At 49.7% G+C, this 51,325-nt stretch carries 42 protein-coding genes, 2 rRNA genes and 2 riboswitches; of the genes, 15 read left to right on the forward strand and 29 right to left on the reverse strand.

All coding sequences use genetic code 11. From position 1 onward, the window contains the following. Nucleotides 1-94, forward strand: a 23S ribosomal RNA gene (locus Q0R17_RS02440); the annotation flags it as partial. Nucleotides 95-278: 184 nt separating this feature from the next. Continuing rightward, nucleotides 279-391 (forward strand): 5S ribosomal RNA (gene rrf / locus Q0R17_RS02445). 334 nt (nt 392-725) lie between these two features. Here rrf and ubiA read toward each other — a convergent pair. Both ubiA and Q0R17_RS02455 read right to left on the reverse strand, forming a co-directional pair. Beyond that, the gene (gene ubiA / locus Q0R17_RS02450) at nt 726-1,586 is read right to left on the reverse strand and encodes a 4-hydroxybenzoate octaprenyltransferase (RefSeq protein WP_293931809.1); all 861 of its coding nucleotides are present in this window, start codon (nt 1,584-1,586) and stop codon (nt 726-728) included. Nucleotides 1,587-1,689: 103 nt separating this feature from the next. Further along, complete coding sequence (locus Q0R17_RS02455; protein WP_293931811.1) at nt 1,690-2,235, reverse strand: chorismate lyase; 546 nt, start codon at nt 2,233-2,235, stop codon at nt 1,690-1,692. 114 nt (nt 2,236-2,349) lie between these two features. Here Q0R17_RS02455 and Q0R17_RS02460 point away from each other — a divergent pair, with 114 nt between their 5' ends. Next, nucleotides 2,350-2,775 carry a hypothetical protein gene (locus Q0R17_RS02460; protein WP_293931813.1) on the forward strand — a complete coding sequence of 142 codons (426 nt, stop codon included), beginning with the start codon at nt 2,350-2,352 and terminating at the stop codon, nt 2,773-2,775. A 9-nt stretch (nt 2,776-2,784) separates the two neighbouring features. After that, nucleotides 2,785-3,282: a GNAT family N-acetyltransferase gene (locus tag Q0R17_RS02465; RefSeq protein ID WP_293931815.1), complete on the forward strand. Its 498-nt coding sequence runs from the start codon at nt 2,785-2,787 to the stop codon at nt 3,280-3,282. A 60-nt stretch (nt 3,283-3,342) separates the two neighbouring features. Here Q0R17_RS02465 and Q0R17_RS02470 read toward each other — a convergent pair whose 3' ends face one another. From Q0R17_RS02470 to Q0R17_RS02485, 4 genes are all read right to left on the reverse strand, one after another. Next, nucleotides 3,343-4,557, reverse strand: coding sequence for an IS256 family transposase (locus Q0R17_RS02470; RefSeq protein WP_293931887.1), 1,215 nt, complete (start codon nt 4,555-4,557; stop codon nt 3,343-3,345). 261 nt (nt 4,558-4,818) lie between these two features. Then, nucleotides 4,819-6,033 (reverse strand): HAMP domain-containing sensor histidine kinase, encoded by a 1,215-nt coding sequence (locus tag Q0R17_RS02475; protein WP_293931817.1) that lies wholly within the window; start codon nt 6,031-6,033, stop codon nt 4,819-4,821. A gap of 42 nt (nt 6,034-6,075) precedes the next feature. Next, complete coding sequence (locus Q0R17_RS02480) at nt 6,076-6,759, reverse strand: response regulator (protein ID WP_293931819.1); 684 nt, start codon at nt 6,757-6,759, stop codon at nt 6,076-6,078. Nucleotides 6,760-6,771: 12 nt separating this feature from the next. Further along, a complete protein-coding gene (locus Q0R17_RS02485; protein ID WP_293931820.1) occupies nt 6,772-7,431 on the reverse strand; it encodes a Spy/CpxP family protein refolding chaperone in 660 nt (219 codons plus the stop codon). A gap of 88 nt (nt 7,432-7,519) precedes the next feature. Between Q0R17_RS02485 and Q0R17_RS02490 the strand changes: the two genes are divergently transcribed. Continuing rightward, a complete protein-coding gene (locus Q0R17_RS02490; protein ID WP_293931822.1) occupies nt 7,520-7,900 on the forward strand; it encodes a Rid family detoxifying hydrolase in 381 nt (126 codons plus the stop codon). 73 nt (nt 7,901-7,973) lie between these two features. On the opposite strand, the gene Q0R17_RS02495 is transcribed toward Q0R17_RS02490, so the two are convergent. From Q0R17_RS02495 to Q0R17_RS02515, 5 genes are read right to left on the reverse strand one after another with little or no spacing between them, the layout of a single operon-like run. Further along, nucleotides 7,974-9,389 (reverse strand): efflux transporter outer membrane subunit, encoded by a 1,416-nt coding sequence (locus tag Q0R17_RS02495; RefSeq protein ID WP_293931824.1) that lies wholly within the window; start codon nt 9,387-9,389, stop codon nt 7,974-7,976. A gap of 9 nt (nt 9,390-9,398) precedes the next feature. Beyond that, entirely contained in the window at nt 9,399-10,262 is an 864-nt protein-coding gene (locus tag Q0R17_RS02500; RefSeq protein WP_293931826.1) for an HlyD family secretion protein, read from the reverse strand. Between the two features lie 5 nt (nt 10,263-10,267). After that, a complete protein-coding gene (locus Q0R17_RS02505; protein ID WP_293931828.1) occupies nt 10,268-10,465 on the reverse strand; it encodes a DUF1656 domain-containing protein in 198 nt (65 codons plus the stop codon). After that, a complete protein-coding gene (locus Q0R17_RS02510; protein WP_293931830.1) occupies nt 10,462-12,429 on the reverse strand; it encodes an FUSC family protein in 1,968 nt (655 codons plus the stop codon). The genes Q0R17_RS02505 and Q0R17_RS02510 overlap by 4 nt, the downstream gene beginning before the upstream one ends. After that, on the reverse strand, nt 12,426-12,887 hold the full coding sequence (locus Q0R17_RS02515; RefSeq protein ID WP_293931832.1) for a MarR family winged helix-turn-helix transcriptional regulator: 462 nt from the start codon (nt 12,885-12,887) through the stop codon (nt 12,426-12,428). The genes Q0R17_RS02510 and Q0R17_RS02515 overlap by 4 nt, the downstream gene beginning before the upstream one ends. A gap of 218 nt (nt 12,888-13,105) precedes the next feature. Between Q0R17_RS02515 and Q0R17_RS02520 the strand changes: the two genes are divergently transcribed. Further along, nucleotides 13,106-15,895 carry a pitrilysin family protein gene (locus tag Q0R17_RS02520; RefSeq protein ID WP_293931834.1) on the forward strand — a complete coding sequence of 930 codons (2,790 nt, stop codon included), beginning with the start codon at nt 13,106-13,108 and terminating at the stop codon, nt 15,893-15,895. A 76-nt stretch (nt 15,896-15,971) separates the two neighbouring features. Here Q0R17_RS02520 and Q0R17_RS02525 read toward each other — a convergent pair whose 3' ends face one another. Both Q0R17_RS02525 and Q0R17_RS02530 read right to left on the reverse strand, forming a co-directional pair. Next, nucleotides 15,972-18,425 carry an ABC transporter permease gene (locus Q0R17_RS02525; RefSeq protein WP_293931836.1) on the reverse strand — a complete coding sequence of 818 codons (2,454 nt, stop codon included), beginning with the start codon at nt 18,423-18,425 and terminating at the stop codon, nt 15,972-15,974. Nucleotides 18,426-18,605: 180 nt separating this feature from the next. Next, nucleotides 18,606-19,304 carry an ABC transporter ATP-binding protein gene (locus tag Q0R17_RS02530; protein WP_293931838.1) on the reverse strand — a complete coding sequence of 233 codons (699 nt, stop codon included), beginning with the start codon at nt 19,302-19,304 and terminating at the stop codon, nt 18,606-18,608. On the opposite strand from Q0R17_RS02530, the gene Q0R17_RS02535 reads away from it, so the two are divergent. Then, the gene (locus Q0R17_RS02535; protein ID WP_293931840.1) at nt 19,303-19,899 is read left to right on the forward strand and encodes an arylesterase; all 597 of its coding nucleotides are present in this window, start codon (nt 19,303-19,305) and stop codon (nt 19,897-19,899) included. The two genes, Q0R17_RS02530 and Q0R17_RS02535, sit on opposite strands and share 2 nt — an antisense overlap. 83 nt (nt 19,900-19,982) lie before the next feature. Here the strand turns inward: Q0R17_RS02535 and Q0R17_RS02540 are convergent, their stop codons facing one another. Further along, nucleotides 19,983-22,655, reverse strand: coding sequence for a TonB-dependent receptor (locus Q0R17_RS02540; protein ID WP_293931842.1), 2,673 nt, complete (start codon nt 22,653-22,655; stop codon nt 19,983-19,985). Nucleotides 22,656-23,549: 894 nt separating this feature from the next. Here Q0R17_RS02540 and Q0R17_RS02545 point away from each other — a divergent pair. Together Q0R17_RS02545 and recG are read left to right on the forward strand one after the other, a co-directional pair. Further along, nucleotides 23,550-26,378, forward strand: a complete 2,829-nt coding sequence (locus Q0R17_RS02545; RefSeq protein WP_293931844.1) for a GAF domain-containing sensor histidine kinase — start codon at nt 23,550-23,552, stop codon at nt 26,376-26,378. Between the two features lie 101 nt (nt 26,379-26,479). Further along, entirely contained in the window at nt 26,480-28,501 is a 2,022-nt protein-coding gene (gene recG, locus Q0R17_RS02550) for an ATP-dependent DNA helicase RecG (protein ID WP_293931846.1), read from the forward strand. A gap of 206 nt (nt 28,502-28,707) precedes the next feature. On the opposite strand, the gene Q0R17_RS02555 is transcribed toward recG, so the two are convergent. The 12 genes from Q0R17_RS02555 to Q0R17_RS02610 form a co-directional block, all read right to left on the reverse strand. Further along, nucleotides 28,708-30,663, reverse strand: a complete 1,956-nt coding sequence (locus tag Q0R17_RS02555) for a transcription antiterminator (protein ID WP_293931848.1) — start codon at nt 30,661-30,663, stop codon at nt 28,708-28,710. 520 nt (nt 30,664-31,183) lie between these two features. Further along, nucleotides 31,184-31,933 (reverse strand): KDGP aldolase family protein, encoded by a 750-nt coding sequence (locus tag Q0R17_RS02560; protein ID WP_293931850.1) that lies wholly within the window; start codon nt 31,931-31,933, stop codon nt 31,184-31,186. Then, nucleotides 31,930-33,048 carry a DgaE family pyridoxal phosphate-dependent ammonia lyase gene (locus Q0R17_RS02565; protein ID WP_293931852.1) on the reverse strand — a complete coding sequence of 373 codons (1,119 nt, stop codon included), beginning with the start codon at nt 33,046-33,048 and terminating at the stop codon, nt 31,930-31,932. Before Q0R17_RS02565 ends, Q0R17_RS02560 begins: the two co-directional genes overlap by 4 nt. Then, nucleotides 33,032-34,168 carry an amidohydrolase/deacetylase family metallohydrolase gene (locus Q0R17_RS02570; RefSeq protein WP_293931854.1) on the reverse strand — a complete coding sequence of 379 codons (1,137 nt, stop codon included), beginning with the start codon at nt 34,166-34,168 and terminating at the stop codon, nt 33,032-33,034. The genes Q0R17_RS02565 and Q0R17_RS02570 overlap by 17 nt, the downstream gene beginning before the upstream one ends. Nucleotides 34,169-34,675: 507 nt before the next feature. Further along, entirely contained in the window at nt 34,676-35,338 is a 663-nt protein-coding gene (locus Q0R17_RS02575) for a DUF4310 family protein (RefSeq protein ID WP_293931856.1), read from the reverse strand. A gap of 10 nt (nt 35,339-35,348) precedes the next feature. Next, nucleotides 35,349-36,122, reverse strand: a complete 774-nt coding sequence (locus Q0R17_RS02580; protein WP_293931858.1) for a DUF4311 domain-containing protein — start codon at nt 36,120-36,122, stop codon at nt 35,349-35,351. A 13-nt stretch (nt 36,123-36,135) separates the two neighbouring features. Further along, a complete protein-coding gene (locus Q0R17_RS02585; protein ID WP_293931861.1) occupies nt 36,136-36,444 on the reverse strand; it encodes a DUF4312 family protein in 309 nt (102 codons plus the stop codon). Then, nucleotides 36,445-36,807, reverse strand: coding sequence for an SFCGS family glycine-rich protein (locus tag Q0R17_RS02590; RefSeq protein ID WP_293931863.1), 363 nt, complete (start codon nt 36,805-36,807; stop codon nt 36,445-36,447). 42 nt (nt 36,808-36,849) lie between these two features. Then, the gene (locus tag Q0R17_RS02595) at nt 36,850-37,170 is read right to left on the reverse strand and encodes a hypothetical protein (protein WP_293931865.1); all 321 of its coding nucleotides are present in this window, start codon (nt 37,168-37,170) and stop codon (nt 36,850-36,852) included. A 307-nt stretch (nt 37,171-37,477) separates the two neighbouring features. Beyond that, the gene (locus tag Q0R17_RS02600; RefSeq protein ID WP_293931868.1) at nt 37,478-38,158 is read right to left on the reverse strand and encodes an amino acid ABC transporter permease; all 681 of its coding nucleotides are present in this window, start codon (nt 38,156-38,158) and stop codon (nt 37,478-37,480) included. Then, nucleotides 38,155-38,889 carry an amino acid ABC transporter permease gene (locus Q0R17_RS02605; RefSeq protein ID WP_293931869.1) on the reverse strand — a complete coding sequence of 245 codons (735 nt, stop codon included), beginning with the start codon at nt 38,887-38,889 and terminating at the stop codon, nt 38,155-38,157. Before Q0R17_RS02605 ends, Q0R17_RS02600 begins: the two co-directional genes overlap by 4 nt. A gap of 219 nt (nt 38,890-39,108) precedes the next feature. Further along, complete coding sequence (locus Q0R17_RS02610; protein ID WP_293931871.1) at nt 39,109-39,912, reverse strand: ABC transporter substrate-binding protein; 804 nt, start codon at nt 39,910-39,912, stop codon at nt 39,109-39,111. Nucleotides 39,913-40,201: 289 nt separating this feature from the next. Here Q0R17_RS02610 and Q0R17_RS02615 point away from each other — a divergent pair, with 289 nt between their 5' ends. Together Q0R17_RS02615 and Q0R17_RS02620 are read left to right on the forward strand one after the other, a co-directional pair. After that, a complete protein-coding gene (locus Q0R17_RS02615) occupies nt 40,202-40,987 on the forward strand; it encodes a M949_RS01915 family surface polysaccharide biosynthesis protein (protein ID WP_293931873.1) in 786 nt (261 codons plus the stop codon). A 190-nt stretch (nt 40,988-41,177) separates the two neighbouring features. Then, a complete protein-coding gene (locus tag Q0R17_RS02620) occupies nt 41,178-41,720 on the forward strand; it encodes a putative metalloprotease CJM1_0395 family protein (RefSeq protein ID WP_293931875.1) in 543 nt (180 codons plus the stop codon). Nucleotides 41,721-41,794: 74 nt separating this feature from the next. Here the strand turns inward: Q0R17_RS02620 and Q0R17_RS02625 are convergent, their stop codons facing one another. Both Q0R17_RS02625 and Q0R17_RS02630 read right to left on the reverse strand, forming a co-directional pair. Further along, nucleotides 41,795-42,550 carry a type IV pili methyl-accepting chemotaxis transducer N-terminal domain-containing protein gene (locus Q0R17_RS02625; protein ID WP_293931877.1) on the reverse strand — a complete coding sequence of 252 codons (756 nt, stop codon included), beginning with the start codon at nt 42,548-42,550 and terminating at the stop codon, nt 41,795-41,797. 487 nt (nt 42,551-43,037) lie between these two features. After that, a complete protein-coding gene (locus Q0R17_RS02630) occupies nt 43,038-43,340 on the reverse strand; it encodes a c-type cytochrome (protein ID WP_293931879.1) in 303 nt (100 codons plus the stop codon). 175 nt (nt 43,341-43,515) lie between these two features. Here Q0R17_RS02630 and cysG point away from each other — a divergent pair, with 175 nt between their 5' ends. From cysG to gabT, 4 genes are all read left to right on the forward strand, one after another. Continuing rightward, the gene (cysG, locus tag Q0R17_RS02635; RefSeq protein ID WP_293931880.1) at nt 43,516-44,898 is read left to right on the forward strand and encodes a siroheme synthase CysG; all 1,383 of its coding nucleotides are present in this window, start codon (nt 43,516-43,518) and stop codon (nt 44,896-44,898) included. A 422-nt stretch (nt 44,899-45,320) separates the two neighbouring features. After that, nucleotides 45,321-47,312, forward strand: coding sequence for a S41 family peptidase (locus tag Q0R17_RS02640; protein WP_293931881.1), 1,992 nt, complete (start codon nt 45,321-45,323; stop codon nt 47,310-47,312). A gap of 233 nt (nt 47,313-47,545) precedes the next feature. After that, a riboswitch (glycine riboswitch) is annotated at nt 47,546-47,664 on the forward strand. A 38-nt stretch (nt 47,665-47,702) separates the two neighbouring features. Next, nucleotides 47,703-47,800: riboswitch (glycine riboswitch) on the forward strand. Between the two features lie 265 nt (nt 47,801-48,065). Continuing rightward, the gene (locus Q0R17_RS02645; protein WP_293931882.1) at nt 48,066-49,466 is read left to right on the forward strand and encodes an L-serine ammonia-lyase; all 1,401 of its coding nucleotides are present in this window, start codon (nt 48,066-48,068) and stop codon (nt 49,464-49,466) included. A gap of 334 nt (nt 49,467-49,800) precedes the next feature. Next, the gene (gabT, locus tag Q0R17_RS02650; protein WP_293931884.1) at nt 49,801-51,078 is read left to right on the forward strand and encodes a 4-aminobutyrate--2-oxoglutarate transaminase; all 1,278 of its coding nucleotides are present in this window, start codon (nt 49,801-49,803) and stop codon (nt 51,076-51,078) included. Nucleotides 51,079-51,111: 33 nt separating this feature from the next. On the opposite strand, the gene Q0R17_RS02655 is transcribed toward gabT, so the two are convergent. Beyond that, nucleotides 51,112-51,325 (reverse strand): hypothetical protein (locus Q0R17_RS02655; RefSeq protein WP_293931885.1); only part of this gene is annotated, 214 nt, incomplete at its 5' end.

Raw genomic sequence — 51,325 nt, forward strand, 5'->3', positions numbered from 1 at the left:
GGGTCGTTCGAGACCAGGACGTTGATAGGTCGGGTGTGGAAGTGCAGTAATGCATTAAGCTAACCGATACTAATTGCCCGTAAGGCTTGATCCTATAACCTGAGACGCGTGTGCGCGAGGGTATGATCTACCCAAGATCGACTAATTTGAGTTTAAGCGAAACTACAGAGCGTAAAATGCTGTGTGGGCTAGTGAATGTGCACGGCATGCCGTGGCCCTACTTCTTCTATATTGAATGCGTTGCAGAGCAGCATGTGCAGCGTATTACCCCGTTAAAGTCTGGCGACCATAGCGAGGTGGTCCCACTCCTTCCCATCCCGAACAGGACAGTGAAACACCTTAGCGCCGATGATAGTGCAGATACCTGTGTGAAAGTAGGTCATCGCCAGACACCTTATGTAGTAAACAGAACCCCCGTACTCGAAAGAGGCGGGGGTTTTGCTTTGCGCGCAAGAAAGGGGTGTATGGGTGAAAACGAGTGATAGTTGGTGCTTATTTACTGTGCCACTTTGCGTTGTCCATGCATCAAAAAGGCCCACGGCCAACCTTAGCCGCATGCACTTAGCGGTATGTTCACTGGAGGGGGTTGTACTGAAATCTTTTATGCCTGAGGCTTGACGCCGCTTCTTTAGATTAAATATTTAAGGTTTAGCTTTGATAAATAAAGAAGGTGAATACGTTGTGCCGTATTCGCCTTCTTGGATTCTATCTATTTAAATTTAATCTTAATGTTTTAGCCAGTAATCCAGCACGATGCCGATAAAAATGATTGCCCCAACTCGGTTATTGCTTAAAAAAGCTTTAAAACAATCCGCAGGTTCGCGGGCCATGATTTGGCTGTATTGTTGCAGACACAGGCCGCTGGCAATAAGTAGGGAAGTAAAGTAGATAGGGCCGCGTTGGCTGCTAAAACCTAGGTAAACCATGGTGGCAATAAAACCGATAAAGCACAGCATAATGGCGGTGACGTCGAAGCGGCCAAAGGTAATCGCTGAAGTTTTAATGCCAATTTTTAAATCATCAGCACGATCAACCATTGCGTATTCGGTATCGTATGCGATGGTCCATAGGATATTGGCCACGAGTAAAATCCACGCAAAAGCGGGCACGCTATTAGTTTGCGCGGCAAAGGCCATGGGGATGCCAAAGCCAAAAGCGATGCCAAGATAAGCTTGTGGTAGGGCTAAAAAGCGTTTGGTGTAGGGGTAAGAGCCCGCTAGAAAAACGGCAGGAATCGTGAGTAAAAGCGTTAGTTTATTTAAAGGTAATACTAATAAAAAAGCGGCGATAGCTAAACCTGCAGCTAGCCAAAGTGCTTCTTTTGGCCGTACTTCGCCGGATACCAGTGGTCTAGCGAGGGTGCGCTCAACGTGGCCGTCAAAATTGCGATCGGCATAATCATTAATGACGCAGCCAGCAGCGCGCATTAGAAACGTGCCTAGGCAAAAAATAAGCAGCAGCATGGGGTTGGGGTGGCCATTGCTGGCAAACCATAGGGCCCAAAGCGTGGGCCAGAGTAGTAATAATGTTCCAATTGGTTTGTCGATGCGCATGAGACGCGCGTAAGCAGAAATACGTGGCGGCATAGAGAAATGTTCTATTAAGAAGGGTCTATAAGCTTACTTTACTGATCATTATCAGCTGGGGCAGTAAGGATAAGTTATGGCAAAGCAGCCATAGGCGTTTGGTTTATTGAGCTAACTGCTTACAATCGATGCTGGATAAGAAGACTTCTGTAACTAATAGTTTATCGCAGCCAGAGTAAAATACTGAACGTCTTGCCCATAACCTTTGCGGTAAATGACCCACTGCAGCTTGCGTTTTTTGCCAGAGAGGGTGGCGTGTATCGATACAGCACCAGCTTAGGCTTGAGCGTTGGATTTTAGGGTCAGCAAAAAGTAAGGCACCCAGTGGCCGGCTGCCACTACGACCAAATAGATGAAAGCCCTTGCGTAAGGCTGAGGCGGTGGTGATGCTGTGGGCGTATACCAGTGGCTGCTGATTACTTTTTAATAAAACTTCACGGCAGGCGATGTTTTGTTGATGAGCAACGTGGCCTAAGCAATCCATTTCATCTAAATGGGCCGCTTGCCAGCCTTGGAAGATCACTTCTACGGAGATATTGGGAAAGTGTGCCATCAGCATTGCGGTGAGCGAACCTCTCTCGGTAAGCCAAGGAAGTAAATGCCGTGGGGCAAGGCAGAGTGGGGTGCGCCAGTGTTGCGGCAATGACATAAAAACACGCCAAGGTACAGAAAACGTCGATTATAAGCAGTGCCTGTGGGATTGTGTACTTGCGAGGCGTTTTATATAGAAATATCTAATTTTAAATGGATTAAAATTAAAGCAATGACAATTGATTACGATATTGAGTTGTTTTTCAGTCAATATTGCGCAGAGTTTAATTTATTAGATGGTGAGCGCATTGCCCAATATTATGCACTTCCCTCGGGGCTAGCGCAAAATGGCCAGTATATTCATTGGCGTGATTTTGATGCACTGAAAAGCAATATGCTGGATCTATGCCATTTCTATACTGCAAATGCTTATAAGAAGGCTACGTTTATTATTTCAAGTATGATCAAGCAGGGGGCAAACCATGCCATTGCTCATTTATATTGGACGATAGAGCGGGCAGATTTAGCGCCTTGGACTTTTCATACATCGTATAACTTGATTGATACCGAACCGAACCGAACCGAACCGAACCGAACCGAGCAGGGTTGGCGTATTCTTTTGTGCACTGCATATGAAGAATTTTCTTTGGCGATTTAAGGTGCAGTAATGAACATTATTCCAATAACCCCAGTATTGTTTTCTCAATTTTGGCCGACTTTTGCGGCGATTATTCAGGCAGAAGAGACCTATGCTTTTGATGCAGGGCTCACTGAGCAGCAGGGCTATGAGCTGTGGTGTGTGTTGCCTGCAGAGACTTATGCGCTGGTAGAAGACGGTGAGTTGCTTGGCTCTTACTATATAAAGCCCAATGCCAGCGGGCCGGGGGCGCATGTTTGTAATTGTGGCTATATGGTGGCTGCAGCGGCGCGAGGTAAGGGCGTTGCTCAGCGCCTTTGCTTGCATTCACAGCAGCGGGCTTTGGCCTTGGGGTTTAAAGCCATGCAATTTAATGCCGTGGTTTCCACAAATACAGTGGCGGTCGAGCTATGGCAAAAGCTGGGATTTGAGGCGGTGGGTAGAGTGCCTAAAGCTTATCAACATAAGCGTTTGGGTTTGGTTGATACGCTGGTGATGTATAAGTGGCTAGCAGCCTGTCGGGCTTAAGACTGATCTACTACAGAAAAGCCGGAGCCTGTAAATCTTTCTGTGTAAATGCCTTTGGAATTATTGGTGGCCGTTCAGCCGGTCACCAAATTCTATAACGAAACGATTCAGCGCCATTCGCCAATTTTGAATCGGCATCGTCCATTTCTTTGAAGCCTGTTCGATCGCAAGGTAAATCACTTTCTTGGCCGATTCATCGCTTGGAAATACTTTGCGTCGCTTCGTCGCCGAACGAATCACGCTGTTCAGTGACTCGATGGCGTTGGTTGTATAAATCGCTTTGCGAATTTCCGGTGGATACTCGAAAATCGTACGCAAATTGCCCCAGTTTGCTGTCCACGACCGTGAAATCAATGGGTAATTGGCTTGCCAGGTCTGCGTAAACCGCTCCAATTCCAGTAACGCTTGCTCTTCCGTGGTGGACTGGTAAATCTGTTTCAAATCCGCGGTAACGGCTTTGTAATCCTTCCAGGAAACATATCTTAAGCTGTTGCGCACCATGTGCACGATGCAAAGCTGAACCCGCGTGTGCGGGAATTCAACCGCAATCGCATCGGGGAAGCCTTTTAAGCCGTCGACACACGCAATCAAAATATCCTGCACCCCGCGTGTTTTTAGCTCAGTCAGCACGGAGAGCCAGAATTTAGCGCCTTCATTTTCGGACATCCATAAACCCAGTAATTCCTTGTGCCCGTCCATATTCACGCCCAAGGCTAAGTAAATCGCTTTGTTGATTACGCGTAAATTGTCACGGATTTTAATCACGATGCAGTCGAGGTAAACGATGGGGTAAATGGCATCCAGCGGGCGTGATTGCCATAGGGTGATTTGCTCCAGCACGCGATCGGTGACGCGAGAAATCAAGGTGGCCGACACGTCTGCATCGTACATTTCTTTGAATGCCGCCACAATTTCGCGCGTGCTCAGCCCTTTGGCGTACAGCGTGAGAATTTGATCATCCATCTGCGTCAGGCGGGTTTGGCCCTTCTTGAGGAATTGTGGCTCGAATGAGCCATCGCGGTCGCGCGGCGTATGGATGTCCACCTCGCCATGCTGGCTTTTAAGGCGCTTTGGCGTGCTGCCATTGCGCGAATTGCCACGTTCACCCACCGTGCTAGCATGTTTCTCATAACCAAGATGGTCAGTTAATTCCGCATTCAGAGCGGTTTCGACGGTGAGTTTGAGTAGCTCACGCGAGAGCGCATTTAAATCCGCTTCAGTTTTAATATCTTTAGCGAGTTCAGCGGCAAGAGCCTGTAATTTTTGACGATCCATTGTGATGTCTGACATGAGTTTTCTCCGGGAAGAGATTAATCGGCCAAGGGCATTTACACAATTTTAGTTACAGGCTCAAAAGCGGATTTGGCCATATTTCACGCATTTTCTCGTTGAATAGCCAGCTATTCGCCTCAAAAACCCGCGAAATCTGTCTCAAACCGGTCTTTCCCTCGCTACGATCGCTTAAGTCCGACAGGCTGCTAGAAGGCTAAGGTGGTGGGCATGTTTAAGCATCTTCCCCTTTCTGCGCCTACTCAATTACTTTTTTAGATTCACCTTAAAGCAGCTTCCTCCCTCTAGGCTGGCTTGATATTCAACGCTGCCGCCGTGGTGCTCGGCGATGCGTTTCACTAAAGCCAAGCCTAGGCCATGGCCGCCTTTGCCTTCTGGTGTGCCGGGGGGGCGGTAAAAGGGCTCGAATAAATGGGGCTGGGCTGCTGCTGCAATGCCTTTGCCTTGGTCGCAAATAGAGAGACAAACGTTTCCTGCTGTTTGACTGATGTGAATACTCAATGGGGCAAGGCCATAGCGCGCGGCATTTTCTAATAGATTACGCACCAGTCGTTTTAATAGCCTTGGGTCAGCATCGATATAGGTGTTTTGGCCCTCTACGCTTGCTTGGTAAGGGGCGGCTTCAATTTGGCATAGTTCAAGTAGATTAATCGATTGAGTTTGTAAGCTAGTGGGCTTGGCATCTAGCCGGCTCATCAGCAAGATTTCTTCTACTAGCTCGTTCAGCTCATTAATATTTTGGCTTAATTCGGTTTGTAAATGCGCTGGGGCGTGTTCTCCTAAAAGCGTGGCTGCCATTTGTAAGCGGGCTAGTGGCGAGCGTAATTCATGCGAGGCGTGTGCAAGTAGGTTTTTGTGCGCATCCAGTAGCTCGGCAATTTGCTCGGCCGCGTGGTTAAAGCGGCTGGATAGTCTGGAAACTTCATCTTTGCCACGCACGGGTAAGCGGGCGGAAAAATCTCCTTCTGCCAGCGCATCCAGTTGGTTGGCCAAGGCCTCTAGGCGGCGGGTAAGCTTACGCGTCAGTGGCAACGCGCCAATGGCAACGGCCAGCGCCAGCAGGACAAAACTACCTAAGAGGCCAAAGTTTTTTTCGCGGTGGCGGGGTGGGGATAGGGTAAGCAGGCGCTGATCAGGCATGCGCAGCTGAATAAAGCGTGGTTTACGGCGTTCAGGCTCGTTTAAGGTGTCCCCTGTGCTGGCAATGAGTTGCCCATTGGCCGTATAAAAGCTGATGGGCACATCAAATTCCTGAGTGAGCTTGGTAAACGCAGTGGCTTGCTCGGCAATAGGGGCGCTGGCAGGTGGCAGTGCGGCGGCCAGCAGGTTGGCGGTGCCGTGGAGCAGACGCTTGGGAGGCGGATCGTCATGCAATTGGTAGAGCAGGCCTGCCAAGATGGCAAAGAGAGCGAGGCTACTGACCACGGTAAAGTAAATCTGCCAATAGAGCTTGTGCCGCACGGTGAGTCCTTGCTTTATGTTGGGAGCTTGGCGCTCTAAGGCTTAATCATCATTCTTAGCAAACACATAACCCACACCTCGCACGGTGATGATGCGCTTGGGCGATTTTGAATCGTCGCCCAGCGCTGCGCGGAGTTTGGAAATATGTACATCGATACTGCGATCAAAGGCTTCTAGTGCCTCACCACGCACTTGATCCATGATTTGCTCACGGCTCATCACCTTGCCAGCATGGCGGGCGAGGCACAGTAGCAGATCAAACTGATAGCTGGTGATATTGCAATCTTGCCCAGCCAGCTGCACGCTGCGGGCGCCTGGGTCTATCTCAATATTATTAAACCGTAAGCTGCCGTCAGAGGGCGTGCTATGGCGGCGCAAGATAGCGCGCAGCCTTGCCAGTAATTCTCTGGCATCAAAAGGCTTGGCCAAATAATCATCCGCACCCAGCTCTAAACCGACGATTCTATCGGTGACATCACCTCGGGCGGTGAGCATCAGTATGGGCAGCGGATGAATTTGGCGAATCTGCCGACATAAATCCAAGCCATCGGTGTCCGGCAGCATTAAGTCTAAAATCAGCGCCGAAAAATGCTGGCTGGCCAGCGCTGCCAAACCACTTTTACCGTCATCGCTAATCACCACACTAAACCCATGCTGGCGCAAGTATTCGGCCAGCATGGCGGTGAGACGTTGATCGTCGTCGATTAGTAAAAGTGATTTGCTCATGCGCTAAGTTCTTTATTTAGGTTGATGTTTATCACCACGATGGCCGCGGCGTTGTTCCATTTTTTCAACCAGCTTCAGTCTTTGCTCTGGCGTGAGGATACGGCTGGCTTCGGCCATAAGAGCGGTGAGTTTACGCGAAGAATCATCCATGGCCTTAATTTTAGCGGCGCGCAAGGTTTCAAGCTGTGCGGCATCCACGGTGCTTTGGCTAAATAATTTACGCAGCTCATCGTGATCATTTTTCATGGATTCACGTTGGATTTTCATCTCGGCAAAGGCTTGCTCGGCCAATGGCTTAAGTTGGCTTTTTTGTGCATCAGTAGCATTGATCTCTTGTAGCATTTTTTCTAAGCGGCCTTGCATCATTTTTTGCATTTGCTCAGGATTGCCGTGGCGCATTCCTGGGCCGCCACAATGATCGGGGGCTGCGGCATAGGCTAGGCCACCGAGTGAAAGACCGATCACGGTGATGATGGCGGCACGGCGATGACGGTGTTGGAATTTAGCTTTCAGTGCATCAAACATAATGGCTTCCTTGGGAATGAATAGGCTTGCAACACCTACAGAGTAGCCACCGGAGGTAAAGCGTTTGTGTGCTTTGTGTAAAGTTGTGTAAAGCATAAGCCGTGCAGACTCGGGTATCATTGCACCTACCGATTGATTGATCGTCATCAGCAGTGCCTGCCCACAGCTTTGTGCCCCAAAAGGGTGTTTGGCATTGCTTATAGCGGTGATCGCTATTCATTAATAAGGACACATCATGAAAGATTTACATACCAGCCAAGCTCCTGCCGCCATCGGCCCTTACGTTCAGGCTAAAGATATTGGCCAGCTCGTATTTACTTCTGGCCAGCTCCCTATCAATGTCGCCACAGGCGAGATGCCTGCTGCGCCGGGTGAGCAAGCGACACAATGCCTAGTGAATGCGGCGGCGATTATTGCAGAAGCGGGCTTGACTGCCGCTAATATCATTAAAACCACTGTTTTTGTTAAAGATTTAAATCATTTTGCTGAAATTAACGAAGCATATAGTCGCTTCTTTGAAGGCACCGGTAGCTACCCAGCTCGTAGCTGCGTAGAAGTTGCACGTTTGCCTAAAGACGCGTTGGTAGAAATTGAAGTGATTGCACTGCGTAGTTAAGCCATATTGGGTTTGCTAGCTCTTGATAGCAAACCCAACCTTTGATGTATAAAGCGGCTCGTCCTGATGCAGCTTATTCTTCCCACCCTCCGCCTAGCGCCATAAATACCGCAATCTGATTGCTGGCTAGGGCTGCGTTTGAGCTGGCGAGCGCGCTTTCTGCGCTGGCTAGGCTGCGATTGGCGTCTAGCATGGTAAGAAATGTAGTTTTACCTGCTTTATAGAGTTGCTGCGCTTGGCTGGCGGCCTCGGTACTGGCACCACGGGCTTTGATTAAGGCGGCGTTGCGATCAAGCTCTCGAGCGTAAAGGGTAAGGGCGCTTTCTACTTCGCGCAATGCGGTGAGCACGGTGGAATCAAATTTAGCTAAAGCCCCTTCCGCCCCTGCTGTGGCGGCGTTGATTCTGGCGCGGACGGCCCCAGTATTGGGGATGGTCCATGAAATCAGCGGGCCTATGCCCCAACGCATGGTGTTGTTATCACCCAATTGATCGAGTAGGCCGGTTGATCCGCCGCTTAATCCAATGCTGATAGTGGGATAAAGATCAGCGGTCACTACACCAATACGGGCCGTGGCCGCTGCTAGGCCGCGCTCGGCTTGGCGAATATCAGGGCGGCGGCGGAGTAGATCGCTGCCTTTGCCACTGGGAATGGTGCTACTTGCGAGCTGCGGCGTAGTGTTGCACTGCAAGACGGAAGGGGGGAGTACTTTTTCTATGGATTCAGGAACATGGCCGGTGAGTACCGCAAGCCGGTACATGGCGATGCGACGCTGGGCTTCTAAAGGCGGTAGCGCGGCTTGCAATTGGGCGAGTTGCCCGCGCGAGCGCACCACATCTAGCGAGGTTCCCCTGCCTGCTTTAAACAGCTTTTCATCTAAGCTCAGGCTCTGCTGCTGCAGGCTGACTGATTGCCCAGCCACTTGCAGCTGTTTGCCAAATGAGCAGATATCGGCGTAGGCGCGGGTGGTTTCGCCAGCGACCGAGACGCGGACTAAATCGTAAGCGGCTTTAGCGGCTTCGCTATCGGCTTGTGAAGCTTCAATACCACGACTAATTTTGCCGACCAGATCAAATTGGTAAGCCAAACTAACGCCGGTATCGTAGCTAAAGTCGTCTTCTAAAGCTTTGGGTGAACCTTTGGCTGCACCAGAAGCGCGACCATAGCCGGGCGCTGCATTCATGCTGATATTTGGAGATTGCAGGCTTTGTGCTTCACCCACTAAAGCGCGGCTGCGGGCTAGATTAGCCGCAGCTTGGCGCAGATCGGTGTTGGCCGCAAAGGCGTCTTCAAGCAATTTATTTAATGCAGGCTCACGGTAAAGCTGCCACCAGTTTTTGGGCAGGGGCTGCTCATTATCGCTGCTGATAAATGCGCCTTGTGCGCTGTTGGTATCAATTTTGCTGTCTGCAGGGCCTTGGTAATTAGGGCCAACGGCTGCACAGCCACCCAAGGCAATCAGCAGCAGAAGAGGTATTTTTTTAAACATAATGGCCTCTTAGCGCTTGGTACTAGGGGTGACGTTTACCGTGACGGTTTGCCCAGAAACCAGCCGCACATCTTCAGGAATTTTATCTAGCGCAACACGCACGGGGATACGCTGGGCTAAGCGCACCCAGTTAAATGTGGGGTTAATATTAGGTAATAGATTGCTACCGGTGCCGCGATCCCTATCGGTAATCCCTGCGGCAATGCTTTCTACATAGCCGGTGACAGCGGTTTTTTGGCCCATGATATTCATGGTTACGCTGTCATTTAGGTGGATTTTATCTAGCTTGGTTTCTTCAAAATAACCTTCCACATAGAAAGAATCACGGTCGAGTAGCGCCAGCATGGGCTTGCCAGCAGTGGCAAAACCGCCTTTTTGTAAATCTAAATTGGTCACCACGCCATTCACTGAGGCATAAATGCGCGAGCGGGCCAGATTGAGCTTTGCCACATCATGGTTAGCTACGGCCTGAGCCAGCGCGGCTTGTAGCGATTCAACTTTAGCCTGTGTCTGCTCAATGCTTTCTTGTGATAACAGCCCGCTGAGTGAGCGATTACGCTGGGCCTCACGCTCTGCTTGCTTTAAGGCGCTACGCTGGGCCAGCTCTGCTGCGGTAGCTTGGCGCAAGGAAAGCGTAAAGCGCTCTGTATCAATCTCAAATAAAAGATCGCCAGTTTTAACCTGCTGATTATCTTTTACTGCCACGGCGGTAATTTGGCCGCTAACATCGGGCGCCACTTGAATCACTTGCACGCGAACGCGGCCATTGCGTGTCCAAGGCTCAACTTCATAATAATTCCAAAGCCGCAGGCCGGTAAAAATAGCGGCGCTAACAATGGCGAGGGTGATCAGGATTTTAATCATTTTTTTCATTAACATTAACTCTTTGCAAGCGTTTGTATTAGGCCTAATAGCACGAGGTAAAGCGCAGTATCAAATAGCGCTGGATGCCATACCCAGTGATAAAAGCCCACACGTTTAAATATCCAGCGGCTAAGCCAGTAAGGAATAAAAGTAACAATGGTCAGTAGCAGTAGTTGTGGCACAAAGAGCCCAAATAGCTCAACTTCCATCATGATTTGGTCTCCTGATAAGGCGCTGCCTGCGGGAATAAATCACGACGTATTCCAACTAAGGCAGCAATTAAATTGAGTTGAATCGCCGCGCTAGGGGTGTTAATGGCGCCCTGTAATGTTTGATCTAATTGAGCCAATAAGGAGCGGCTAGCGGCTTGTGGGCGGTGTGAAAAATACTGCGATAACTGTGCGAGTAATGCTTTGATCTGCTCTGGAAGCTGCTCCTGATACTGAATCAGTACGGTCATTTCGTGACCAATACGTAAATCAATCAGCACATCGCTGGCAGGTTGGGTATCGGCCAGTAGCGCTAGGCGAGGAGCGAGCAAACCCAGCCTATCAATCATGCGGGCGGTAAATGCGGGTGAGGGTATGGCGGCGTGAGAGAGCTGGGCTAAATCTCGCCAGCCTGCCCGTAGCAGCCGGTTGACAATCCATTCGCTACTGAAAGAGCGAATCAAACTGGTTACAAATAAGGCACAGGCAATCCCTGTTAATTCCCCCACTTTATTATTTAAGAATGAATTCATATCGGCCATGGCCGTGTCTTGTAGGGCCAAGGTGCTGGCAATAATCAAAGTAATCATCAGAGCCGGAAATGCACTGGCTGGCCGCAGCATGAATACCCCCAAAATTAAAAATGTGGGGAACATCAAGAGCGCCAACATACCAAAACTGCTGGCGGCGGGCATAGCGGCTAGCAGATAAAAAGCCGAAATAGGGATCGTGGCAAAGCTTAAAATAAATGTGGCCTTAATGGCTGGGGCTGGGTCGTCCAAGGTGGCAAATAAGGAGCACGCTACCGCCGCCATCACGGGTGCCATCAGCCCTGATGGCCAAGCGCTGATAATCCAAAATGCACCACTTAATAGGATAGAAATAGCCGCGGTAAGCGCTGATCTAAACGCAATTCCCCTATCAAAATGCAGTGCTCTAATGCCGGTATGGCCCACGATCGTTTCAAGCTCGGCACTTAAAATCGATGAAGTTTGACCCATGCCATGGCGGATTTTTGCGGTATCACTCCAAGCTTGAATCAGCGCACTTAAACGGGCGGCTAGATTAATCAGCAGCATCTCTTGCCAATCTTCTTGGGGGGCAGGGGTGAGTGCTTTAAGCTGATCTTGTAATGCTTCGGCTTCTGCTGGATTTGCCCCAGCATCAATCCATGCCGCAATCCGTGCGAGTAACGCTTGCCAAGGTTCGGACAACTCACCCAAGCTGTGTAAGCGGTCTTCAATGGCGTAGAGCAGCGGCAGCATCAGCGCTAATTGATCACAGAGCGCATTCACTAAGCGTGCTGCCCAGCTTAGGCGTGAGGTGTCAAAGGGTAGGTGGGTGGCCAAAATACGCAGCTCAGATAAGGTGGCGGACATATTGCGCCGATCACTATCGGTATCTTGCACACGGTTTAAAGCATTTAGGGACCAAGCACTGGCTTTTTTACGGGCACCATCTATGCGGGCCAAAATGCTGGGGCCAACAGGGACGGGGAAAATCAAGCTATGAATCAGCGAGGCGCACACAATCCCCAGTGTGATTTCTTCGACACGGGCTAGCGCCACATCAAAAATCCCCGCTGGATTGCTGACGCTGGGAAAACCAATCAGCGCACAGGTGTAGCCTGCTAATAAGAATAAATAGCTACGTGGGGTGCGATCCAATAGTGAGATATAAATGCATAGGCCAATCCATAAGGCCAGTGCCAGCAAGAGTAATTCTGGGGCATTGACTAAGTTTGGCACCAAAAGCAAAGTCACTGCCGAGCCAATCAGCGTGCCTACCACGCGATAAACTGCTTTAGAGCGCACCGCACCAGAATAGGGGTTGGCAACGATATACACCGTAAGCATGGCCCAAAATGGCCGCTGTAAATCCATGCTAAAGGCGATATACAGCGCCAACATGGCGGCGGCAAAGGTTTTAAGCGAAAAAGCAAGCTCGCCAAAAGTAGGCAGCTTCACTTGGCACCTGCGGCTAAAAATTGCTCTAACGAGCCTTGTAGGCGGCCAAAAACGTGTTGGCAAGTTTGCATTTCCTCAATAGAAATGTCGGCAAAAACCTGTGCTCTTAGCTCGGCCAGCACAGCTTCAACTTTACCTGCATGCTTGCGGCCTTCATCGGTTAGGCAAAGATTTTTGGCGCGTCTATCGTGCGTATCTTCGCTGCGTAAAACCAATTGATCGGCCACGAGGCGATCAATCACGCGGATTAAAGAAGCCGCTTCAATCCCTACCATTTCGGCCAATACCCCATGGCGAATGCCTGCTTCGCTGCGGCCTATCAGCACCAAGGGCCAAGCACCGGCTAAGGTTAAATCATGGCGATGCGCGCATTGATCGACGGCGCGGCGATACAGCCGCGACAGCAGAGTAAGATCGCTAGCGAGCGCAATACTTAATTGGGTTCTGATCGGATCCATATACCTCCCATAGCTAATAGTTAGCATGGTAACTATTTTAGTGTCAGCTTGCACCCTTACTATTGCCATGTTTTATCGTATTCACTTAAATATACTGACTTGAGTTGGAGTTAATAACATTGCGTCCTTGCATGAAATGCTTTCTCTTTATGCTGCAATATGGACATAATCCGGTAAGTTATCTTCTCGTCATAAACCGCTCATTATCGATGGAAACTATGAAGCCACCTCGCCTTACGTTTTTAAGCTTAGCCCTCACTTTTGCTTTCCTCCCTACAATCAGCCCTGCGGCAGCCAAGCCACAAGCCAGCTCGCAAGCGGTGGTAGCAGGGATCAAGCTGATTCGTACCGTAGAAGGGATTCAGGAATATCAATTAGATAATGGTCTTAAAGTATTACTGGTGCCAGATGCTAGTAAGCCAGTGACTACGGTGAATATCACTTATCGGGTGGGTTCAAAGCACGAAAACTATGGCGAAACGGGCATGGCCCATCTGCTAGAACATCTGATGTTTAAGGGTAGTAAGGCGCATCCAAGATTGTGGGAAGAAATGAGCCAGCGTGGCGTGCAGTTTAATGGCACCACTTGGCTTGATCGCACCAATTACTATGAAACGTTCGCGGCAAAGCCAGAGACTTTGGAGTGGGCGATCTCGATGGAAGCGGATCGGATGGTGAATTCGCGCATCTCTGGCGACGATCTAAAAACCGAGTTTTCTGTTGTTCGTAATGAAATGGAAAAAAACGAAAATTCGCCTTCACGCGTGCTTATCCAACGCGTGCTGTCGGCGGCGTATCAGTGGCATAACTACGGTAAAGATACGATTGGTGCACGTACCGACGTAGAAAACGTCAGTATTCCACGCTTGCAAGATTTTTGGCGCAAATATTATCAGCCCGATAACGCGGTACTGGTGGTGGCAGGCTCGTTTGATACCGCCCAAACGCTGAAGCTAATTGAAAAGAAATTTGGCGTGATTCCACGGCCTAAACGCGTTATTGAAGCCACTTACACCCTAGACCCTGTACAAGATGGTGAACGTAGCGTGGTGGTGCGTCGTGTGGGCGATAGTCAGTTTGTGGCGGCTACCTATCATACCGTGCCCGCTGCTCATCCTGATTACGCGGCTTTTGAAGCGCTGCAAGTGATTTTGGGTGATACACCAAATGGCCGTTTATATAAATCGCTGGTAGAAAGTAAATTAGGCACGGGCGTATTTTCATGGTCGGCTAATTTAGAAGAACCAGGTTTTATCATGTTTGGCACGGAGCTACGCAGTGAGCAAAATATTGTTTTTGCAACCGAGCTAAAAAACGATCAAACCATCGCGATGGCTAAAAAAGTATTAATCAATACCGTCGAAGATTTAGCCACTAATCCGATTAGCGATGAAGAACTAAGCCGCGCCAAGGCCAAAATTGATAGCGATATGGCCAAAGTATTTAATAGCCCAGAACAATTGGGCGTGGCTTTATCGGATCATATTGGTAATGGCGATTGGCGTTTGTTATTGCTATTAAGAGATCGCATTAAAGCCCTGACTAAAGCTGATGTGCAACGCGTCGCGCAAACTTGGTTAAAAGCCAGCAATCGCACTATCGGCGAGTTTATTCCAGAAGCCGATCCGCAGCGTGCACCGAAACCCGCTAAGGTGGATTTGGCCGCGCAATTGCAGCAGTTTAAACCGGGTATTGCCGTGGCAGCAGGCGAGAGCTTTGTGGCTACGCCAGAGAATATCGATAAGCGCACGCATAGTGGCCAATTTGCCAATGGTATGAAATACGCTTTCTTACCTAAAACCACGCGGGGTAATACGGTTTCGGCCAGCTTATCTTTTAATATGGGCAATGAAAGTAATTTAAAAAATAAGGCCATGATTGCGGGCTTAACCGCAGAAATGCTGGATCGTGGTACTAAAAAGCTCACCAGCAAGCAGTTTTCTGAGCAATTAGATCAGCTGCAAGCCAAATTGCAAATTAATGGCGATGTGAATCATTTATCTGTTTATGTAGAAACGATAAAGGATAAATTGCCTAAAGTATTGGATTTAGTTAACGATGCTTTGCGTCAGCCTGCGTTTGATGAAGCAGAGTTTGCGCTGCTGATTAATCAAGAATTGGCTCAGCTAGAATCTTCACGCAAGGAGCCGCAGCCAATTGCTTCTGACTTACTGAGCTCGCACTTAAACACTTGGCCAGTTGGCGATCCACGCGCTTATATCTCAATTGAGCAACGTATTACGCAATTGAAAAGCATTAAATTGGCGGAGCTTAAATCGTTCTGGCAAGAGTACTACGGTGCGAATCATGCTGAAGTTGCCGTGGTGGGCGATTTTGACGAGGTGGTGATTAAGGCACAATTGGCCGAGCAATATGGTAATTGGCAAGCCAAGCAAGATTACGCACGGCTAAGCAAGCCTTTTCAGGGGAATAAGCCGCTGGATATCAAACAGCAAACCCCTGATAAAGCCAATGCCTTTTTTGTGGGCCGTTTAGCATTGCCGGTTGGTGATCAGCACGCTGATTATCCTGCTTTAGTGTTAGCTAATTACTTATTAGGCGGCAGCATGAATTCCAGAATATTGGAACGCATTCGCCAGAAAGATGGAATTAGCTATGGTGGCGGCTCTAGATTGCAAGCCTCTGCTACCGATGAATCGGGAAGCTTTGTGACTTACGCTATTTACGCCCCAGAAAATCGTGCCAAGTTAGAAACGGGGATGCGTGAAGAAATCGCTAAAGCGCGCCAAGAAGGCTTTAAGGATGAAGAGGTAAAATTAGGTAAAGAGAGTTTCTTGCAGCAAGTGCAATTAGCCCGTACTCAGGATGGAAGCCTTGCTGGTGCATTGAGCAGTAATCTATACCTTGGCCGAACTATGCAATTTAGCGCTGAGTTTGAAGCAAAAATTGCCGCACTAACACCGGAGAAAATCAAAGCCGTGATGGTGAAATACCTCGATCCAGCACAGCTTTCTGTAGTTTATGCAGGTGATTTTGCGAAGAAGTAATTGATGTTAATTAGGGCGGGTTAGCGAGGTGCTTTTTACCTAGCGTAACTCGCCCTAAGCCTGTTTTATTAAGCTTTTATCCGGCATCTCTCAGCAGCACCATGGGTGATGTTCTGCTGATTTTATGTAAGCGTCTGAGTACGGCTAATCCAGTGATGATGGCTCCTGTAATCAAGCTGGAAAAAGGCAGCCAATAGTTGAAGGCCACGGGTAGCTCTAGTAATTCTTGGCCAATGACTACGCCGCCGATACTGGCCATTAATCCGGCAATTAGCCCTGCAATACTGCCAAGCAGCAGGCTTTCGGCCAGCCATAGATTGCGCAGCTTTTTAGATGTTGCCCCCAGCGCCCGCAAGATGGCGGCCTCGCGGCTACGTTCGGCTTCGGTGGTGTCCAGCGCGGCAAATAGCACCGTGATACCGGCGGCGATGCAGAATATAAACACCAGCCTTAATGCCGCAGCAGATAAATCTAAAATGCGCCGCACTTCAGTGAGCACTTGGCCAACGTCGATAATGGTGACATTCGGTAGGGCTTGCACCAGCTCTGGCACTCGCTTTTTGTCTGCCTCGCTTAAATAAAAGCTGCTGATGAGGCTGGCGGGCAGCTCGGCCACCAGCGACTTGCTGGCCACAACAAAGAAATTCACCTTAAACGAATCCCAATTAACCTCGCGTAGATTCATCACTGGAGCCGTGATGGTGGTGCCTGCAATATCAAAGCTCAGCACATCGCCAATCTTGATGTTTAAGGTTTTAGCCAGCCCCGCCTCTACCGAAAAACCGGGCTGCGTTTCAGTTAATGGTTTCCCCGCTGTGATGCGGTTGTCGGCGTTTAAGCTATCGCCCCAAGATAGATTGAATTCTCGTTCGGCGAGGCGCTGAGCATTTTCTTCTTTAAACGCTTGCGGCTTAACCACGGTTTTATTTTGCATCGTCCAGCGGCCACGAATCATGCTGTGCAGGGCGGGGGGAGCAAGCTGCTTATCGCTGAATACTTGCTCAAAACGCAAAGCCTGCTCGGGTTGGATATTAACGGCAAAATGATTCGGCGCATTAGCAGGAATACGGCCTTCCCATGCTTTAAGCAGATCGCCTTCTACCACTGTAAGTAGCCAAATACCTAAAAGACCAATTGCGAGCGCACCTAGTTGGGTAAAGGCTAGAGAGGGGCGGCGTAATAATTGGCGCAAGGCTAGCTGGAGCGGGTGCTCTGGCAGGATGCGCGGCAACAGCCACAGCAGGGCTAGGCCACATCCCCCCGCCAGCAGCAAAGTGGCAGCAATGCCACCGCCTACCATTAGGGCAAGTTTGGCCTCGCTGGCAATCCACCACAGCAAAAGCATCAGCGCGAGCAGCGTTAAAGCCCATTGTAAAATCAGGCTGGCTTTAGGCTCTAATTCATGGCGCAGCACCCGCAGTGGTGGGGTGTTGGCTAGCGCCAGCAACATAGGTCCAGCACTGCCCATTAGTAGAACCAAGCCAAGCAGCGAGGCCATCAGCCAAGGCAATACACTACCAGCAGGTAAAGCTGCGGGTAGGCGATCTTGAATACTGAACACCAGCAAGCTTTGTGCGCCCCAGCCGAGCAGGCCACCAAGCAGGCTGGCCGCTAACGTCAGCAGGGCAAGTTGCGATAACAGCAAAGTGCGCACTGTGGCGCGGCTTGCTCCTAGCGTGCGCAGCAGCGCCACGGTATCAAAATGACGGCTGGCAAAGCGCCGTGCTGCCAACAAAATCGCCATGGCGGCTAAGCAGCCTGCTAGCAAAGATGTCAGGCGTAAAAAGCGCTCGGCACGTTCTAAAGCGGTTTTTACTTCGGGGCGGGCGTCTTTAACGTCTTCTAGTTTTTCGCCACGGCCAAGCTTAGGCTGCATCGTCTTATGCCAGATGGCTACGGTGGCGGGCGGGCCAGCTACCAGTAGGCGATATTTTACTCGGCTGCCAAAACCTAATAAGCCACTGGCGGCTAAATCTTGATGATTAATCATGAGCCGAGGCTGAATGCCAGAAAAATCCATTGCTGCATCGGGTTCGCGCTCAATCAGCCCCGCCAGTTTTAGCTTGAGTTGGCCGATTTCTATTTCATCCCCCATTTGCAGTTTTAAAGTAGCCGCCAGCCGCGCATCGGCAAATGCCGTTCCCGCTTGCGGCGCCGTAGAAGCATGGCCGTCAGGCGCAAGCTTGAGTAAGCCGCGCAGCGGATAGGCATGGCTGACTGCCTTCACCGACGACAGCATTACCTGGCCATTAAAGCCCGCCATGCTCGGAAAAACCGCTGTTTCTGCCGTCGTTAAACCCCGCGCCTCAGCAGCCTGCTTAAAATCAGCAGCCAGTGGATGATCTGAGCTAATGACCGCATCGGCTGCCAGTAAATTATTGGCCTCTAGCGACAGCAGCTGCTCCATGCGGCCAGCCAACAGCCCTACGGCTGTCAGCGCCGCAATTGCAATAATCAACGCCGCCAGCAAAGTACGATATTCGCCAGCCTGAAAACTGCGATAAAACAAACGCCAGCTGAGTTTATTCATGGGGATGGGTCACTTTTGAGTACTTATTAGGCGGGTAAAATGTTTGATCCTGCCCACGCGTAGAGAATTGTGCTGAGCGTGTGGGCACGGGTACCCACCCTACATATTGGTGGATTACCTTGAATAGATTGCCACGGCTGCGTGGGCATAAAGCCCATCCAAGAAGATTGCGGATTATGCTCACGCCGTTTCGCCGCTAAATTCAAGCTGTGTTCCTGCCGATAGCCGTAAGCGCCAGTTGCATCGGGCGGCGAGTTTTTCGTCGTGGGTAACCAGCACTAGTGTGGCCTTGCTTTCGCTATTGAGCTTAAATAAGAGATCGGCAATTGCCTCGCCCGTGGCGGCGTCTAGGCTGCCAGTTGGCTCATCGGCAAATAAGATTTTGGGGTTGGCAGCAAAAGCGCGGGCAAGGGCGACGCGTTGCTGCTCGCCGCCGGATAATTGCCGAGGTGTATGCCCTAAGCGATGGCTAAGGCCAACGCGCTCTAGCCATATTTTTGCCTGTGCGCTGGCATCTTTTCGGCCCGCTAACTCCAGCGGCAGCATGGTGTTTTCTAGGGCGGTTAACTCGGGTAAAAGCTGAAACGATTGAAATACAAAGCCAGAGATCTGCCCGCGTAGCTGAGCACGCTGGTCTTCGTTTAAGCGGCTTAAATCCTGGCCTGCCAGCATAATTTGCCCACGCGATGCATCATCCAGCCCCGCTAATAGCGCCAGTAGCGTGGATTTACCTGAGCCGGAGCTGCCAACAATTGCAAGGCTGGCTCCCGCTGGTAGTGAAAACTCAATATCATGTAAGAGATCAAGCTTTTCTACTGCGGTGAGGACTGTTTTACCAAGGCCGCGTACCGACAGCATTATTTCTGAGGAGTGGGTCATGCGTTCTCTCTTATTAGGGCTTTGCTGCTTGCTGAGTACTCAAGCGCAAGCAGCAAATATTCTAGTGTTTGGCGACAGCTTATCGGCTGGTTATGGCATTGCGGCAAGTAAAGCTTGGCCAGCACTGTTAGATAAAGACTTAGTTGCGCGTGGTAAACCTTGGCGAGTGATTAATGCCAGTGTGTCAGGAGAAACGACCGCTGGTGGGCTAACAAGGTTCCCGCAGGCTTTAAAAACACATCAGGCTAAAGTAGTGGTGCTGCAATTAGGTGCCAACGATGGCTTACGCGGCTTACCGCTCGCTGCCATGGAAAAAAACCTAGCCAGCATGATTAAACTGGCCCAAGCCAGCGGCGCTAAAGTACATCTGATCGGCATGCAAATGCCGCCTAATTACGGCGCAGCCTATACCCAAGGCTTTGCCGCGATTTATCCGCGATTAGCCAAGCAATACCGTAGTAGTTTAACGCCTTTTTTACTGGCACCTGTCATCAAAAATATCGAGCTCTTTCAGGCAGATCAGTTGCATCCCAAAGCTGAGGCGCAGCCGCTGTTGATGAAGATGGTGGAAAAGGATATGGCTAAGTTGCTTTAGGCTGGGTCTTAAAGGAGCTGGCTTCAATGTAAAAAGGGCAAAGCCTTAAATAGACTTTGCCCTTTTAATTTTAAACTCGCTGATTAAAACTTGTAATTAGCCTTGGCGTACCAGCTGCGGCCATGTGGGTCTGTGTATTTAGGATCGAAACCCACTTGAAAGTGATCGGCCTGATTGGTGAAAGGCGGATCGGTATCAAACAGGTTTTTAACCCCTAAAGTCAGCTCGATATTTTTGGTACGGTATGTACCTTGTAGGCCCCAAGTGCTATAAGCCTCAACGGTACGGTTGACTTGAGATTCAGCGCCGGTTTTAGGGTCTACGTATGTGACTTGATTTTGGTCGATATAGCTGGATGTCAGGTTATTGGTCAGTGCAGCACCCCATTCAGCCATATTCCAAGACAGCGTTAGATTGTGTCTCCAACGTGGGTTCATGCCAAGGTCGATATATTGACCAACGCTATCAAAGAAAGCGCCGTCTTTTTCACGCTGATACTCGTTGGTGATGGTGTAAGTGCCTTCTACGCCGAGGCGGAAAGTACCGTATTCTGTTTTAGGTGTTGCAGCCAGAAACGATACATCAAGACCGTCGGTGCGTAATTCACCCAGATTTTGTGATTTGGAATCCACATAGTCGATCAAGCCTGGCAAGCCCGCTGCAATATCCGCTGCGGTTCGTGCTTTGCGAATCACTTTATCTTTATATTTAGCGTAGTCACCAAAGATGGTGGAATCGGATATTGAATCAATCCGATCTTTAATATTGATATTCCAGTAATCAACACCTAAGGAGATATTTTTAACTGGCTCAATTAAAAAGCCAAAGGTGTAATTGGTGGATAATTCAGGTGTCAGTGATTTATTGCCGCCTTGCACTAGATTTAATTGCAAATTGCAATCCAGTGGGCTCTTGGTTGCCGCGCAGCGCTCAGGGTCATTGTAATTTGGCCCAGTGTTGGTTTTGCTGCTTGGGCGGTTTAAATCATCCAGCGTAGGGGCGTGATAACCCGTGCTGATCGAGCCGCGTAACACCAATTCATCGATGGGCTGATAGCGGAAGCTGATTTTAGGATTGGTGGTGCCGCCCATATCGTCATAATGGTCATAACGAAGCGCTGCTTGTAATTCCAAGTTTTTAAGAATGGGTACGACCATTTCGGCAAAACCTGCATACACCAAGCGCTCACCATTGGTGGCTTGGCGATTACCGCCACCACCTAAGATATCGCCACTGGATAAAATAGCTTCAGGGGTATACGTATAGCTTTCTTTACGCACATCACCACCAAAGGCAAAGCCGACTTTACCCGCGTCTAATTGATAAATTTCTTTAGAGAATTGAACGTCGGCTGATTTATTGCTGGTTTCACCGCTTTGTACTTTGCCGGTGATTTTTGTGGCTTCTAATGCGGCTTTACCTGCGGCGTCTTGCGGGCCAAATGGGTTAATCACACCGCTTAGCATTGCTGGCAGGAGCTTGCTTTCGTATACCCAGCCATTGGTATATTTATCTTCGGTTTTATTCAGTGCATAAACCAAGGCAGTGCGGTAATCCCAGCCTGCTACTTCACCTTCTGCACCTACAATAAAGCGGTGCTGATCTGATGTTGCCTCGTTTTCACGTGCACCTGCATCAATGCCGCGCCATTGCAGTTTTAAATTGCCAAGTGTGCCTTTATAAGGATCATATTTGCCATTGGCAGGGTAAAGTAAATCATCGCCATTAAAGGTGGTGGCGCTGGAAACGGGTACAGGGGATGAAGAATAAGTTCCTACATTGCGGGTAAAAAGGTAATCCGCAAAGACTTGGGTACTGTCGTTAATTTTTAAAGTGCCTTTGCTATAGAAGGAAAGGCGCTCTTGCGGTGAAACAATATCAATAATGCTGGCGTAATCAAAACGGCAATTACCGCCAGTGGCAAAACCTGGGGCAGCCACGGGAATGGAGCGGGGCTGATCGCAGCCGGTTAAATAGCCCACATTAACTGGCTTGCCGCCTGGGCCATTTAAAATGGTGGCAGGGAAGGTATTACCTGATGTTTTATTGACTTCTTTATCAGGGATATAAGATGTTTTGGAGTAGCTACGATCTTTAGCGGCTAGGGCTTCTTGCTTGGATACATCCAGCGCCATAAAGACGTTGTAATTGTCTTCGTCTAGGTTACCAAAGCCAAAGCTAAAGTTCGCTTTTTTGACTTCGCCGCCACCGTCAAACGTCTGCTCAACGCTACCGCCGATTTCTGCGCCAACAAAATTTTTCTTTAAAATAAAGTTCATTACGCCGCCGATTGCATCGGTGCCGTAAACCGCAGAAGCGCCATCTTTTACAATTTCAACCCGGTCCACTGCGCCCAGCGGGATTGAGTTCAAATCAACCCCCGAGCTATCAAAAGCGTAGTTGGCCATGCGGCGGCCATTGACTAAAATCAGCGTTTTGGATGTGCCAAGGCCGCGTAAGTTAGCGCCAGAAAAGCCTGGCTTACCAGAATCACCTACGGCCTGAGCCTGCGCGTAGCCATTATTGCTGGATGCTAGATTGTCTACCAGCTCGGCCACGGTAGTAGCGCCGGTTTTGGCAATTTCTTGTTTTCCCAGTACTTGGACTGGTGTTGCGCCAACTTTGTTAGCGCGTTTGATATTGGAACCGGTAACTTCAACCCGTTCAACTTTATTAACGGTATCCGCGGCTTGCGCATGGATCATTGCGCCGGCACCGATCATTGCAATAGCAATGCTGAGTCGCTTCATCTTCATTGGATGTCCCCTTAGGTTAGATGCCTTGGTATCTGCTTGGCAGTGTCAAGACCGCTGCTAGGGAAAAATTAGCATTTGTTATTATTTACAATGTAACGAAATGTAACCACTTCACTCTCTTTGGTGTAATCCTAGCAAGGAAGCGCTGAGCAATTAAATGACAAGGAGATATATGGGTAACGCTAAAAAGTATAAGTAATCTAATTGAAAGTAAATGTTAAATAGCTGCTGTTTAAAAAATTTAAAATGGCTATTTTATTAAAAAAAACCTTTTGAAATAAGGCTTAATTGATGGTTTGTTAAGTTCAGATCAATCGCGGTTCACTTGGGTTTGTCTGTAAGTTTTTTGAAATTTTTATATTGCATTGCGTCAGAGTAGTGGTTTTCCCATGTGAATTTTAAGAAATTTATATGGCGCATTTAAAGGGTATATTTGTTTTTTTGTGCTAAATAAATCTACTTTATTGGCATTAAATTGATGCGTTATACCTATCTAAAATATTGAAACTATTTTTTTTAGCTTAGGTTTGTAGGTGGAATTGTGTGTTTTTTACACCACACTACAGCGGTAAATTGCAGGGTATTAAATAAAACAGAAATATATGCATCGATTGCCTGTGGCATATCGGCATATTCTGCCGCGGGCTATAAATGGCCAAGTCTGCCTTAAAGATGAAAATAGTTTTTATTTAGCCATTGCTTACTGCTGGCTTTGCCATGCAAAGCGAAATAGGAATAGCAACTCACCTTGCCAAAAAAGGAGGGGGCAATCGGCATTGCTCTAGTGCAATGTTTCTAGATATATGTGATAAATCAGTATGAAAGAGTATTGCGCCCCTCGATATAGGCAGGGTAAAAATAGAGATGTTTATTGAGCTCTACTGAGAAAATGCCTTGGAACTTTTCATATCAAATCAAGAATTAGCCGCGCTAGAGCCTCAGCTGAGCGGCCTACTTGGCAAGGCAAGGCTGGCCATGCTGGTACGTATGGCTTGGCATCAGCGGCAGCGAAATTGTGCGCTGGCTTTGGCGCTAGCAGATGAGGCTGAGTTGTTGCTTGGCTTAGCTGAGGAGCGTGAGGCTCAGCAATGGTTTGCGCGGCTGTTGTTGCTACGAGCAGAAGTCAAAATGCTTTTTTCTGATTTTGATGGGGCATTGCCGCTGATTGCTGCCGCCCAAGCTATTTTTGAAAATACTCAAGATACGCTGGGGCGGGGCGACGCGGCTTGGTTAGAAGCGTATGTGTTTAATGATCGAGGCCAGAGCCAGGCCACAGAGTGCTGTTTGCTGGTGGCCAGTGATGCTTATCGTTTGCTTGATGATGCGCTGCGTTTGCAAATGGTTGAGGCACGCCGCTTACTCTATGGGGTGTTTCGTGATCCTAGTACTGCTGGGGCTGCGCTACAGCGTGCTTTTCCAGAACCACAAAGCTACGCCTCCCCACTGTTTAGTTTTATCGCTGCGGCTAAAGGGCTGGTCGCAATTTTAACTAACTCGCCTAGTGCGGCAATTAAGTATTTTTTGCAGGCCTATGAGGCGGCACTTGATAGCGGGCAGTTGAGAAGCGCCTTGGTGTCGGCAAATAATATTGCAGATTCATTCGATCAATTAGGCGATCAAGAAACCGCACTTGAATGGGTAGAGCGGGCGATGTGTTTGGCACGATCGACAGGCTGGCCTGTGAGTATGGGAGCATGCAAATTAGTTGCCGCAGGCATTATGCGTAAGTTAGAAAAATACGATGAGGCACGCGCATGCTTACAAGGTGGCTTATTGCAGATGGAGCATTTGGCAAATACCAGAAATTATAGTTTGGCACTGGATGGGCTGGGCCTGCTTGAGCTGGATGTGGGCAATATTGAGGCCGGTTTAAGTTGGTTTGAAAAGTTAGAAGCGCATGAGCAATCACGTATTTCGCCAGACATACTTGGGCTTGCATGGCGGGGGCAGGCTAGTGCGCTATTTAAATTGGGCCGCTTAGACGAGGCTCGCAGCAAGGCGGAGGCCACTTTGCAATTGGCCATTGAGCGTGGTAATGCCGATGTGCAGATTAAGGCCTTATGGGTGCTGGCACAAATCTATACTCAGGCTGATTTACCCGCACCCATCGGCATGACTAAGCCAAGCGCTAGCTTGCATTATCTACACCAAGCGCTGGATGTGGCGACTCGGATTGAGAGTTATGCAATCTCCCCTGAATTATTTACCCAAATTGCGGCGGCCTATGCCGTATGTGGTGACTACCCTGCGGCCTATGATTACAGCCTGACTGCGGCGGCTATTTATAAAAAAACGCATTCAATTGAAGTAGAAAAGCGTGCCTTGGCCATGCAAATTCGCCATGAGGTAGAGCGTGCACATGCCGAAACCGCCCACCATCGGCAAATTGCTGCTGCGCTGCAAGAAACCAGCGCCACCTTAGAAGTGCTGGGGCAAATTGGCCGAGAGATCACCGCAAATCTGAATGCCCATGCCGTGTTTACCGCCTTGCATCGTCATGTGTCTCAGTTGCTAGATGTCAGTAGCTTTGTGGTATTTTTATTAGATGACCATGAGCCGGTCTTACATTTTGTGTTTGGCATGGAAAGCGAGCAGCTGATCTATGGTGAAAAAACGCCTTTAGCCCACCCTAGCTCTAAGGCGGCGCGTTGCGCGCGGGAAAAACAGGTGCAGCTCGTGCATTTAGAGCCAGATCATCAAGACGCCACGCTGATTCCAGGTACGGTGGCCACGATGAGCTTATTGTTTGCGCCACTGATGGTGGGGGAGCGCTTGCTGGGGGTGATGTCGATTCAAACACCCACTCTGCATGCTTATGGTGAACGCGAGTTATCCATCTTTCTTGCGCTTTGCGCTTACGGGGCGATTGCGCTCGATAATGCGGCGGCCTATGCGGCGGCTGAAGCCTCGCAAAGCTTGGCTGATCGCGCACTCAGTGATTTGCGCCAAACGCAGGGCGAGTTGATTCAAAGAGAAAAACTTGCCTCGCTTGGCTCTCTTGTGGCTGGGGTGGCGCATGAGCTGAATACCCCGATCGGCAATAGCTTATTAGTAGCCAGCACCATTAGCGATGATAGTGAGCGATTCTTGCGACAAATCAAGCAAGGTGGCGTGCGCCGCTCTGATTTAGAGCGTTATTGCCAGAGCGCCGAAGAATCATCGAGCCTATTAATCCGTTGTTTACAAAAAGCCGCTGGCTTGATTACTAGCTTTAAGCAGCTTGCCGTCGATCAAACGTCGGATCAGCAGCGATCATTTGATTTACGTACCGAATGCGAAGACGTGGCGCTGATGCTAGGCAGCCGTATTCGCGGCGCAGGCCACGAGCTAAAGCTGGATATTGCTGACGGCCTGCAAATGAATAGCTATCCTGGCGCATTTGGCCAAGTGCTGAGTAATCTGATTATCAACGCCATTGTGCATGGCTTAGAAGGGCGTAAGCATGGTTTGATGAGCATACAAGCTAATGCCCTCAATGAAAGCCACGTTAAAGTAATCTTTAAAGACAATGGCCGTGGTATCAGTAGTGATCATATTGATCGTATCTTTGAGCCATTTTTTACCACGCAACTAGGGCAGGGCGGCAGTGGCCTAGGTTTACACATTAGCTACAACATTATTTACTCGGTGCTAGGTGGCAGCATCAGCGTGATCAGCCCAGAAGGCGAAGGGGCCATCTTTGAAATGATTCTGCCGTTTGTGGCTCAAGCTTCACCAAGCTAAGCCTAAAAATAAGGGCTTGTTTGCATAAACTCCACATCTACCCTTTCCCTTACGCCACTTATGCCCTAAAGTAGCGTTCAATCGAACGATCGTTCAAAGATATGGATCTGGCTGCGCTACCTGAAGCACTTAAAACTCGTCTCACCAAATTAGGGCTGTTGCGCCCGTTTGATCTGGTGCTGCATCTGCCCTTGCGCTACGAAGACGAAACCCACCTTTACCCCATGGTGGATGCGCCGATGGGGCAAGCGGTGTTGCTAGAGGGCACGGTTGAATCCTGCGAGGTGCAATATAAGCCGCGTAAACAGCTGATTGCTCGGGTAAGCGATGCATCAGGAACCATCTCGGTGCGCTTGCTTAATTTTTATCCCAGCGTAGCCAAGCAGCTGGCGGTGGGTAAAACGGTGCGTCTCTATGGTGAGATCCGCCGTGGATTTTTGGGCGATGAAATGGTGCACCCCAAAATACGCGCCGCCAATGAACAGGGCCTGAACGAAGCACTGACGCCCATTTACCCAACAACGGCAGGATTAAACCAGCTGCAATTGGCAAAGCTGATCCGCTTAGCTTTAAAGCATTGCAACTTAGCCGACACCCTGCCGGAGCGAATACTTGGGCCGCTTGATCTGCCGGATTTTTCATCCAGCGTGCAGCTATTACATGCACCCACGCCAGATATTCCGAATATCTTATTGACCGAGCGCACCCACCCCGCTTGGCAGCGGCTGAAGTTTGACGAGCTGCTGGCCCAGCAGCTCAGCCTGCGCACGGCCCATGCCGCAAGGCGCGAGCGTACCGCACCGGTGATTGCGCCCAAAGGCGAGCTGGCGGCAAGTTTGCTGGCGAGTTTGCCGTTTACCTTGACCGGTGCTCAGGGCAAAGTTTTAAAAGAAATTACCCATGATTTAAACCAGCCTCACCCTATGCAGCGGCTGTTGCAAGGCGATGTCGGCTCGGGCAAAACCATTGTGGCGGCGTTGGCGGCGTGTCAGGCGATTGAATCGGGCTATCAGGTGGCACTGATGGCCCCGACCGAGATTCTGGCCGAGCAGCATTTTAATAAATTATCCGCATGGTTTGCGCCGCTGGGCATCAAGGTGGTGTGGCTGGCTGGCTCTTTGGGGGCAAAAGCCAAGCGGCTAGCGATTGAAGACGCCGCACTGGGCACTGCGCCGCTGGTGGTGGGAACGCACGCCATCTTTCAGGCCAGCGTCACCTTTGCTAAGTTAGGGCTGGCGATTGTGGATGAGCAGCATCGCTTTGGTGTGGCGCAAAGGCTGGCGCTGCGTGAAAAAGGCGGCAGCCCACATCAGTTGATGATGAGCGCCACGCCGATCCCACGCACGCTCGCCATGAGCTACTACGCCGATCTGGATGTGAGCGTGATTGACGAGCTGCCACCGGGCCGCACCCCGATTGTCACCAAGTTAATCAGCGATGCACGCCGCGATGAAATCATTCAGCGTATCGCTGCCAAGGTAGAAGAAGGCCGTCAGGTGTATTGGGTCTGCCCGCTCATTGAGGAATCTGAAGCGCTGCAATTGCAAACCGCCGTGGATACCCATCAGCAATTATCCGAAGAGCTAGAAGATATCGCAGTAGGTCTTGTGCATGGGCGAATGAAAACCGCTGAAAAAGCCGAGGTGATGGCGGCGTTTTTAAGAAACGAAGTGCAGGTGCTAGTGGCCACCACGGTGATTGAAGTGGGCGTAGATGTGCCGAATGCCAGCCTGATGGTGATTGAGCACGCCGAGCGTATGGGCTTGTCGCAATTGCACCAGTTGCGTGGCCGAGTAGGGCGGGGCGCGCACGCATCGCTGTGTGTCTTGCTTTATACCACTCCGCTGGGCGAACTAGCTAAGGCGCGCTTACGGGTGATTTATGAAAATACCGACGGCTTTGAAATTGCCCGTCAGGATATGGAAATCCGCGGGCCGGGCGAGCTGGCTGGGGTAAGGCAATCCGGCGTACCGATGCTGCGCTTTGCCGATTTAGAAAAAGACGCCGATTTACTCGAAGAAGCCCGTCTGGTTGCAGAAGATTTACTGGCAAACGATGCCGCTACCGCATTAGTGCATCTGGATAGATGGCTACCTGGGCGGGAGATGTTGTTGAAAGTGTAAGCTGGGCATCCAAATAAATGTATTAGCCCTCATGAGGCGCAGATCAAAGATCTCTTTGTGTCTTCTCTTTGGTTTACGGTAGAGGATAAAACGCAAGTATTTGCTGTATTTAATTTAGCAGCAGAGCTGCAATATTTTGGATCGCTGTTTTTGGAATAACGAGAAGGGCGGGGAGTTGTTGGGTAAATTTCGCTGGGTGATTGCCCTTAATGTGCTTTTAAAGTGCGAATCGCAGTGGCCTTAAATTCAGCAAAATCCATACACTCCAGCAAACGCGCGCTGGCGCATTCCCTAATTAAAGAGATAAATAAATCGTAAATCGCCATCGCCTCTTCGTAATCTTCCTTGCTAATCGCCAGCAAGAAAATCACCGAAGCCACCGCGCCATCGCCCCAAGCGACGCCCTGAGGGGCAAGCACGGTATAGACCACGGAGCGCTTGGCAAGCAGGCCCAAGGAATGCGGCACAGCAATGCCATCGCCTTGAATCGTAGATAAAATCGCCTCGCGCTCGGTGACAGAAGGATAAAAATCCTCGTTCACAATGCCTTCTTGCTCTAATTGCAGGCACAGGCGCTGAAACAGTGCGTCTTGGGTAATCGGCTCATCAATGCGCAAAAAGTGTTTAGCATCAAAATAGCGATCAAGCATATAGGGATGAGCGCGGTTGATCTCTACCGTTTTGGCCAATTGCTCTAGCTGAAACTCGGTAGGAAACGGCGACACCACAATCACCGGCTTGCCCTTATTGTCTAGTGGCTGGGTAGAGATCACAAAGTCGTCAGTTACCCCATCTAAGGCGTAATAATCCTGCTGCGAGATTGATTTACTCAGCAATACCTGCGGGAATTTTCGCTGCAACATCGCCTCAATCATCCGCGAAGTCGAATTGCCCATATCGCACACCAGCAAGGCCTGCGGGCGGCAGACAAAGGCAATTTGATAATGCCGCTCCAGCCCCACGCCAATATGCAGCACCAAATAGCCAATTTCATTTTCACTCACTTGATAGGCCGTGTGCTTGGCCCAGCTTGAAACCGCGCTCAGGGTAAAATCATAGGCCAAAGCGTAATGCTGCTTGATATCGGTCAGAACGGGGTTAGGTAAATTAATCTGATAGCGCAAACGCGTGATCATGGTTTTAACGTGGGTGAGCAAATCCAAGCGCAGGCGGCTATCGTGGCGCAAATCATAGTGATAATGGCGGTTGATATAATCCAGAATATAGCTAACCAAGGCCTCTGCATCGTCGGCATTAATCGTGTCAGGCAAGATACCCTGCGCGCTGCGGGCGGCGATATTAACGGCTAAAAAGTGCGTTTCAGCGCTTGATAGCTCGCAGTGCGTGATTTGCCTCAGCTCCGCCACCAAATCACTGGCAAGGGTGGCTACATCTGGGCTCACTTCTTCCCCCGATCGCTCTTCGATGGGGAAACCATCGCTAATTCTTTTACTTGCTACGGCACAATACTGGCTCAAAAAATGAAAGCCTTCATCGCTTAAGCGCACCGAGCTACACGCAAGTAAACGTGGTAAGGCGTTCATAAAATTCATAGCCGCATTGGCTAAAACCGGATCACTCGCCAGCAGCGGATGGTGGTTTTCTTCACGGCGCAGCTGGCAGAGTAAATCGCTTAAACACACCCGAATCGCCGATTCTCTGCCCATCAGCTTCATGCCGTAATGTGGCCGTGTTTCGATGCTTAATTGATATTGGGCAAGCTGGCTGCGCACCTCTGCCATATCGATTTGTAGCACCGCGCGGTTCACATACCAAGAATCCGCAAGATCTTGCAATTTAAACGCATAGGCGGAGGTCAAAAAACTCATCAATAAGTATTGAACCCGCTCGCCAGCGGTGCGCGGCAGTGCTTTGCTCGATTTTTGGTTGAAAGTCAGCTGAGCAAAGCGCTCTTCATTATGAATACTGAGCACATAGCCTTCACCTCGCTGCAAAATAAATTGCGCGCCATGCTCGAGCAAAGTCTCATTTAGCGCCGTAATATCGGTACGCACCGTGCGCGTAGACACCGAAAACCGGCGCGCCAGCTCATCCTGCGGCAGCGTTTCTGCCTGCAAAGTACGATAAAGCAAAGCCAGACGCTTATAAGGAAAACGAACCATAATGACCTTGACCCCAGCAAGGCGCAGCTTCTTCGCCACAAGAAGCCCACCATAAATCGATCAATCAAAATCGCCTGAATCAGCGCGAAGTGAACAGGGTGAGACAATGCTCGCTTTAGTAAGTTGCTGGGCTGCATCGTAAGCTTTTACGCTATGTGCATCGAGTTAAACCACTCCCATACAGTGCATGTAGGGCGGGTGAAACTCCATATGCGCTAAGCAAAGTCAAAAAGACCTTTTTAGTGCCTTTGGCACGTTGATTTTGGAGCGGTTGGCCACCGCGGGGGCCTTCCTTTCTTGCTTCGCCAAGAAACGAAGCCAAAGAAGGCGACCCCACGAAACACGAAGGCCCCTGCGCTGCGGACAATCGAGTCGGCGGCGGGCGGGATTGGCTCGCTGCCTCGCTCCCTTGCCGAAACCCCGCCCCGCTTGTTCCTCGCTCCGGCGTGTTTCAAGGGGATTTTAAAAAGCCCTATGCAGAGAGCGTAATCATTACATTTTTCGCTGTTTGCTAATGAAAAAGCAATTTGGTTAGCTTGTATAGGATTAAACCGCACACTTACCCCAACTTTGCCTTCACCATCGCCAGCAAAGTTGCCACATCTTCCGGGCGGGTGTTGCCGCTGGCTTTGTCGATAATCGAGCTATAGATATGGGGGATGATTTTTGTGACGCCTGCGTCCAGCGCAATCCCCAAAATTTCTTCAAAGTTTTGCAGATCAATTCCACCGGTGGGCTCTAGCCAGAAATCATTGGCCGCGCAGGCTTTGGCCACGGCGATATATTCATCGCGGTATTTCAGGCCGTCCATTGAGAAATACTTTACCGAATTGCCGCCCATATCTTTCAGCATGGCAATGGCGGTGGCAACCGGCACAATTCCATCTGCCTGTTGGCTGCTTAAAGGGCCGGTAGAGATTTTTACCATGCCAACTTGGCCAGTAGGGGAGATCAAACCATTCACCACCGTATTATCTTGCCCGACCAGAGCACGGGCTGGGCCTACTCCGGTGAACACTTGGTTGATATGCTGCGGCTGAATCTGGCGGCTGATCTCATTCACCATCGCCGATTGCCGAGGATCGCCCGCCCCTAGGCCCACAGAAATTGCATTCTCAATCAGCTGGGCATAGGCCTGCATATCTTCAACGGCAGTGGCCACATCGGGGTAGTTTTTAGAAAGCAGGCCCACCACCACGGCACCCTCTGCGGCCTGATAAATATCCACGGCATTTTGCTTGCTGCCGCCTAAAACATTCAAACACACGCGATCACGATAAAAATTTGGACTTAATTGACTTAATTTCATAGTAATTTTTCCTTTAATAATTGCTGAATCTGCTCGCTGATTGTGCTGAGCTGGCTATCGCTGACGCTGCGTACATCCACCTCAACCTTGCCTTCATTGGCTTTGTATTCACGGAAGTAAATAGCGATAGGCCCCCCTTTAAGCGCGGCCACCATATCGATGGCGCTGCGGCCCAAGGCGGCCTGATCAAAGGATATTTCTGTGCGGGCAATATCACGCCCTGCGCCATCCCAAACCACTTTGGCGCTCACGCCATGAATCTCGTTAAGCGCCGCAATAAAGGGCCGCATTTTGGCAACCATTTGCTCGCCGCTTTCTTTCTCACGCAATAGATAGGTTTCAATGGCACAAGTCAGGCCCAAAATGCCTTCTTTGCCGACCTTCATCGCGCGGCCAATGCCTTTGCCCTGCTTTTTAACCCAAGCCACGTACTGCTCGCGGCCCAGCACTAAGCCGCTGGATGGGCCTTCGATGGCTTTTGCACCGCTGTAAATCACCAAATCCGCGCCTAGCTGATAATAAAGACGCAAGTCTTCTTCGGCGGCCGCGTCCACAATCAAAGGCACGCCATGGCTTTTAGCTACGGCCACAGCCTCTGCCACGCTCAACATGCTTTTTTGCACGGTATGGTGCGATTTAATATATAAAATCGCGGCAGTATTGGGGGTAATCACCGCAGCCAGCTGCTCAGCCGAGCATTCATTGGCCCAACCCGCTTCAACCACTTTGCCACCACCCAGCGCCACCATCGTCGCCACTGGCGCGCCGTAATTCACGTTATGACCTTTTGCCAGCACAATTTCGCAAGGGCCATGAATAGGCTTGGCATGCAGATTGAGCAGCAAATCTGCGTCGTCTTTAATAATCACAGCGGCCACCGCCTGAGCGATTCCGGCGGATGCGCAAGACACCACCACCGCGCTTTCTACCCCCAGCAAACCCGCAATATATGCACCGGTTTTATCGACTAAATCCTGCATCTCGAAATAATGATTCAGCCCCAGATTAACCGCCGCCACCACCTCAGGCTGCGGGGTAGACACACCAAGAATAGTCATCCGCCCGGAAGCATTAATCACCGGCTTAAGTTGGTACTTTTTATAAATCGAAGACATGATCTTTTTTTCCTTCTTCAGTCAAAAATACCTTTCCCGCGACAATCGCCGCCAAAGGCCTGAGTTGGTGATCAGAAATAAGCGATTCGCCCTCACAATCGCGCTGAGTATTGGGCGTTTTATCCAGAGCAAAAATCGAGATATCGGCATCAAAGCCAACAGCCAGTTGGCCTTTGCTAGGCAGATTAAGCGCCTTGGCGGCATGGGTGGTGACGCAGCTAATCACCTGCGCGAGGCTCATGCCCAAAGACAGAAACTTGGCCATCACTGGGGCCAAGCCATAGACCGGGCCAGCGATGCGGTTACGGCAGTAAATATCCGAGCTAATCGTGTTCGGCAAAATGCCCTGAGCAATCGCTTGCCTTGCCACCGCAAAACTAAAGCTCGCCCCGCCGTGGCCCACATCAAGGCAAACACCACGCTGAATCGCCCTATAAATACTAGGCCGCAGCACGCCTTCGGCATTCAAAATGCGATTGGGTTTGCCGTTATAGCAGTGGGTTAAAATATCGCCCTCATCGAGTAACTCGGCAATATCATCCAAATCGGGCGGGGTATTGCCCACATGCACCATCAGCGGCAAATGGCGATGTTTTTGCTGAATTGCTTTGGCCATTTGCAAAGGGATAATCCCATTACTGCCCACGACGCTTGAGCTTAAACGCGCTTTTAAGCCAACGATAAACTCAGGGAATTGGCCAATTGCTTGGCTGGCGGCAGCCTCATCAATATCGGCCAAATCGGCCAGCTCGTGCTGAGTGACCAAACCGATGCGAGAAATATTCAATAAAGCCCGCACTTCAGTCTGGCAGGCCTGCGCCAGCTGATAAAAATGCGCAATATCATTAGCGCCACAACTACCCGCATCCACCACCGTGGTCACACCGCCCGCAATACCGACTAAATCAGGCTGATCGTTATAAATAGGCGAGGCCGAATAGCAATGCACATGGCCATCAATCCAGCCTGCGCTGGCATAAAACTGACCTTTTAAATCCATAGTTTGACGAGCTTGGGCGTTGATCTGGCCAATGGCCGCAATCTTGCCGTCCTTCATCGCAATATCAAAAATGGCATCGTCTGTGGGACTCACTGCACGACGGATGATTAAATCAAACATGGGATTCCTTTTTTTTTTCTGCTTATACCGCATCCAAGCTGAGCCAACGCCTGCAGTGTCTTTCGTAGGGCGGGTAAAACCCGCCGAGTAATACTAAGCCAAGTCAACAAGACTTTTTTTAGTGCCTTCGGCACGTTGATTTAGGTGCGGGCGTCCCGCTGGGCCTTCCTTTCTTGAACGGCCAAGAAACGAAGCCAAAGAAGGCCGCCCCAGCCAGCACGAAGGCCCCTCACTGCGGATAATCGGCTCGGCGAAAAAGGCTGCTCGCTCGCTGCCTCGCTACCCCTTTTCCGAAACCCCGATCCGCTTATTCCTCGCTTCGGCGTGCTTCAAGGGGGGATTTAAGCCCCGTGCCTAGAGTCGCGAGATATATCTAATTTTGCTGCGGTTGAAACTAATCAAAACCACATAACAGCTCAATTCCAAATAGTTTTTCTCCGTGAAACTCCGTGTTCTCTGTGGCCTCCGTGGTTCAAGATTTGGGTTTTCCGTCATCAAATCAGTAAATCAAACAATCGCCACCGGAAACACCGAGCCAAACAGCATCGCGCCTAAAATCGCGCCGCCAGTAATGGGCTTGCCCCAGAGGTAGAAGGCTAAAGCGCCGATTAATGAGCCCACGCCAATGGGGATGGATGCAGCAATCGCGGTGATGATGATCAAGGGGCCTAGAAAACGCCCCGATGAATTACCCGCACCCATCATCACGTCGGCACCAAAGGTTGAATTGGATTGGTTCACCGTAAACTTACGCGCTAGGATAATAATTCCGCCGATGGCGCAGCCAATCACCATGCCTGTGGCGAGCGCGGCAAAGAAGTTATCCAGCGGATAAGTCACGCCTGCGCCCAAAAACATGGCAGGAATGCCTAGGCCCACACCGGTCATAATCGCGCCGCCGATATCTAAAATACCGACCAGCGCGCCTTCGATAATCCGTGCAAACAAAAAGCTCGCACCAAAGGCCGCCACTGCGCCATAAACGCCGGTATCCATTCCCGCACGCAGCATGGAGACAAAAGCCACTTCATTGAATGCGCCTATGCCGTAGACGTAATACATATGCGTTCCGGCAAATACCCCGGCTGACAGCAAGCCTACAAAGAAAGGAAAGCTCCAATCGGCGAACCAGAAATTAGCCTGTACTTCTTCTTTAGTGAGTTCAGTCATTTTCGTCTCCTTAAGGCTTCAGCGTGTTATGCAGCAGCTCATACCAAGCCGGTATGGCTAAATGGAAGGATTGAATCATTTTCAAATCAAAGCCACGGAAGAAGGCGCTTAATACAAATAACATCACCACGCTGACCATCATCGACTTGGTGATTCTGTTCCAGCCACCATCATCAACGCCTTTACCAATCAAGATACCCAGCACGAGGCCCGGTACGGCATTGCCCATAATCAGCTGCGCTAGGCCACCAAAAATCGTCCCCCAAAAGCCCGAGCGTTTACCCGCTTCAATCGCTGCCAGCCAGAAAATCACCGGCATGATGATATTGACCAGCATATTGGCCGCAGGCACCAAGACTTTAACCGCGGTGACTTGTAAAGAAGGCGGCACAGCCGAGGCAGTGGTATTTAAAAACGCCACCACCGCCATACCGATCAAGCCACAGGCCAGCGCCATTTTTCTAGGGTTGTGCAGGGTCTCGGCCAGATTGGGATTTTTGCTCATCAGCGCCGCAGCGCCCCAATGCGGAATCACACGGTGATCCACATCCTGAGTAAACGCCCCAGCGGCCACCGATGAGGCCCAGGCATTAAAAAAGAAGCCCAAGCCAAAGGAGAAATGCGAAGCCGCATCGCCTTCACACGAATTAAGCTCGCCTAAGGTACGAAACGCGCCTATCCCCTGTGCCGTTGGCGCATGAAACATCCGCGCAGCCCCCGCCCCAACAGCAAAACCAACCAAGCCACCAATCACCAGCGACTTCATTAATATCATCAGCAACATAACGGCCTTCCTCTTAGGACTTGGATGGGTGAGTAGTAAAAGACACCTGATCGATATCAATCGCCGTCACACTCACAATCACTTCCAGCTGCACTTTGTAATGGGAGCGAATACGCGGCAGAAACAAGAATAAAAATCGCTCCTTCCTTTGTGACTCCTCAGCCATAAGTACCACCACATCTTGTGGCTCGATGCGCAGCAAAATCTTTTGGCTACCTGCCATCACGGCGCGCTGCACTTGGGAGAGCGCATCGGCAAAAGCCTTAGCTTTACTGTCGCCCATGCCGCTCACAATCACTTTGCTCTGGAAGTGTTCTTTCATTTAATTGCCGTACTTTTTCTGGTAAGCCACAACCAAGCGCTGGCCCAGCTCTTCCTTATCCATAAAGCCAAAGCCTAGGACGACGTAGCCTTCTTCAATCGCCGTAATGCCTTCTTCAACCGAGCGCATGCCATATTTCGCCTTATAGCCATGCTTGGTTTGCGCCGTAATCGCCCCAGCTCCGCCGCTGCCGCAAAATGAAATACCCAGCTGCGCGTTTTCAGTCTTCATCACATCGCCCAGCTTCATATCCGCAGCCACACCCGGAATCACCACCGCACGCCCCGCTGCCAATTCAACACCAGCACCTACTTTTTGGCCTTTACCTAAACGATCGCCAATTACCACGGTAATTTGAGTCATTTCAATTCCTTTTTAGTGAAGAGCTTATTGCAGAGATGGATATTATTTATTCTTTGCCACTTCAAAATGAATCGATAACAGCAGCGCTTCCTTGTTTGGCAAATTGCCAAACATCGCCGTCACCGTTTCGGATAGCCGCATCGCAGTGGCTGAAATTTCGTCAAATAAATCGGCATCAAAATCAGGCAAACCCTCACCCGTCAAAGAGCGCCGAGCCATCGCCTTGATATGTGCATCCATCTTCATTTGCTGCACATCGCTGAGGTATTTGTTTTCTACCTCTAGCAACTCAGTAATCTGCCTCAGCACCCGCTCGGCCAAAGCCTGAATCTCAACCTCGCTTACTTCTGCAACTTCACCCATGTTTACTCCCAAGCCTGTCATAGCTAGCTGTGATTAATTCGATGACTCATCGTAAGCAATATGGGAGGCGCTTTGTACCTGTTTTATTTCCACTACAAAGTGGAAAAAAGAAGGGGTAGTGGAAGAATTTGGTGGAAGCTGCCATGAGAGTCTTTGAGCTAAGGCGGGGGGCATTACAAAAGGAAATGGGCAAAACATCAGCTGTTTTGCCCGTGGGTAATGCCAGAATTATGGTGCAAAAATCACTTGTCTAAGATGCGGGTTTGTCTTGCGAAATTAAATGATCTACTTCTGCATCTTGGCATAGCTAAGCCACCAAACGCCCAGCCAGCACTCGCTTCCCCAGCCATTGCACGGCGGTGCATAGCAGCAAATACACCAGTGCAATAAAGCCGAAGACTTCCAGCGGGTAAACTTGCTCACGGCTGTTGACCTGGCTGGCGACGAAGGTAAATTCAGCCACACCAACGATATAGGCCAGCGAGGTGTCTTTCACCAGTACCACCCACTGGTTTACAAAGGATGGCTGCACAATACGCAGGGCTTGCGGCAGAATGACGAGGCGCAAGACTTGATAGCGGTTTAGACCACTGGCGTGAGCGGCTTCCCACTGGCCTTCCGGCACGGCGCGTATGCCCGATTGCACGGTGTAGGCGAGATAGGCACCAGACACCAGCGACAGCGCGGCAATCACGGTGAGCACGCCGGGGATGTCGATGCCAAAGGCAATCGGCAGTAAGAAGTAGCACCAGAAAATCAGCAGCAAAACAGGGATAGCGCGCAGCAGCTCGCAGACTGCCAGTAAAACCCGCCGCAGCCAGCCCTGGCTTAGCGTGAGGCTGATGCCCCAGACCAGCCCTAAAATACTGGCGAGGATGGCGGCACTGGATGCCAAAATCAGGGTAAGGGCGATGCCGCCCAGCGGGCCGTTGGGCCAAGCGCCGATAAAAAAGAACAGCAGATTATTGCTAATTACGGCGGTATTCATACCCACCTCCGCACAGGTTTGGCCACGGGGCCTGCCAAAGTGCGCTGCACCAGCACAATCAGCAGCACATAAAACACGCTGGCCACGGCAAAAGATTGGAATGTCAGCAGGGTTTGGGCGTCGATCTGGCGGGAGCGGTAAGAGAGCTCCATCACGCCAATCGCCATGGTGAGCGAGGTATTTTTAATGGTGTTCAGCCATTGCCCTAACAGCGGTGGCCATGCGGTTTTAATCGCCTGCGGCCAAATCACCCAGCGCAAAACATCCAGTGGGCGCAGCCCCAAGGCCCGGCCCGCATTCCATTGGCCCTGGCCCACGGCATTCATGCCAGAGCGAATATCTTCGGCAATAAACGCCATGGCGTAGAGCGACAAGGCCACCCACGCAGCGATAAACTCAAACGAGGGCAGGCCAAGAAAAATATCCCCCGCCTGCCAAAGCACATGCGGGCTATTGAGCCAGAGCATCCACTCCTCGGGCAGCAAGGAGCCCACGGCAAAATACCAAAACAGCACTTGCACCAGCAGCGGGATATTGCGGATTAGATGATGTGGCAGTGCCAAAATCCGGCTGCGTGATTGATGGCGGGCAATACCCAGCAGCACACCAGCGATAGTGCCGGTGAAAATCACGGCAACAGAGAGTAATAAGGTAATCAGCAAGCCTTGGCCCAGCGTCAGAATATGCGGCCAATCCAGCCAGCCATTGCCCAGCCATGCGGGGGGATTCATTTCCCTTACTCCAATAAAAAAATGCGCAAGGGCGAACCCTTGCGCTAAAAGTCGAGAATGTCGATACCAGGAGATAAAACAATGTCTAAAACAAGCTGCGTTTGTGCGGTACGACAACTACATCCACACTCACACTCACACGGCCCTTACTACACCTACACAAAAACTTGTTCCTCATCTGTCCACTGAGCAGCAGCAAAGCAGAGAGGTGGAATCACTTTAAACCTTGTCACCAATCTTAAAGTCTCGCGGTAAGGCTGCGCGGCTTTTTGGGCCAAACCAGTGATCGTAAATCTTCTTTGCCTGACCGGATTTTTCCAGCTCCAGCAAGGCGTCGTTCACCTCTTTGCTCAGGCGCTCTTCGCCACGCGGGATGCCAATGGCCTGATATTCACGCGTCAATGCAAAAGGGGAAATCTCGTATTTGATTTTGTCCGGCGCATTAGCCAGCAATGCCAGCAGCTTGGCATCATCTTGAGTAATGGCTTGCACATTGCCATTACGCAGCGCGGTGAAAGCCAATGGCGTATCGTCATAAGCCACTACAGGAGTGCTTGGATATTTTTCGCGCAGCAGAGTTTCTTGCGTGGTGCCTTTATCTACACCGATACGCAGCTTGGCGATATCTTCAGGGGTTTTAAGTACGCCTTTTCTGGCGATAAACTTTTGCCCGGTGGCAAAATATGGCGTGCTGAATTCAACCTGCTTACGGCGCTCTTCGGTAACCGTAAAGTTAGCCGCAACCAAATCCACTTTATTTGCTGTCAGCAATGGAATACGGTTGGCCGGATTCGTTGCCAGCAGCTCCAGCTTTACGCCCAGCTTTTTGGCAATAGCCTGAGCGATTTCCACATCAAAGCCAGCCAGCTGACGTGTTGTCTCGTTGACAAAGCCAAAGGGTGGGTTGCTATCAAATGCTGCTACGCGTAAAACACCGGCTTTTTTAATGTCATCGAGCTTATCGGCCAATGCTGGCCCAGTAATAGTTGTAAGAATAAGTGCTAGTAAAAGTGAGCGTTTCATGTTTTTTCCCGCATAAAGTTTTATTTTAAACTTGGGTGAATCTTTGCTTTAAGATTCAGAATTTGGTAATCAACTGCAATGAATGCATCATGCCTGATGGCTTAAAGCTTTAAAAAGAATTTAAAATTAAATTTATATAATTATTTAGAATATTAAGTGACGTAGATGTTTACTGAGTGGAGATATGCGTGGTTTTGCTAGGTCTTGCGTAAAATGCAATAAAAGTCATTTTTTGATAAAGGATTGTGAAAGGATGAGTAATTATTTTTGTCAAAAAGAGAATACCTAGATGCGATTTTTATTAGCGGCAGCGTTGTTGGCTCTTACAGCATGCAAGCAACCCAGCCAGCCAGTGCAGGCGGATAACAGCCATGCTTCTACTCCACTAGCATTGCCGACCAAAGTGAAAGATATCCCAGCCGGAATCAGTATTCAGGGGAAGCTGCTGCAGGCATTACGCTGGCAAGATAAAAGTGGCGATAATTTGCTGCTGCTTAGTCAGGCTGAGGGTGATTTTCAGCCCTCTAAAGATGGATCTGATGACGTACGTGATGCACATGTCTACGCGGCTCATTATTTACTAAGTGCCGATAAACCACGGCGGCTGTGGTTGCTGCAGGACGGGGTAGAGCAGTGCATGTTTGATGTGGCGGCCGAGTTTGATCTAGCCGCTATCCACGTGGCTGATTTGGATGGTGATGGTGTTATGGAAACCATCGTTGCTTATAGGCAGATCTGCACTAGTGATGTTAGCCCTTATAATTACAAGCTTATTTTGCATGCAGGCAAGGCTAAATACGGATTGCGGGGCACAGACCGCTTCGGTGTAACCTGGCGGGATGCAGATACCGGCCAGCTGTCGGGTACACCACTACTTGCTGATTGCAGCCGCAGCAGCCAGCAAGCTCTGCTTAACAGCAAAAAAACCGGTGGCTTTGATGAGCTGCCTTTACCAGGCTGCTATGCCGATGAAAAGGATTTTGCCGGAGCGCTCCCTGCATTTCTCTCTGCCATGCGCCAGCAGTGGCACAGCCTGATGCAGCAGCAAGAGGTCGAGTGGCGTAAAAACCTGTAATAACTTGGCAGGATCAACCGCTTTTTGTGAGTAGATAGTGGCTTTATTGGCGCATCAATTTCACTTTGAACCATGTGTATTTCAGAACCAAAAATTTTAAAAAAACACAAGGGAATACAGATAGGCGGATGGTTTTCTTTCGATTTGAGGGGGGTATAATTATCTGTATCGCATAATTGATTGACGGATCATGAGCAATATCGCTGGGCTTTCTTCTGCTGCATCTCCACCGCCCAAAGTGCAGACTTTGGCGGCACTGGGGGAGTCTGCCAGCAAAACTAAAACGGCAAATACGCAAACCAAAGCAAATGGGGAGCCATTAAGTGATGCAGAGCTTGCCACGATAGAAAAACTAGCTAAGCGGGATAGAGAGGTGCGCCAACACGAGCAAGCGCACCTTGGTGCAGCGGGGGGCTTAGCCACTAGCGGTGCAACTTATTCGATGGAGACAGGGCCAGATGGCAAGCAATATGCGGTGGGAGGGGAGGTAAAAATTGATGTTAGCCCAGGCAGTACACCTGAAGAAACGCTGAGCAAGGCCAGAATTATTCAAGCTGCCGCTTTAGCCCCTGCAGATCCTAGCGCAGCGGATCGCTCCATTGCCGCCGAGGCGGCATCCATGGCGCAAATCGCTCAAATGGAAATCGCCAAACGCAGCCCCTCCGCGCAAAAGCTGGCCACGCATTATGGTCAGAATGATTACCCACACAGCACTTTGGCGATATCGGCTTAGCCGCTTGTAAAAGCGGCTAAGCACTCTGTTTACAACAAACTGCCTTGGCATTTAAGTAGCCTCATTGCAATGGCTTAGTTGCCCATTTTTTCGTACTGACTTGCTATCTTATCCATGACTTCTAATAAACGTTCGCTAGTGCTGGCGATGTTTTTATCTGCATCACTATCTAGCCCACTCAGCGCGTTCTCTAAAAACACCCATTGCATTTGCGCTAGATCGAGCTGCTTGATAATGGAGGGGGTATTTTGCGGGGATGCACGCAAGGTAAGCAGGCCAGCGGAAAACTCTTTTTGAGCCTGAGCTTGCTGTTGTTTTAATGCTGGGTTTTGCTTGCCCCAGGTTTGCAAACAAGCAGTTTTAGCAAGGCGCTGGCTGAGCATGCGCTGACGGCCCGCAATGCGAATCAATTTGCCCTGCGGCTTGCCGAAGCTTGCTTCTAGGCGTTTTGCCAACTCACCTGCATCGTATTGCATCACTTCGGCAATATCATCCAGCTGCTTGGCTGTTTCTGGCTTGGGTGGAGTAAGCGCGAGTGTGCGCATGTTTTGCCATTGTGTTTCTTGTTTTTTTACTGTTTCAATACTTTCTGGCGCTGTTGCGCTTTCCAAAAGATTACTTAGCTGAGTAGAGAACTGTGTAATAGATGAGCTAATTTGTAATTTTGCAGCATCGCTTTGAATCCCTCGACCTTGCTGGCAATAGGCTTTCACAATGCGTTGGGTTAGCATGCGCTGCCCGCCGATAGCACTAATCGCTGCGCTAGGGCTGAGCACAGTTGCATGAGCCATGAGGGGCAATAAAAGGAAAGGAATTAAAATGATACGCATGGAGCAATCTCGTTAAATAAATTAAATATAGTCATATTTTGTGCTTGGTTACATAAAGCAAAAAAATGACCCCCGTCTAGATAAACTCAGAGCGGGGGTTTAAATGAGCGGGGATGCTCAGAATGCCGAAGTTTAGCGTGATCTATTGATATGCAGTAGCAGGTAAATTACCCATTTATTCTATTTGATCTTGCCGTTGACATATGAATACGCTGGCATGATGTTTGCTGCTAACACACCTGGTGTTACCCAGCGAGATCACAAAACAAGCCGTTCACGAAATACACAAAAATCACGGGTAGATGCCACTTTTCGAGCAATTTTTGCTGTATTTAAACCATAAAACGCCTAATCACTCCCTTAGAATGTAAAGCAAACAAATTGCCCTGATGAAGAATAAATCGAGCAGAGACGATGCATTTTTGTCGATCTTTTCGTGCATTGAGTGTTTTTCGTGGACGTGAGATGTTGTGCGTAATATGGGTAATTACTTAATACTTAGTACCCATTTCGCCAAATCTTTTGCTTCGGCATCGCTTACGGTATTAGGCGGCATAGGCATGGCGCCCCAAACGCCACTACCGCCTTTTTTGATTTTATCTGCCAGTTTTCCTGCGGCACTGGTATCGCCTTTGTACTTGGCGGCAACGTCTTTATAGGAAGGGCCAATGAGTTTTTTATCGGTTGCATGACAGGCGAAGCAGTTTTTTGCTTTGGCTAAATCAGCTGGGGCGACGGCATAGGCGCTGCTTACAATAAATAGGCTGAACAAGAAAATCACTTTTTTCATATTATAACTCCTGAGTAGTCAATAAAATGCAGGCAGCATGTTTGTTTGCTGTCAGTAAACATGAGATACGGCTTTCTATATTTGATTTAGATCATATCTATAGCTGAATGTGATTTTGCAAATGCAGAAAGACTAGCTCAAACTACTGCCAAATAGAATTTAAGGTTACTTGAGTATGAATTACTTCCCACTTTTTTTAAATTTACACGAGCAAAATTGCTTGATTATTGGTGGTGGTGATGTGGCTGCGCGCAAAGTTCGCTTGCTGGCCGCTGCGGGTGGGAAAATCACGGTGGTCGCCCCACAGCTCTGTGAAGAGTTGGCGAGCGCTGCCGTTGCGGGGAAACTAATCTATTTGGCCACTCGTTTTTGTGAAGCACAACTGCAAAATGTAAGACTAGTTATTGCTGCCACTAATAATGAAGAGGTTAATCGTCATATCTTTGAGGCCTGTGAGGCGCGCGGTATTTTAGTGAATGCGGTGGATGATCCCGCTAGCTGCCGCTTTATTACCCCTGCTATTGTTGATCGATCACCACTGATGATTGCTATTTCTACCTCGGGTGGCGTGCCGGTGCTGGCGCGGCAATTACGCACCCAGCTTGAGGCGCTTATCCCTCATGGCTACGGTGATTTAGCCCAAATGGCGGCTGATTTTAGAGATGAAGTTAAAAACACCCTGCCAAGCACAGATGCTCGTAAGCAATTTTGGGAAAAAACTCTCGCCGGGCCTATCCCAGATATGGTGTTTGCTGGCCAACATGCAGCAGCGCGTCAGGCATTAAGCGATTCGATTAAGGCCGATGCCGATGCCCCCTTACAAGGTGCGGTGTATTTAGTAGGCTGTGGGCCGGGTAATCCTGATTTACTGACCTTTAGAGCCTTACGCTTAATGCAGCAAGCCGATGTGGTGCTGTACGATAATCTGGTTTCTGCGCCTATTTTAGAAATGGTTCGCCGTGATGCCGAGCGGGTTTATGTAGGGAAAAAATCCAATAACCATGCCGTGCCGCAAGAAGAAATAAACCAGCTTTTGGTGCGCTATGCCCAGCAAGGTAAAAAAGTTTTGCGCTTAAAAGGTGGCGATCCATTTATTTTTGGCCGTGGCGGCGAAGAGATCGAAGAGCTTGCTGCCGCAGGCATTGCCTTTGAAGTAGTGCCGGGCATTACCTCGGCGGCGGGGGCATCGTGCTACGCCGGTATTCCGCTCACCCACAGGGATTACGCGCAATCGGTGACTTTTGTCACCGGCCATCGCCGTGATGGTGAGGTGGAGCTCGATTGGCCTCGTTTGGTTAGCCCCACGGAAACGGTGGTGGTGTATATGGGCGTGGCGCAGCTAGAAAAAATTTGCCAACAATTAATTAAGCACGGTAGGAATCCAGACACTCCCGCTGCGATGGTCGAAAACGCAACGCTGGCTAAGCAGCGTGTGGTGGTGGGCACTCTAAGCAACCTGCCGCAGCGTGTGGCCGAGCGCGGCATTAAGCCGCCAGCCTTGATTATTATTGGTGAGGTAGTTAGCTTGCACGATAAGCTGAAATGGCGTGAGGATTGATATAAGCGCACTAAGCCCGCCTATCGCACCAAGATAAATCGACTAAAAACTAATCTGAAATAAATGGAATCTAAGCACTAGCCCTTTTGCAAAGGGCTAGTGCTGCTTATCGTCTTGTGTTTTTTGTAAAATAAGATATTTGTTTTTGCGATATCTAAAATATTAATTAGAAATTTTTTGTAATAAATATAATGCTGTTATGTTTGTTTTTTGTTGGTTTTTTTTAAAAATTAAAAATAAAAAATATAATAATATCAATGACTAATAACAATATGTATTACGGATGAGACAGGTTTTTTATGCCATTCTTTAGAAGGTTGTTGACAGTATGTGTCAGTGTTGAAATACTGTATTGTCATAAAAAACCACGGTACTGAGCTTGTGAACTGTTAACCCTCATTTCATCTGAAGCAGGAAAAACCATGAAGCTAATTAAAGTTGCAACGATTGCACTGGCAATGATGTCGGCCTTTGCGCACGCAGAATTTAGAAATGATTTCTTATCGAATATCCGTTCAGAAATCAAGTTTGAAGAATTAAGCAGAAATGATAAACAGGTGTTGGCTGAGCAGGCTCAGTTATTGCTGCGCGATTTATATGTTAATCGCTATGCAAAAGATCTTTATTATGGCAATAACCCCGATTGGAATAAGGGCCACGTTAATCCGGCTGATGCAGTACAGCAGGTGATTAATAATTTGGATAAATTAAGCACTGCACAATTACATGCCAAGTTAAGCCAGATTTTTTTGAATCAGCGTGATTTGCATCTAAATTATAATTTTCCTCTACCGCACGCGGCATTTTTAAGCTTTTTGCCGATTAATTTTTCCCGTACCACGCAGGGTGCAGAGCAAAATGAAGTGCGTATTGATCGTGTTTATCCACGCTATTTTGATGCCTTGTTGTCTTCAATAAGAAAGCCTGAAGTAGGTGATCAAGTGCTTGAATACGGTGGGCTGCCCATTAAACAGGCGGTAAATAAAGTGGTGATTAGTGGTGCTGGGGCTAATCTGTATGGCGGTTTTTCCCGTGCTATTCAGAAAATGACGTTGGTTTCACAATCATCTAATGTGCCTCCAGAAAATGACCGAGTTTTAATTAAATTACGCTCGGCTAAAACAGGTGAAATCTATTCAATTGATTTGCCGTGGCTGGTGCAATATGACGATGCTGCCTTGCAGCCTAAAGCCACTACTACGGCAGCGGCAAAAGCATTAAAAGATCAGGCTTTTTCGCAAAGCGTAGAAAAATATCAGGAACAATATAATCAGTTTGTTAGCCGCAATACGGCAGCGGATGATACTCAGGGTTTTATTAAGTATCCCACCTCAGAGTCAACTATTACATGGTCTATTGTCCCTAAGGGCGATAAGCAGCTTGGCTATATTAATATCAGCAGCTTTGTGCCGCAAAACCCCGATCAAGCTGTAGAAATTATTGCCGGTTTATTGCGCAATCAGCTGGCTAAAACAGATGCATTGGTGATAGATGTCCGCAGCAATGGCGGCGGATACATCAGTTATGCAGATAAATTACCGCAGCTATTTAAGCCAGGTAAAGCCACGACTAGCTCGGCACGCCTATTAAATACCAAGCTTAATAATCAGTTCTTGAATCAAGATGATTTCAGACAGTATTGGCCAGAGTGGGTAAAGCTGATTAATGACGCAGCTAAAACTAAAAATACCTATAGCAAAACAGGGGTATTTACTTCACCGGCAGAAGCCAATGCATTGGGGCAGGCTTATTACAAACCGGTGGGGGTATTAGCCAATGCCCGCAGCTATTCGGCAACCGATTTGTTTACTTGCCAGATGCAAGATAACGGCGCGGCCACAATCTATGGGGAAGACCCAGCCACTGGGGCGGGCGGTGCCAATGTGCTGGAGCACGGCTTTTTTGCAGAATTAGGCCCGAACTGGTTTAAGCCGCTGCCAGGTGGGGTATCCATGCGTGTGTCTTGGCGTCAATCGGTGCGCGGTGGTTATAACCCGAATACCATTATTGAAGACTACGGTTGCCAAGCTGACGTGAATGTACCGCGGGTCTTAAGTGATTTAAGTAATGGTGATCAAACCCAGTTTGATAAAATTGCGGCGGATTTATTGGCTAAGCCGGTGAGCAAATCTAGCTTTCAGTTCTTAAGCCCAGTTGCGGATGTGATTACGGTAAAAGATGCTGCGGGAACGCTGGATATTCAGGTGGCTGAAACGGAGCACGTAAAGGTGTATGTGGATGATCAGCTATTTGAAACAAAAACCGTTTATGCCTATGGCACGCCGCAAACGGTGCGTTTATCGCTACCGAAAAAAACAGCAGGACAATCCTATGTGATTAGTATTGCTGGGGTAGATGCTGGGCAGGCGGTGTTGTGGAACACTAAACGCGTTGTGAAGGTGCTAGCTCAGTAAGTGAGAGCATTGCGCTGATTAAAAAAGAGCAGGCTTTGGCCTGCTCTTTTTTGCCTGTAATCTCTATGAAATTTAAATTTTATTGCAGGATATTTACACCATGATGTGGGCTTATCTTGCAAAGCCCTCACTCAGGCTTATTATAATTTCTTGTTGATGATGATCTAGGGCTAATCGTGAATTGACAGCTTGCGCAAGCTTGACTAGATTGGCGCAGCTAGGTGGAAACATCCACAGCGATGACAGGAGAGACTGTGCCAGATTTATGGCTTGCATCAGTAAGCTGCAAGCGGCGCAGCGCCGAAGGGGAATCGCCCAGAAAACTCTCAGGCAAAAGAACTGTCATGGCTAGGTTTTGTTGGAATAGATTGTGACGTGATCTAAACAAAACCAGAGCACTCTGGAGAGTAGGCTTAAATGCCTCGCCGAAGAAGCATGGCCGATACGTCGCGCCGCAATCTCTCAGGCAAACGGACAGAGGGGCATCGCTCAGCCAGCGCTGAGCGGGCACCCTTGTCGACTGCTATCGCCCGCTTAACTCCGCTGTACTTCCCCATTTAAGATTTATAAAGAGCCGTGATGATATGTGCTGGATGATTAAGCCATTCAGCCTGCTGTTTCAGATTGAACGATAAGCGCTTATCTAGCTCAAACTAAAAATATACTTATAAACCGTTACCTTGCGCGCACTGCTCGTCAGTGAGATTCCCATACTGAAATGGGGCTGCGTAGGAACCACCAGAGATACTCAAAATGGCTATCAGCGTTTTCGATTTATTTAAAATTGGCCTTGGGCCATCCAGCTCACACACCGTAGGCCCGATGCGTGCTGCGCGCACCTTTGCTCGCCGCTTAGAGAAAGACGGCCTGCTTGAAAAAGTGAGTAAAGTAAAAAGCGAGTTATTTGGCTCCCTAGGGGCCACCGGCAAGGGCCACGGCTCGGACATCGCCGTTTTATTAGGCCTACAAGGCGAATCCCCCCGCCTTGTGGATACCGACAAGGTGGACGAGATGGTGGCCGCGATCCGCGAAGGCCGCGTACTCAACTTGCTGGGCAAGCACGGTGTTGCTTTTGTTGAAGCCGAGCATCTGATCTTGCATAAGCGAAAAACCCTGCCTTTTCACCCAAACGGCATGATTTTTGAGGCCTTTGATGCAGAAGGACAGAGCCTATCTAAGCGAGCTTATTACTCGGTGGGGGGGGGCTTTGTAGTGGATGAAGCGGCCGTGGATGCTGGCTTTAACCCGCCAGGCGTCACCGAGCTAAAGCACCCATTTAAGAGTGGTGCCGAGCTATTGGCGCTGTGTGAGCGCCACGGCAAAAACATTAGCCAAATCATGCTAGAGAACGAGCTGGCTTGGCGCACCGAAGATGAAATTCGCACGGGTTTGCTAGAAATATGGGCGGTGATGCAAGCCTGTGTTAAACGCGGCTGCGAGCATGAGGGCATCTTACCCGGCGGGCTAAAAGTAAAGCGCCGCGCTGCCGATATGTACCAAAAGCTGCTGGCATCCCCCGAAGCCGCGTTGCGTGATCCGCTAACGGTGCTGGACTGGGTGAATTTATACGCGCTGGCGGTGAATGAAGAAAACGCCGGTGGTGGCCGTGTGGTCACCGCCCCTACCAATGGGGCCGCAGGGATTGTTCCTGCCGTCATGCACTATTACGCCCGCTTTACGCCCAACCCGACGGATGACGGCATTGTGCGATTCTTTCTAACCGCCGGTGCGATTGGTATTTTGTTTAAGCTTAACGCATCGATCTCTGGTGCCGAAGTAGGTTGTCAGGGTGAAGTGGGCTCGGCTTGTTCTATGGCGGCAGGTGCCTTGGCCGAAGTGCTAGGTGGCACGCCCGAGCAAGTCGAAAACGCGGCCGAGATTGGCATGGAGCACAATCTAGGCCTAACTTGCGATCCAGTAGGTGGCTTAGTGCAAGTGCCGTGTATTGAGCGCAATGCCATGGCATCCATCAAGGCCATTAACGCCGCCCGCATGGCGCTGCGTGGTGACGGCCAGCACTTTGTATCGCTGGATCGAGTCATCAAAACCATGCGTGACACCGGCCGCGATATGAATACCAAATACAAAGAAACCGCCCGTGGTGGCCTAGCCATTAATATGATTGAGTTGCCGGTAAATATTGTGGAGTGTTGATTGGGGCGTGATACTTAACTGATGTTACGCAGGCAAAACCCAAATCTTGAACCCACAGAGAAAAAAGGCGCTAAATTTAGACTTTTTTAGGTTGATCGTTGCGTCACATCAGTAATTAACTGATATCAAACATTGCTACAAAAATCACCCAAAGGGACGCAGCGAGCTGCGTCCCTTTGGCATAGACATTACCGTTGGCGATAGGATGGGGCATGGCTGGATGAATCAGGCCCAGAGGCTGACGACATACATACAGTTGACACCCCTGCAGCATGGGGCTAAGTACGCGCTATATTGCAATCAAACTTTCTAAATAAAGCAGAGGATGAAAGCTATGTTGAGCAATGCATCGTTACAGGAAAGGAAAAATCAAGCCACTCCCCGTGGTGTGGGGGTGATGTGTGCGATCTATGCCGATAGGGCAGAGAACGCGGAGCTGTGGGATGTAGAAGGCCGCCGCTATATTGATTTTGCGGCGGGGATTGCGGTGACCAATACGGGGCATCGCCACCCTAAAGTGATCGCCGCGATGCAGGCGCAGCTGGAGCACTTCACCCATACGGCGTATCAAGTGATGCCCTATGCCTCGTATGTAGAACTGGCCGAACGGATTAATCTGGCCACACCAGGCATGCACGCTAAGAAAACCGCGTTTTTTACCACAGGCGCAGAGGCGGTAGAAAACGCGGTAAAAATTGCGCGGGTTGCAACTGGCCGCGCGGGGATTATTGCGTTTCATGGCGGTTTTCATGGGCGTACCATGATGGGCATGGCGCTGACTGGCAAAGTCTCCCCTTATAAAGCAGGCTTTGGCCCCTTTCCTGGTGATGTTTACCACCTGCCTTTCCCCAATTCCCTGCATGGCGTAAGCGTTGCGGACGCTTTACAAGCGCTGACCCAATTATTTAAAGCGGACATCGAGCCTAGCCGTGTGGCGGCCATCATCATTGAGCCAGAGCAAGGCGAGGGCGGCTTTTATGTGGCGCCTGCAGAGCTGATGCATGCCTTACGCCAGCTCTGTGATGAGCACGGCATTTTGCTGATTGCGGATGAGGTGCAAACCGGCTTTGCACGCACTGGCAAATTATTTGCAATGGAGCATTACGATGTAGAGGCGGATTTAATCACCATGGCGAAAGGTTTAGCCGGTGGTATGCCCTTATCTGCCGTTTGTGGCCGCGCCGAAATCATGGATGCCCCCAATCCTGGTGGCTTAGGCGGCACTTACGCTGGTAATCCGATTGCAGTGGCTGCGGCCCATGCCGTGCTGGATATTATCGAAGAAGAACAACTCTGCGAGCGGGCCAATATCTTGGGTGCGGCCGTCAAAACGCGTTTAAACGGCTTGCGTGAGCGCGTGCCGCACATCGCCGAGGTGAGAGGCTTGGGGGCGATGGTGGGGGTGGAGTTTATCCGCGAAGGCATTGCCGATGTGGCATTTACCCAGCATGTACAGGCCAAGGCGCTAGAAAACGGTTTGCTCTTATTGATCTGTGGCAGCTATGGCAATGTGATTCGCTTTTTGTTTCCCCTCACCATCAGCGATGCCTTGCTCAATGAAGGGCTGGATATTCTTGAGCAAGCGCTGCTGAGCACCGTGGTGAAATTCTAAGCTTAAGAACTGATGTTACGCAGTGATCCACTTTTAAGTGCCTTCGGCACGTTGATTTTGGTGCGGTCTTCCCGCGAAGTCTTTAATTTCTGCTTCGCCAAGAAAGTAAGCAAAGAAGGCGACCCCGGTAAGGTTCACACTCATAGGTAACACATTCGTCCAAGGACATAGGTAACACTTCTCTGGTTTGTGATACGCACAACTGGAGCACGTTATGCCGTGGAATGAGGTGAAACCGATGGATGAA

Source organism: Iodobacter sp., from assembly GCF_025352645.1.
In the GTDB taxonomy this organism is placed as follows: domain Bacteria; phylum Pseudomonadota; class Gammaproteobacteria; order Burkholderiales; family Chitinibacteraceae; genus Iodobacter.

Coding starts and splice junctions, on each gene's coding strand:
- Q0R17_RS02625 (WP_293931877.1), bottom strand. CDS start 42,550: ATGCGTATCATTTTAATTCCTTTCCTTTTATTGCCCCTCATGGCTCAT.
- Q0R17_RS02580 (WP_293931858.1), bottom strand. CDS start 36,122: ATGTTGCTGATGATATTAATGAAGTCGCTGGTGATTGGTGGCTTGGTT.
- Q0R17_RS02520 (WP_293931834.1), top strand. CDS start 13,106: ATGAAGCCACCTCGCCTTACGTTTTTAAGCTTAGCCCTCACTTTTGCT.
- Q0R17_RS02565 (WP_293931852.1), bottom strand. CDS start 33,048: ATGTCTTCGATTTATAAAAAGTACCAACTTAAGCCGGTGATTAATGCT.
- Q0R17_RS02465 (WP_293931815.1), top strand. CDS start 2,785: ATGAACATTATTCCAATAACCCCAGTATTGTTTTCTCAATTTTGGCCG.
- Q0R17_RS02630 (WP_293931879.1), bottom strand. CDS start 43,340: ATGAAAAAAGTGATTTTCTTGTTCAGCCTATTTATTGTAAGCAGCGCC.
- Q0R17_RS02605 (WP_293931869.1), bottom strand. CDS start 38,889: ATGAATCCCCCCGCATGGCTGGGCAATGGCTGGCTGGATTGGCCGCAT.
- Q0R17_RS02595 (WP_293931865.1), bottom strand. CDS start 37,170: ATGGGTGAAGTTGCAGAAGTAAGCGAGGTTGAGATTCAGGCTTTGGCC.
- Q0R17_RS02645 (WP_293931882.1), top strand. CDS start 48,066: ATGGCTATCAGCGTTTTCGATTTATTTAAAATTGGCCTTGGGCCATCC.
- Q0R17_RS02455 (WP_293931811.1), bottom strand. CDS start 2,235: ATGTCATTGCCGCAACACTGGCGCACCCCACTCTGCCTTGCCCCACGG.
- Q0R17_RS02495 (WP_293931824.1), bottom strand. CDS start 9,389: ATGTTTAAAAAAATACCTCTTCTGCTGCTGATTGCCTTGGGTGGCTGT.
- Q0R17_RS02505 (WP_293931828.1), bottom strand. CDS start 10,465: ATGATGGAAGTTGAGCTATTTGGGCTCTTTGTGCCACAACTACTGCTA.
- Q0R17_RS02500 (WP_293931826.1), bottom strand. CDS start 10,262: ATGAAAAAAATGATTAAAATCCTGATCACCCTCGCCATTGTTAGCGCC.
- Q0R17_RS02530 (WP_293931838.1), bottom strand. CDS start 19,304: ATGACCCACTCCTCAGAAATAATGCTGTCGGTACGCGGCCTTGGTAAA.
- Q0R17_RS02610 (WP_293931871.1), bottom strand. CDS start 39,912: ATGAAACGCTCACTTTTACTAGCACTTATTCTTACAACTATTACTGGG.
- Q0R17_RS02640 (WP_293931881.1), top strand. CDS start 45,321: ATGAAGCTAATTAAAGTTGCAACGATTGCACTGGCAATGATGTCGGCC.
- Q0R17_RS02480 (WP_293931819.1), bottom strand. CDS start 6,759: ATGAGCAAATCACTTTTACTAATCGACGACGATCAACGTCTCACCGCC.
- Q0R17_RS02590 (WP_293931863.1), bottom strand. CDS start 36,807: ATGACTCAAATTACCGTGGTAATTGGCGATCGTTTAGGTAAAGGCCAA.
- Q0R17_RS02515 (WP_293931832.1), bottom strand. CDS start 12,887: ATGGATCCGATCAGAACCCAATTAAGTATTGCGCTCGCTAGCGATCTT.
- Q0R17_RS02535 (WP_293931840.1), top strand. CDS start 19,303: ATGCGTTCTCTCTTATTAGGGCTTTGCTGCTTGCTGAGTACTCAAGCG.
- Q0R17_RS02490 (WP_293931822.1), top strand. CDS start 7,520: ATGAAAGATTTACATACCAGCCAAGCTCCTGCCGCCATCGGCCCTTAC.
- ubiA (WP_293931809.1), bottom strand. CDS start 1,586: ATGCCGCCACGTATTTCTGCTTACGCGCGTCTCATGCGCATCGACAAA.
- Q0R17_RS02470 (WP_293931887.1), bottom strand. CDS start 4,557: ATGGATCGTCAAAAATTACAGGCTCTTGCCGCTGAACTCGCTAAAGAT.
- Q0R17_RS02460 (WP_293931813.1), top strand. CDS start 2,350: ATGACAATTGATTACGATATTGAGTTGTTTTTCAGTCAATATTGCGCA.
- Q0R17_RS02525 (WP_293931836.1), bottom strand. CDS start 18,425: ATGAATAAACTCAGCTGGCGTTTGTTTTATCGCAGTTTTCAGGCTGGC.
- Q0R17_RS02620 (WP_293931875.1), top strand. CDS start 41,178: ATGAGCAATATCGCTGGGCTTTCTTCTGCTGCATCTCCACCGCCCAAA.
- gabT (WP_293931884.1), top strand. CDS start 49,801: ATGTTGAGCAATGCATCGTTACAGGAAAGGAAAAATCAAGCCACTCCC.
- Q0R17_RS02485 (WP_293931820.1), bottom strand. CDS start 7,431: ATGACGATCAATCAATCGGTAGGTGCAATGATACCCGAGTCTGCACGG.
- Q0R17_RS02600 (WP_293931868.1), bottom strand. CDS start 38,158: ATGAATACCGCCGTAATTAGCAATAATCTGCTGTTCTTTTTTATCGGC.
- Q0R17_RS02540 (WP_293931842.1), bottom strand. CDS start 22,655: ATGAAGATGAAGCGACTCAGCATTGCTATTGCAATGATCGGTGCCGGC.
- Q0R17_RS02560 (WP_293931850.1), bottom strand. CDS start 31,933: ATGAAATTAAGTCAATTAAGTCCAAATTTTTATCGTGATCGCGTGTGT.
- Q0R17_RS02575 (WP_293931856.1), bottom strand. CDS start 35,338: ATGACTGAACTCACTAAAGAAGAAGTACAGGCTAATTTCTGGTTCGCC.
- Q0R17_RS02570 (WP_293931854.1), bottom strand. CDS start 34,168: ATGTTTGATTTAATCATCCGTCGTGCAGTGAGTCCCACAGACGATGCC.
- Q0R17_RS02585 (WP_293931861.1), bottom strand. CDS start 36,444: ATGAAAGAACACTTCCAGAGCAAAGTGATTGTGAGCGGCATGGGCGAC.
- cysG (WP_293931880.1), top strand. CDS start 43,516: ATGAATTACTTCCCACTTTTTTTAAATTTACACGAGCAAAATTGCTTG.
- Q0R17_RS02615 (WP_293931873.1), top strand. CDS start 40,202: ATGCGATTTTTATTAGCGGCAGCGTTGTTGGCTCTTACAGCATGCAAG.
- recG (WP_293931846.1), top strand. CDS start 26,480: ATGGATCTGGCTGCGCTACCTGAAGCACTTAAAACTCGTCTCACCAAA.